This is a genomic window from Amycolatopsis sp. NBRC 101858, from assembly GCF_030269325.1.
Lineage (GTDB): Bacteria > Actinomycetota > Actinomycetes > Mycobacteriales > Pseudonocardiaceae > Amycolatopsis > Amycolatopsis ponsaeliensis.
The window spans coordinates 731,145-788,815 of sequence record NZ_BSTD01000002.1; the positions used below are offsets into that span (position 1 = coordinate 731,145).

43 protein-coding genes (2 of these 43 cut by a window edge) are annotated in these 57,671 nt (G+C 72.0%); 13 read left to right on the forward strand and 30 right to left on the reverse strand.

Annotation, left to right across the window (positions count from 1 at the left end):
* On the reverse strand, positions 1 to 530 hold the 5' end (the start) of the coding sequence (locus QSK39_RS16650; RefSeq protein ID WP_285478642.1) for a glutaminase domain-containing protein. 2,020 nt of this gene lie to the left of the window's left edge; only the first 530 of its 2,550 coding nucleotides appear in the window; its start codon is at positions 528 to 530; its stop codon lies off the left edge, out of view.
* A 193-nt stretch (positions 531 to 723) separates the two neighbouring features.
* On the opposite strand from QSK39_RS16650, the gene QSK39_RS16655 reads away from it, so the two are divergent.
* Complete coding sequence (locus tag QSK39_RS16655; protein ID WP_285478643.1) at positions 724 to 870, forward strand: hypothetical protein; 147 nt, start codon at positions 724 to 726, stop codon at positions 868 to 870.
* Between the two features lie 360 nt (positions 871 to 1,230).
* A complete protein-coding gene (locus tag QSK39_RS16660; protein ID WP_285478644.1) occupies positions 1,231 to 2,829 on the forward strand; it encodes an amidohydrolase in 1,599 nt (532 codons plus the stop codon).
* On the opposite strand, the gene QSK39_RS16665 is transcribed toward QSK39_RS16660, so the two are convergent.
* The 3 genes from QSK39_RS16665 to QSK39_RS16675 all read right to left on the reverse strand — a co-directional run bounded on the left by QSK39_RS16665 (position 2,798) and on the right by QSK39_RS16675 (position 4,924).
* Positions 2,798 to 3,103 (reverse strand): DUF1883 domain-containing protein, encoded by a 306-nt coding sequence (locus tag QSK39_RS16665; RefSeq protein WP_285478645.1) that lies wholly within the window; start codon positions 3,101 to 3,103, stop codon positions 2,798 to 2,800. The two genes, QSK39_RS16660 and QSK39_RS16665, sit on opposite strands and share 32 nt — an antisense overlap.
* 94 nt (positions 3,104 to 3,197) lie before the next feature.
* Positions 3,198 to 4,250 carry a hypothetical protein gene (locus QSK39_RS16670; RefSeq protein ID WP_285478646.1) on the reverse strand — a complete coding sequence of 351 codons (1,053 nt, stop codon included), beginning with the start codon at positions 4,248 to 4,250 and terminating at the stop codon, positions 3,198 to 3,200.
* A 185-nt stretch (positions 4,251 to 4,435) separates the two neighbouring features.
* Positions 4,436 to 4,924 carry a MarR family winged helix-turn-helix transcriptional regulator gene (locus tag QSK39_RS16675; RefSeq protein ID WP_285478647.1) on the reverse strand — a complete coding sequence of 163 codons (489 nt, stop codon included), beginning with the start codon at positions 4,922 to 4,924 and terminating at the stop codon, positions 4,436 to 4,438.
* A 28-nt stretch (positions 4,925 to 4,952) separates the two neighbouring features.
* On the opposite strand from QSK39_RS16675, the gene QSK39_RS16680 reads away from it, so the two are divergent.
* Positions 4,953 to 6,389, forward strand: coding sequence for a phenylacetate--CoA ligase family protein (locus QSK39_RS16680; protein ID WP_285478648.1), 1,437 nt, complete (start codon positions 4,953 to 4,955; stop codon positions 6,387 to 6,389).
* On the opposite strand, the gene QSK39_RS16685 is transcribed toward QSK39_RS16680, so the two are convergent.
* The 3 genes from QSK39_RS16685 to QSK39_RS16695 all read right to left on the reverse strand — a co-directional run bounded on the left by QSK39_RS16685 (position 6,386) and on the right by QSK39_RS16695 (position 9,720).
* On the reverse strand, positions 6,386 to 6,784 hold the full coding sequence (locus QSK39_RS16685) for a hypothetical protein (protein ID WP_285478649.1): 399 nt from the start codon (positions 6,782 to 6,784) through the stop codon (positions 6,386 to 6,388). The two genes, QSK39_RS16680 and QSK39_RS16685, sit on opposite strands and share 4 nt — an antisense overlap.
* Before the next feature lie 10 nt (positions 6,785 to 6,794).
* On the reverse strand, positions 6,795 to 9,281 hold the full coding sequence (locus tag QSK39_RS16690; RefSeq protein ID WP_285478650.1) for a tetratricopeptide repeat protein: 2,487 nt from the start codon (positions 9,279 to 9,281) through the stop codon (positions 6,795 to 6,797).
* A 130-nt stretch (positions 9,282 to 9,411) separates the two neighbouring features.
* On the reverse strand, positions 9,412 to 9,720 hold the full coding sequence (locus tag QSK39_RS16695) for a DUF4326 domain-containing protein (RefSeq protein WP_284750059.1): 309 nt from the start codon (positions 9,718 to 9,720) through the stop codon (positions 9,412 to 9,414).
* Positions 9,721 to 9,937: 217 nt separating this feature from the next.
* Here QSK39_RS16695 and QSK39_RS16700 point away from each other — a divergent pair, with 217 nt between their 5' ends.
* On the forward strand, positions 9,938 to 10,330 hold the full coding sequence (locus tag QSK39_RS16700; protein WP_285478651.1) for an STAS domain-containing protein: 393 nt from the start codon (positions 9,938 to 9,940) through the stop codon (positions 10,328 to 10,330).
* A 26-nt stretch (positions 10,331 to 10,356) separates the two neighbouring features.
* Here the strand turns inward: QSK39_RS16700 and QSK39_RS16705 are convergent, their stop codons facing one another.
* The 11 genes from QSK39_RS16705 to QSK39_RS16755 form a co-directional block, all read right to left on the reverse strand.
* On the reverse strand, positions 10,357 to 10,809 hold the full coding sequence (locus QSK39_RS16705; protein WP_285478652.1) for a DUF6292 family protein: 453 nt from the start codon (positions 10,807 to 10,809) through the stop codon (positions 10,357 to 10,359).
* A 59-nt stretch (positions 10,810 to 10,868) separates the two neighbouring features.
* Complete coding sequence (locus QSK39_RS16710; protein ID WP_285478653.1) at positions 10,869 to 11,567, reverse strand: RraA family protein; 699 nt, start codon at positions 11,565 to 11,567, stop codon at positions 10,869 to 10,871.
* 9 nt (positions 11,568 to 11,576) lie between these two features.
* Positions 11,577 to 11,906: a divalent-cation tolerance protein CutA gene (gene cutA, locus QSK39_RS16715; protein ID WP_285478654.1), complete on the reverse strand. Its 330-nt coding sequence runs from the start codon at positions 11,904 to 11,906 to the stop codon at positions 11,577 to 11,579.
* Positions 11,907 to 12,112: 206 nt separating this feature from the next.
* A complete protein-coding gene (locus tag QSK39_RS16720) occupies positions 12,113 to 13,690 on the reverse strand; it encodes an Hsp70 family protein (protein WP_285478655.1) in 1,578 nt (525 codons plus the stop codon).
* A 1-nt stretch (position 13,691) separates the two neighbouring features.
* Positions 13,692 to 14,918 (reverse strand): hypothetical protein, encoded by a 1,227-nt coding sequence (locus QSK39_RS16725; protein WP_285478656.1) that lies wholly within the window; start codon positions 14,916 to 14,918, stop codon positions 13,692 to 13,694.
* Complete coding sequence (locus QSK39_RS16730) at positions 14,915 to 16,390, reverse strand: dynamin family protein (protein WP_285478657.1); 1,476 nt, start codon at positions 16,388 to 16,390, stop codon at positions 14,915 to 14,917. The genes QSK39_RS16725 and QSK39_RS16730 overlap by 4 nt, the downstream gene beginning before the upstream one ends.
* Positions 16,387 to 18,228 carry a dynamin family protein gene (locus QSK39_RS16735; RefSeq protein WP_285478658.1) on the reverse strand — a complete coding sequence of 614 codons (1,842 nt, stop codon included), beginning with the start codon at positions 18,226 to 18,228 and terminating at the stop codon, positions 16,387 to 16,389. The genes QSK39_RS16730 and QSK39_RS16735 overlap by 4 nt, the downstream gene beginning before the upstream one ends.
* A 53-nt stretch (positions 18,229 to 18,281) precedes the next feature.
* The gene (locus tag QSK39_RS16740; RefSeq protein WP_285478659.1) at positions 18,282 to 19,916 is read right to left on the reverse strand and encodes a putative sodium/potassium/calcium exchanger; all 1,635 of its coding nucleotides are present in this window, start codon (positions 19,914 to 19,916) and stop codon (positions 18,282 to 18,284) included.
* A gap of 130 nt (positions 19,917 to 20,046) precedes the next feature.
* Entirely contained in the window at positions 20,047 to 22,617 is a 2,571-nt protein-coding gene (locus QSK39_RS16745) for a helix-turn-helix transcriptional regulator (protein ID WP_285478660.1), read from the reverse strand.
* A 215-nt stretch (positions 22,618 to 22,832) separates the two neighbouring features.
* Positions 22,833 to 23,438, reverse strand: coding sequence for a hypothetical protein (locus QSK39_RS16750; protein ID WP_285478661.1), 606 nt, complete (start codon positions 23,436 to 23,438; stop codon positions 22,833 to 22,835).
* 4 nt (positions 23,439 to 23,442) lie between these two features.
* Positions 23,443 to 23,877, reverse strand: coding sequence for an LppU/SCO3897 family protein (locus QSK39_RS16755; protein ID WP_285478662.1), 435 nt, complete (start codon positions 23,875 to 23,877; stop codon positions 23,443 to 23,445).
* Positions 23,878 to 24,020: 143 nt separating this feature from the next.
* Here QSK39_RS16755 and QSK39_RS16760 point away from each other — a divergent pair, with 143 nt between their 5' ends.
* Positions 24,021 to 25,427 carry a PI-PLC domain-containing protein gene (locus QSK39_RS16760; RefSeq protein ID WP_285478663.1) on the forward strand — a complete coding sequence of 469 codons (1,407 nt, stop codon included), beginning with the start codon at positions 24,021 to 24,023 and terminating at the stop codon, positions 25,425 to 25,427.
* Positions 25,428 to 25,430: 3 nt separating this feature from the next.
* Here the strand turns inward: QSK39_RS16760 and QSK39_RS16765 are convergent, their stop codons facing one another.
* Positions 25,431 to 27,314, reverse strand: a complete 1,884-nt coding sequence (locus QSK39_RS16765; protein WP_285478664.1) for a hypothetical protein — start codon at positions 27,312 to 27,314, stop codon at positions 25,431 to 25,433.
* 214 nt (positions 27,315 to 27,528) lie between these two features.
* On the opposite strand from QSK39_RS16765, the gene QSK39_RS16770 reads away from it, so the two are divergent.
* Complete coding sequence (locus QSK39_RS16770) at positions 27,529 to 28,686, forward strand: FAD-dependent monooxygenase (RefSeq protein ID WP_285479921.1); 1,158 nt, start codon at positions 27,529 to 27,531, stop codon at positions 28,684 to 28,686.
* Here QSK39_RS16770 and metH read toward each other — a convergent pair.
* A complete protein-coding gene (metH, locus tag QSK39_RS16775; protein ID WP_285478665.1) occupies positions 28,668 to 32,300 on the reverse strand; it encodes a methionine synthase in 3,633 nt (1,210 codons plus the stop codon). The two genes, QSK39_RS16770 and metH, sit on opposite strands and share 19 nt — an antisense overlap.
* A 246-nt stretch (positions 32,301 to 32,546) precedes the next feature.
* Here metH and QSK39_RS16780 point away from each other — a divergent pair, with 246 nt between their 5' ends.
* Positions 32,547 to 33,407, forward strand: coding sequence for a TIGR03619 family F420-dependent LLM class oxidoreductase (locus QSK39_RS16780; protein WP_285478666.1), 861 nt, complete (start codon positions 32,547 to 32,549; stop codon positions 33,405 to 33,407).
* A 4-nt stretch (positions 33,408 to 33,411) separates the two neighbouring features.
* On the opposite strand, the gene QSK39_RS16785 is transcribed toward QSK39_RS16780, so the two are convergent.
* Positions 33,412 to 34,620, reverse strand: coding sequence for a GNAT family N-acetyltransferase (locus tag QSK39_RS16785; protein WP_285478667.1), 1,209 nt, complete (start codon positions 34,618 to 34,620; stop codon positions 33,412 to 33,414).
* A gap of 122 nt (positions 34,621 to 34,742) precedes the next feature.
* The gene (locus tag QSK39_RS16790) at positions 34,743 to 36,128 is read right to left on the reverse strand and encodes a sugar porter family MFS transporter (RefSeq protein WP_285478668.1); all 1,386 of its coding nucleotides are present in this window, start codon (positions 36,126 to 36,128) and stop codon (positions 34,743 to 34,745) included.
* Between the two features lie 344 nt (positions 36,129 to 36,472).
* On the opposite strand from QSK39_RS16790, the gene QSK39_RS16795 reads away from it, so the two are divergent.
* On the forward strand, positions 36,473 to 39,184 hold the full coding sequence (locus tag QSK39_RS16795; protein WP_285478669.1) for a cellulose binding domain-containing protein: 2,712 nt from the start codon (positions 36,473 to 36,475) through the stop codon (positions 39,182 to 39,184).
* A gap of 61 nt (positions 39,185 to 39,245) precedes the next feature.
* Here the strand turns inward: QSK39_RS16795 and QSK39_RS16800 are convergent, their stop codons facing one another.
* On the reverse strand, positions 39,246 to 40,742 hold the full coding sequence (locus QSK39_RS16800; protein WP_285478670.1) for a cellulase family glycosylhydrolase: 1,497 nt from the start codon (positions 40,740 to 40,742) through the stop codon (positions 39,246 to 39,248).
* Positions 40,743 to 41,167: 425 nt separating this feature from the next.
* Between QSK39_RS16800 and QSK39_RS16805 the strand changes: the two genes are divergently transcribed.
* Positions 41,168 to 42,310, forward strand: coding sequence for a cellulose-binding domain-containing protein (locus QSK39_RS16805; protein ID WP_285478671.1), 1,143 nt, complete (start codon positions 41,168 to 41,170; stop codon positions 42,308 to 42,310).
* Here the strand turns inward: QSK39_RS16805 and QSK39_RS16810 are convergent.
* Both QSK39_RS16810 and QSK39_RS16815 read right to left on the reverse strand, forming a co-directional pair.
* Positions 42,307 to 43,302, reverse strand: coding sequence for an aldo/keto reductase (locus QSK39_RS16810; RefSeq protein WP_285478672.1), 996 nt, complete (start codon positions 43,300 to 43,302; stop codon positions 42,307 to 42,309). The two genes, QSK39_RS16805 and QSK39_RS16810, sit on opposite strands and share 4 nt — an antisense overlap.
* A 33-nt stretch (positions 43,303 to 43,335) precedes the next feature.
* Positions 43,336 to 44,529: an AGE family epimerase/isomerase gene (locus tag QSK39_RS16815; protein ID WP_285478673.1), complete on the reverse strand. Its 1,194-nt coding sequence runs from the start codon at positions 44,527 to 44,529 to the stop codon at positions 43,336 to 43,338.
* A gap of 166 nt (positions 44,530 to 44,695) precedes the next feature.
* Between QSK39_RS16815 and QSK39_RS16820 the strand changes: the two genes are divergently transcribed.
* Positions 44,696 to 45,757: a lytic polysaccharide monooxygenase gene (locus tag QSK39_RS16820; RefSeq protein WP_285478674.1), complete on the forward strand. Its 1,062-nt coding sequence runs from the start codon at positions 44,696 to 44,698 to the stop codon at positions 45,755 to 45,757.
* A 21-nt stretch (positions 45,758 to 45,778) separates the two neighbouring features.
* Here the strand turns inward: QSK39_RS16820 and QSK39_RS16825 are convergent, their stop codons facing one another.
* Complete coding sequence (locus tag QSK39_RS16825; protein WP_285478675.1) at positions 45,779 to 46,858, reverse strand: LacI family DNA-binding transcriptional regulator; 1,080 nt, start codon at positions 46,856 to 46,858, stop codon at positions 45,779 to 45,781.
* A 137-nt stretch (positions 46,859 to 46,995) separates the two neighbouring features.
* Here QSK39_RS16825 and QSK39_RS16830 point away from each other — a divergent pair, with 137 nt between their 5' ends.
* Both QSK39_RS16830 and QSK39_RS16835 read left to right on the forward strand, forming a co-directional pair.
* The gene (locus QSK39_RS16830) at positions 46,996 to 48,267 is read left to right on the forward strand and encodes an ABC transporter substrate-binding protein (protein ID WP_285478676.1); all 1,272 of its coding nucleotides are present in this window, start codon (positions 46,996 to 46,998) and stop codon (positions 48,265 to 48,267) included.
* A 121-nt stretch (positions 48,268 to 48,388) separates the two neighbouring features.
* Positions 48,389 to 48,913, forward strand: a complete 525-nt coding sequence (locus tag QSK39_RS16835) for a GNAT family N-acetyltransferase (protein WP_285478677.1) — start codon at positions 48,389 to 48,391, stop codon at positions 48,911 to 48,913.
* A 76-nt stretch (positions 48,914 to 48,989) separates the two neighbouring features.
* On the opposite strand, the gene QSK39_RS16840 is transcribed toward QSK39_RS16835, so the two are convergent.
* The 4 genes from QSK39_RS16840 to QSK39_RS16855 all read right to left on the reverse strand — a co-directional run bounded on the left by QSK39_RS16840 (position 48,990) and on the right by QSK39_RS16855 (position 56,785).
* Entirely contained in the window at positions 48,990 to 50,792 is a 1,803-nt protein-coding gene (locus QSK39_RS16840) for a glycoside hydrolase family 6 protein (RefSeq protein WP_285478678.1), read from the reverse strand.
* Between the two features lie 26 nt (positions 50,793 to 50,818).
* A complete protein-coding gene (locus QSK39_RS16845; protein WP_285478679.1) occupies positions 50,819 to 52,339 on the reverse strand; it encodes a cellulase family glycosylhydrolase in 1,521 nt (506 codons plus the stop codon).
* 10 nt (positions 52,340 to 52,349) lie between these two features.
* Complete coding sequence (locus QSK39_RS16850; protein ID WP_285478680.1) at positions 52,350 to 55,229, reverse strand: glycoside hydrolase family 48 protein; 2,880 nt, start codon at positions 55,227 to 55,229, stop codon at positions 52,350 to 52,352.
* 560 nt (positions 55,230 to 55,789) lie between these two features.
* On the reverse strand, positions 55,790 to 56,785 hold the full coding sequence (locus tag QSK39_RS16855; RefSeq protein WP_285478681.1) for a LacI family DNA-binding transcriptional regulator: 996 nt from the start codon (positions 56,783 to 56,785) through the stop codon (positions 55,790 to 55,792).
* Positions 56,786 to 57,034: 249 nt separating this feature from the next.
* Between QSK39_RS16855 and QSK39_RS16860 the strand changes: the two genes are divergently transcribed.
* Positions 57,035 to 57,671 carry the 5' portion of an ABC transporter substrate-binding protein gene (locus QSK39_RS16860; RefSeq protein WP_285478682.1) on the forward strand. 665 nt of this gene lie beyond the right edge of the window, so the window shows 637 of its 1,302 coding nt (coding positions 1-637); its start codon is at positions 57,035 to 57,037; its stop codon lies beyond the right edge, outside the window.

Here is a 57,671-nt window from a genome sequence, read left to right on the forward strand (position 1 = left end):
GAGGTGTCGAAGTGCAGGTCGACGGCGTGCGCGCGGCCGTCGGCGCTGGCGGCCTGGACGGTGACGTAGCCGAAGGGGACGCTCTGGCGCTGCAGGTTCGCCGGGTCGACGGGCGAGAAGAACGTGACGGTGAGGTTCACGCCGCCGCCGGTGAGGACGTAGGTCGAGCGCGTGCCGGTGACCTGCAGGCTGACCTGCGTCATCGGGGTGAGGGCGGGCCCGGAAGGCAGGGCGGGCGACCCGGCGAAGACGTAGGCGGCGCCGTCGATGCGGGCGAGGCCGCACAGGGCGGTGACGTGCCCGGTCCAGAAGCTCGACCAGGTGCCGGGGAGGTTGTCGGCGGGCTGCCAGGTGGACAGGTAGGGCGAGCGGACGATCAGCGGGGTGGCGGGTGGCCGGATCGGACCGAAGGTCCCCGCAACGGCGGCGGTCCCGGGCAGCCAGAGCGCCGCGGCCACGGCGGCGGCCGTGCCCCCGGCGAGTCGGATCAGGTCCCGGCGGGTGAGGTGAGCGCGTTCTCGGGAGGACATCGGTGGCCCCTTCCACGGCGTGCGAGCCGGTGCGGGGATAACTTTTACATCGTTGGTACAACGTTGTAAATCCGCCGTTGGTCGGTGTGGTGATTCTTTTGCGGACCAGTGGAGGCGCAGGTCCGGTGCGGATTTCGGGTGGCGCGGGCCGGGCGGCACGGCGGTGGGCGGCGCGGGCCGGGCGGTGCGGCGCATGTGTTCCGCGCGGCCGAGCGGTGCGGTGCGAGTGCGGTGCGACGATCCGGCGCGCGGCGGCAGCGGCGCGCGCGGCGGCGTCGCGGCGCGCGCGGCGGCGTCGCGGCGCGTGCGGCGGCTGCTCGCGGTGACTCGGCTCGCGTGACGCGGCGGTACGGCCCCGCTCGGCTCGACTCGGCCCAGCCCAGCCCAGCCCAGCCCAGCCCAGCCCAGCCCAGCCCAGCCCAGGCAAGTCTCCGCCCCGCAGTGCCGCCGGGGGCGAGCCAAGTCGTGCGGTGCGGGCAACCCGAGCCCCGCGCACAGCAGGCCAGGACCTGCGCGTCTCCGCGGCCAAGATCCTTCCGCACGAACGCGGATTGCTACCTCCGGCCGCGAACCGCATCGCCCAGCCGGCGCAGGGAGATCACCGCCGGTGGTCGCAGCGTTCGGGGCGGTCGAGTCGGCGTAGGCCGAAACGTCCGCGGCTCGGCCGACACCCGCCCTTCCATACGGGAAGATCGAGGACATGCACGCCGACCTCGTCTTCACCCGCGGCCCCGTGCTCACCCCCGGCGGACGGGCCGGGTTCGCGGCCGTCCGCGGTGATCGGATCGTCGCCGTCGGCGATGATCCGGGACCGCTGATCGGCCCGCGCACCGACGTCGTCGACCTTTGCGGCCGGCTGCTCGTGCCCGGCTTCCAGGACGCGCACGTGCACGCTGTCGGCGGCGGCGTCGAACTCGGCCGCTGCGACCTCACCGGCGCCGGCACCGTCGTGAGCTGCCTCGACGCCGTCGCCGCGTACGCCAGGGCGAACCCGCGGCTCGAGTGGCTCATCGGCAGCGGCTGGTCCCTCGACACCTTCGCGGGCGGTCTCCCCCACCGCCGGCTGCTCGACGCCGTCGTCCCGGAAAGACCGGTCGTTCTGGTCAACCGCGACCACCACGGCGCCTGGCTGAACAGCGCCGCGCTTGCCCGCGCCGGGATCACCGCCGACTCGCCCGACCCGCCCGACGGCCGCATCGAACGCGACGCCGACGGCGCCACCGGCGTCCTGCAGGAAGGCGCGATGGACCTCGTCACGCGGCTGCTGCCGCCGGTCACCGAGACCGACGGGCTCGCCGGGCTGCTGCGGGCGCAACGGCTGCTGCACTCGCTCGGCGTCACCGCCTGGCAGGACCCGCTGCTCGGCGACTACGGCGGCATGCCCGACCCGTCCCGCGCGTACGCCACCGCGTCCGAACGCGGCCTGCTGACGGCCCGGGTCACGGGCGCGCTCTGGTGGGACCGCACCCGCGGCGCTGACCAGCTCCCCGACCTGCTCGCGCGCCGGGACTCGTTGCGCGACAGCGGTTTCCGCGCCGGCACCGTCAAGATCATGCTCGACGGCATCGCCGAGAACCACACGGCGGCGCTGCTCGGCCCCTACCGGCGCACCGGCCACAGTGGACTGGGCTTCGTCGACCCGGTGGCACTGCGTGACCACGTCACGCTCCTGGACGCAAACGGCTTCCAGGTGCACTTCCACGCCGTCGGCGACCGCGCGGTGCGGGACGCGCTCGACGCCGTCGAAGCCGCCCGCGCCGCCAACGGCGTGACCGGGAACCGGCACCACCTCGCGCACGTGCAGGTGGTGCACCCCGACGACGTCCCGCGGTTCGGGCGGCTCGACGCGACCGCGACGATCCAGCCGCTGTGGGCCGTGCACGAACCCGACATGGACGAGCTGACCATCCCCTTCCTCGATGACGAACGGACTTCGTGGCAGTACCCGTTCGGTGCCCTGCTGCGGTCCGGGGCCACCCTGGCCGCCGGGAGCGACTGGCCGGTGAGCAGCCCCGACCCGCTGCAGGGCATCCACGCGGCGGTGAACCGGATCCCGTACGGCGAGGACGTGCCCGCGTTCCTGCCCGGGCAGCGGATCGACCTGGCCGCGGCGATCGCCGCGTACACGGCGGGCTCGGCCTACGTCAACCACCTCGACGACACGGGCGCGATCCGGCCCGGCCACCGCGCCGACCTCGTGGTGCTCGACCGCGACCCCTTCGCGGGCCCCGACCGCGAGATCGGGGCCACGAAGGTCGCGATGACGTTCACCGGGGGCCGGTGCGTCCACGAGCCATGACGGCCGGCTCCGGTTCGACACTCACCCGCGGGCGCAGGGGCAGGTTGTCCAGCCCCTCGACGTCGAGCACCAGGAACCAGTGCGCGTTGGCCGGGATGTGGATCTTGAACATCGGTGCGGTGGCCACCCCGCCGTGCATCCGGTAGTACTGCCGGCGCTGGTAGGCCCGCAGGTTGACCTCCGTCAGGAGCCTGACGTTGGCCATCGCCTCCAGCCGGATGGTGACCACCGCGTCTCTTCGCAGCTTGCCGAGATCGAACACGTTCGCTTCCATTGCGCCCCTCATTCACGTGTGGATGGTGCTTCTGGCGGTCGCGGGCAGCGCGGATCGCGCCGCGGAACGCGACGGGCGGAGAGTCGGGGTGGGATCAGCCGGGGCTGGTGCCCGGTTCGCAGGCCCGCCAAAGCGGGACGAAGTCCCCGTCCGGCGGCGTGAACGCGTGGGTGGCGCGCGGACCGTGGTCGGGGGTGAGGAAGGCCGGCGGGATGGTGGGGGCGGGCCCGCAGGCGGCATCGTCCGGAGCGGGCGACCGCGGCGCCGGGGCGTTCCCCGGGGTGCGAGCCGGTTGCGCCGGAGCGGCTGAACGGTGCGCTTGGCGCGGCATCGCGGCGACGGGGCCGGTCATGGGGCTCGGCCGGTCGTAGGCCCGGTCCGGCGCGGACAGCCGGGCGGCAGCTCGGGGTGCTGCGGTGAGGACGGTTTCCTGCTGCGGCGGCACGGCTTTCGCTTGGCGCGCAGGCAGGGTCGGCGACTTGGCGGAGGGAGCCGGGGTGGAGGGCTCGGGGCTTGCGTTCCCCGGCGGGACGATCGGCTCGGCCCCGGGGGTCAGGGTGTCGCCGATGGGCTTGGTGACCGGGGAGAGGACACCGGCTGCGGCACCGACGGAGTCGGCCACGGGTGCGACGGTGTGCACGACGGGCCGAATGACCGGAGTGGCAGCCTTGACGATCTGCGAAACCGGCTCGACCAGCGGCGCGGCCGCGCGCACAACCTGCGAGACCGGCTCGATCACGGGGGCAGCCGCCCGCACGACGGGCTCAACGACCGGAACCGCAGCACGCACAACCTGCGACACGGGCTCAATCACCGGCGCCGCAGCCCGCACAACCTGCGACACGGGCTCAACCACCGGCGCCGCAGCACGCACTACCTGCGACACGGGCTCGACCACGGGCACAGCCGCCCGCACTACCTGCGAAACCGGCTCGACCTTCGGCGTCTGAACCGCCCCACCCGGTGGCTGCGTTCCTCCGAAAACTCCAGCCACCACCTCGCCGACCGGGTTCACCTCTCGCGTGGCCGCCTGGGCGTGGCCCGACAGCAACCACGACACCAGCCAGAACCCGGCCACTGCTCCGGCCAGCACCAGCAAGCGCCGGGTGGTGGTCTTCGCGTCACCCTTATCGCGAGCCCTGGCCACGGTCGGCGAACCTCCAGAATGCGGGATGCAGATCTGGGACGTACCCTCCAACGCCCGTCCCCACACGCTCGCTACGCGCCGCCTGTTGCTACCACTCGACCGGCCTAGTTCTTTCGTGCCGGCCGGCCTGGGTCACGCCGCCAGGTGGCCGAGGCCGGTAGCCCAGTCGCGGGCCGGCCCCCGAATCACGCTTCGTGAGAGCGTCGCCGGGACGACAACGTCCCCAGTGCCAGGACGCCGTGCTGGAGGCCCTCGCGGAACGTCGCACGCTGGCCGGGGCTCAGGTCGGCCAGCAGCGCTTCCTCCACCTCCGCCACCGCCGGGGCGCAGTCGGCCAGCAGCCGGTGGCCGGTCTCGGTCAGGCCGGCCAGGAGCACCCGCCGGTTGTCCGGCTTGGGCGTGCGCGCGATCAGGCCGCGCTTCTCCAGCGCCAGCACCATCTCGTGCATCGTCTGCGGACGCAGGAACGACCGCCGCGCCAGCTGCGCCGACGACAGCGCCCCGCTGGCTTCCAGCACCGTCAGCGCCGTGTACTGCAGCGTCGTGAGCCCGAGCGGCCGCAGCGCGTCGTCGAGCAGCGCCCTGATCACCAGCTCGAGCCGTTTGACCAGGTAGAGGGTCAACGGCGGGCTAGCGGGCTGCTGCTCCGCGGAGGTGCTCACGCCGCTCATCATGACACGCGCCCGCGACTATGCTCCGATCATGGACCTCGGTCGGCAGACCCGCGTGCGGCAGGCGTTCGACACCTTCTTCGGCCCACCCGAGGCTCCTTCCGAAACCCACGTCCTCGACCTCTTCCGCCGCACCGCGGAAACCGTCCCCGCCTACCGGAAGTTCCTGCGGGAGCACGGGATCGACGCGGGAACCGTCACCACCATGGCGGACTTCCGGAAGCTGCCGCTGCTCGACAAGGCCGGCTACCACCGGAAGTACCCCCTGCCCGAGCTGTGCCGCGGCGGCACGTTCGACGAGCTCGACATGATCGCCGTGTCGTCCGGGTCCAGCGGCCGGCCGACGATCTGGCCCCGCGCGCTCGAAGACGAACTGCACGTCGCGCGCCGGTTCGAAACCGTCCTCGTGGACGCCTTCGAGGCCGATCGGCGCCGGACCCTCGCCGTCGTCTGCTTCCCGCTCGGCACCTGGGTGGGCGGCCTGTTCACCACGGCGTGCGTGCGCCACCTCGCCGCCAAGGGCTGCCCGATCACCGTCGTGGCACCGGGCAACAACAAGGCCGAGATCCTGCGCGTGCTCCCCGAGCTCGCGCCGCACTTCGACCAGGTCGTGCTGCTGGGCTACCCGCCGTTCGTCAAGGACGTCATCGACACCGGAGGCGTCGACTGGCCCGCGTACGCGATCAAGCTCGTGCTGGCGGGCGAAGTCTTCAGCGAGCAGTGGCGCGAGCTCGTGGCCCGGCGCGCCGGGATCGCCGACCCGGCCCGGGCCATCGCGTCGCTGTACGGCACGGCCGACGCCGGCGTCCTCGGCACCGAAACCCCGTTGTCGGCGCGCATCCGCCGGTTCTTCGCCGACCACCCGGACCTGGCCCGCGAGGTCTTCGGCGACGCACGCCTCCCGACGCTCGTGCAGTACGACCCCGCGAGCCGCTTCTTCGAGGAGCACGAAGGCACGCTCGTCTTCACCGGCGACGGCGGGATCCCGCTGATCCGCTACCACATCGCCGACGACGGCGGGCTCCTGCCGCACGCGGAGCTGCTGGACTTCTGCGCCCGCCACGGCTTCACGCCACCGCCCGGGCCGGAGCTGCCGTTCGTGTACGTGTTCGGCCGGTCGCTGTTCACGGTGTCGTTCTTCGGCGCGAACGTCTACCCGGAGAACGTCACCGTCGGCCTGGAGCAGCCCGGCATCAGCGACACGGTGACGGGCAAGTTCGTCATCGAGTCGGTGGAGGACGCCGACCGCGACCGCCGGCTGCGGATCACGGTCGAGACGGCACCGGGCGCGACCGCCGACGCCGCCCGCATCGCGGAAGCCGTCCGCGCCCAGCTGAACCGGCTCAACAGCGAGTTCGCGCACTACGTGCCGGCCGAGCGGCAGCTGCCGGACGTCGTCCTGCGCCCGGCGGGCGATCCCGAGTACTTCCCGGTCGGGGTGAAGCACCGCTACACGCGGCAGTCCTAGGCTTCGGCGACCCGCGCGGTCGGGTCCGCCGCACCCGGGTCGCGCACGCGGTCGGTGACCAGGAAGCCCGCCAGCTCCGGCCCGGTTTCCTCGGTGAGCAGGAAGGTCCCGCCGCGGGCATCGGGGTCCCAGCCGAGCGCCAGTGCGTGCTCGACGAGCCGCCGGACGTCGCCGGACGCCGGGTAGGAGCCGTCGGTCGCCGCCGGCGTCCACCCGACGCTCGTCGCTGTCGAGAGCAGGTCGGCCTCCAGCGCGCGCCCGTTCTTGCCCGCGCCCCAGACACGCACGCGGACGCAGCGGTGGACGTCGACGCCGTCGCCGCGCACCGAGCCGATCGTCGCCCGCCACGTGTAGTCACGGTCACCGCTGTGCAGGTGACGCAGCCTCGTTCGCACGGAAGCCAGCCTAGGCCCGGACGAGTTTCCGGAACCGCTCGTGCCGTTCGTCGGCGGACGAGCCGTCCGCGATGTCGTCGTCGAACCACGAGGACAGCGCCGTCCACAGCTCCGCGCGGGCCGCGAAATCGTCCTCCGCCACCAGGGCGTGCTCGAGCTCGGCGATGTCGACGGCCAGCCGGTCGAGGCGCTGGTCGCACTGGCGGACGTACTCGCGCACCACGATGTTCACGTCCAGGCCCGTCTTCACGCGCCGGCCGGCGGCGCCGCGCAGCTGAGCGTGCAGCCGTTCCTCCTGGTACAGCGGGAATCCCGAAATCGACCCCGGGTAGCCCGAGTCGGCCGCCCACGCGCGGAACGCGCAGATCGCCTGGTACCGCGTGTACCAGTCCTGCTTGCCGGTCGCGAGCTCGGTCAGCTTGCGCCAGGCGTCGCGGTCGGCCGCGCGCCAGCGGTCGAGCGTCCGGCCGTCCGGGGCCGGGTCGAGGGCCCGGACGCGCCAGAAGTGCGCGCGGCAGGCGGCGATCTCCCCGACGAGCTGCCGGACGTAGCTGACCTGCTCCCACACGTGCGCGCGCTGCGGCCGCAGCGGCGCGGCGCGGTCCGGGGAGAACGTGACCATCTCGAAGACCCGGAACAGCTCGTGCCCGCGCAGCGCGACCAGGTCGGGGTCCTCCCCCATCACCCACGACCGGCGCTCGGACAGCCGGCCGCTGTGGCTGATCGTCGCGGCGTGGTAGAGCTCGCGGACCGCGCGGCGGGCCACTTCGTCGCGCGCTTCCCCCTCGAGACGCGGGTTGCGGGCGTGGTCGCGGAGGTCGCGTTCGCCGCGCGGGCCGACTTCGAGCATCGCGACGGCGTACACGCTCGCCGCGTTGTAGCACTCCTCCCACGACTTCCGGGAGCCCGCGGCTTCGACGGTCTCGTCGATCGCCCGCGGGTCCGGCGGCCAGTGCCGGTCGGGGCAGACGTCGGCGAGCCGGACGCGGCTGCCCGGGTACGCGACCGTGGGCGCGGGGACCGCGCCGGTCACCGGCTCGACGTCCGCCATCGCGCGCCGCACCACCGCCCAGACCAGGGACAGGTCGAGCGCGCGGTTCGTCAGCTGCTGCCAGGTGCCGCGCCAGCGCCGGCTGAACCGGCGGTAGTCCGCGACCAGCCGTTCGATCTCGTACTGCGACAACGCACAGAAGTACGAGCGCATCTCGGCCGCCCGCTGGTTGTACTCGGCCAGCTGCGCCGGCGTCGCGTCGTGGACGACGAGCTCGTCGACCGGGACCTTCAGCACGCGGCGGTGCAGTTCGCGCCGTTCTTCCGGCGGGATCGGGTGCGACCGCACCCGCACGTCGAGGTCGACGTAGCGGCGGAACCGCAGCTCCAGCGCCACTCTCAGCTCGGCGCGGCGCAACGCCCGCGCGTCGCCGGGCGCACCCGCCGTCGTGCGCCGCACCCACCACGAGCCGGCCACGGAATCGCCGTGGCCGAGGACGAGCGCGTGCCGGTAGCGGGCGATCAGCAGCGCCACGGCGCGCCCGCGGCCGGCGTGGCGCGGCTGCCGCGCGAAGTCGGGGCCGATCCACCACCGCGCGAGCTTCGGGTGGCCCCGGCTGCACACGGTGATCACGTCGTCGTAGGTGGCGAGCGCGTCGAGGTGCAGGTCGAGCTGCTCCTGCAGGGCGGCGATCTCCAGTCTGATGTAGACGTTCGACGGATCGAGGCTCACCGCGCGGTAGTACTCGGCGAGGGCTTCGTCGTAGCGGCGGTAGGTGATGAAGTGGTTGGCGCGCTGGTAGGCGTCGAACAGCTCGTACGGGATCTTCGCGCCCCGCCAGGCGGCCCAGTGGATGTTCGTGCGGACGTAGGCGCTGCGCGGGATGACCAGCGCGGCGACCGCGTTCGCCGCGCGGTGCAGCACGCGCGGCCAGTTCTCGTCCTCGATCACCAGCGGGCTGGCGGCGAACCGCGGGACGCGGACCAGCTCGAGGATGAGCTGGTAGCGGCCGGTGGTGTTGCCGGGCCGGACGGTGCCGGTCACGGTGAACGCGGCGGGCGGCTGGGCGAGCCGGACCAGCTTGGTGGCGGCTTTCCACCAGCCGTCCGTGGAGTCGCCGGCGTGCTCGACGATCTGGATGAAGTCGTAGGAGCTCCCCGCGCCCGGTACCGGTGTCGGCGTGTAGAGCCGGGACTCGTTGAGAATGCGCTTGAACGCGGCGGTCAGCTCGACGGCGGAGTCGATCTCGCGGTCGTGGCTGCCGTCGGGGCGCTCGTCGGCGAAGAGCCGGATGTCGATCTGGTTGGCGCGGAAGGCGGCGGCCTCGAGGCGGGCGCGGCCGACGAAGTACAGCGTCAGCACCGCGGAGATGACCACGACCGACGTCTGCAGCACGGTCCAGGTGATGACGCTCGCGACCTTCGGGTCGCGGACGAACGTCCAGCTTTGGAAGAACGGCAGGTACGGCACGACGGCGAAGCCGGCCGCGACGAGCCCGGCCGTCACCGCCGCGAGCCACCACCTGATCCGGTGAGCCGCCGGAAGTTCAGCCTGATCGAAGCCGCCGTGACGTCGCGCGGGCACCGTCGATCACCCCCTCGTGTCGCCAGGTTACTCGCGGAGGGGGTGTGCTTCGTTACGGGCCGTGATCCGCGATCTCGGCGATCACCTGGGCGTGGCACAGCTCGGGGACACACCAGCAGCCGAGCCGCTTCCCGCGCAGCTCAGGCAGGAGGGCGAGCAGGTCCGGCCGCGACAGCAGGTGCTCGCGGTACTTCGTCACGACGTCCTCGCGGGTCCCGTCCGGCCCGGGCCGGAACGGGCTGGCGAGCTTCGACCCCGCGAGGTGCCAGCCGCCCCGGTGCATCGCCCGCCCGACGTAGACGACGTCGGCGTAGTCCGGGTCGTCGCGGTGGCCCTTGAGGTTGACGACGGTGGTGGGCATGCCCGCCAGCCTGGCGGTCCCGGCGTGGCGCCGCCAGTGGGCCACACCCCGGCCGCGTCGGTGGTCGACCCGGTGCGGATGCACTATGCTGGAGATTCACGGTTGAGCCGTCAGCCGCTGCCGGACGTTCGCGCCCGGGCGGCAGGCCGCCACCGGTCACCTCCCCTCCGCCCTCGTCCGGCCCGCCACCGCTGCCCGACGAAAGGGTGTGCCCGCGATGGTTCCCGAACCTCGCTCGGCCGACCACGAAGTCGTGACCGCCGGCCGGATCGACGTCGGCGGTCACCTGTCCCTGCGCGTCTCGCGCCCCACGCCGCGCACCGTGCTCGTCCGCGTGGCCGGCGAGGTCGACCTGAGCACCGCGCGCAGACTCGACGAAGTCCTCCGCTCGAGCATCCGCGGCCCGGTCGGCGAGGTCGTCATCGACCTCGACGGCGTCACGTTCTTCTCCGTCGCCGGGCTGAACTCGCTGCTGCGCGCCCAGCTCCTCGCCGACGCCGCCGGGGCACGCCTGACGGTGGACCCCGGCGGGTCGCGCGCCGTGCGGCGGCTGTTCACGTTGCTGCCGATGGACTTCTACGGGGTGATCAGCCCCCGGCCGGTCGGCTGACCCGGACGGCGGCGAGCCGGGACACGTCACCAAGCCGATGAGCTCGCCCGCAGCAGTCCTTCCGGCCCGGACACCGGCAGCCGGTCCACGAGGTCTTCGTGCCGGCCGGGCTCGCGGAACACCGGTGGGCGAGCCGAGCCGGTGGCCGGCAGCAGCTCGACGAACCGCGCGACCGCGGCCGGAGCCGGCACGACCTCGGTCCCGCCGAGGTAGGCGAGGACCTCGGGCCCGTCGCCGTCCGCGGTCTCGGCCACCGCCGACCAGCCGTGCACCTCGTCCCAGATCAGCGCCAGGTCGTGGCCGGGAAATCCGGCGAGCTCGCGGTCGAGGGCGAGGTAGCCGGACGTGGGCACGTCGAGGTCGAGCGAACACGATTCGAACCCGACGCCGAGGGCGCCCGCGACCCGGCCGAGGTAGGCCCGCAAGCCGCGGGTGAAGTGGTATTCGATGTCCCGGCCGAAGCCGCTGAGGGTGTTCATGTCTTGCCTCCCACGCCGCCGGCCGGGTACCCCACTCGGCGGAACATCACACTTTCGAGCTACTCCTCGATCGCGCCGCCGACGGCCCGCAGGTGCGCGCGGAACGTCCGGCCCGGGTCCGCTTCGCGCGCGGCGAGGAACTCGGCGAAGCGGACCTGCTCGCGCAGCGGTTCGCCGTTCCGGATCCGCTCGGCCTGGCGGCGTTCGGTGTCGCGGATGCCTTCGGCGAGGGTGAACAGCTCGTCCGCGCGGTCCAGCGGGAGGAAGACGACGCCGTCGTCGTCGCCGGCGACGAGGTCCGACGGGCCGATCCGCCACGTGCCGACGATCGCTTCGGCGAGCCCGCCGTCGATGCGGGGGCCGAGGCCGAGCGGGCCGGTGGGGATCGAGCCGAGGCTGAACACCGGCAGCCCGATCGCGCGGATGTCGGCGGTGTCGCGGTGCAGGCCCCAGATCACGACCCCGGCGAGCCCGGCCGCGCGCGCTTCGAGGACGACGAGGTCGCCGACGCAGCTTTCGTCGAGCCGGCCACCGTTGTCGACGACCAGCACCCCGCCGGGGGTGGCGTGCTCGAAGGCCTCGAGGAAGACGTCGACGCTGCCGACGTGCCGGGCCGGGACCGCGGGCCCGAGCAGGCGAGTGCCGGGCACCACGGCGCGCGTCGGCGCCGGAGCGCAGCGCACCGGCAGGCCGGCGCGGATGCACGCGTCGGCGAGGTGGGCGGTCGTGAGGGTTTCGAAGCGGGTTCCGAGATCCATGCTTCGAAGCTAACCACCGTTCTCGACTTCGGTGGTCACCCAGGCCAGGTAGTCGGCACTGCCGCCTTCGATCGGCGTCGCGATCACCTCGGGCAGGTCGTAGCCGTGCAGGTGCTTGATGCGCTCGGTCAGCGCGGCCACCCGGGCGGCGGTCGTCTTGATCTCGACGCGCCATTCCTGGTCGGTGCGCACCTCGCCGTCCCAGCGGTAGACGCTGGTCACGGGCCCGACGATCTGCGCGCAGGCCCCCAGCCGCGCTTCGATCGCCTTCGCGGCCAGGTCCCGGGCCGCGGTCTCGGAATCGGTCGTGGACGTCACGATCACGTGCTCTGCCGCCATGTCCGCGAGGCTACCGGCGGGAGCGGCGACGACGATCCGGGCTGCGGCGAGCACGCCGGATCGACCGGGCCGGCTCCCACCCCCTCGGTGGGAGCCGGCGCAGGATCCGGTGACCGGGCCGGCCCCCGAACCGCACGCGCCGACCCGGCCCCCGCACTCCGGCGGCCGGAACCCCTCGGGCCGCCGGGAACTGCTCCCCCGTCACCTCACGTCGTGGACTTCGTGGTCGTGGTCGTCGGCGTGGTGGTCGTCGTCGGGGTGGTCGTGCGCGACGACGTCGTCGTCCGCGGCGGGGTCTTGCGCCGGGTCGTCGCCGGGTTCGTGTGGGGCGCCGCCTGCGTCGCGTGCGTTGTCTCCGGGGCCTCCGGGGACGGCAAGGTCACCAGCGTCGGCGTCTCGCTCTCCGAACTCGTCGCCGGTGGGGTGCCGCCCGAGGGGCTGCCGCCCGAACTCGCCACCGCCACCGCCACCCCGCCGATCGCCACCACGGCCACCGCGCACAGCCCCACCACGACCCCGCGGCGCGACGCCCGGCGGCCCGGGCTCGCCTCGGTCTTGGCGCGGCCCAGCGACGGCGGCGGCGCGCCCGCGCCGAACCCGGGCGTCGCCAGCGTCTTCGTCTCCTCGCGCGGCGCCGGCACCCGCGGGACCGGCGGCTGCGGGACCGGAGGCGGCGGCACCGGCCGGAGCGACGGCTGCGAACGCGTCGCCTGGACCAGCCCCGACCGGCCCGACGCCAGCGCCGCCGCACCCAGCGCGACCCCGTACTTCGGGTGGATGTCGACCGCCGTGGGGCGGCCCAGCTCCGCCGACACCAGCTGGGACACCAGCGGGATCCGGGACGAGCCGCCGACCAGCAGCACCGCACCCAGGTCCGCCGGGCGGAGGTTCGCCGAACGCAACGCCCGGTGCAGCGAGCCGATCGTCGCCGTGATCGACGGGCGGATCATCTCCTCGAACTCGCCGCGGGTCAGCCGCACCTCCGTCTGCACCGACGGCAGCAGCACCGGGACCGCCGTCTCCGTGTCGGCCGACAGCGCCTCCTTCGCCAGCACGCACTCCTGGCGCAGCCGCACGACCGCCGCCACCGCGCCCGCGTCGTCCGGGTCGATCTGCGACAGCTTCCCGTCCAGCGCCCGGTCGACGTGCCCGAACACGGCTTCGTCGAAGTCGACGCCGCCGAGGCCCTCGATGCCCTCCGGCGTGCCGAGGATCTCGAAGCCGCTGCCACGCTTGCGCAGCACCGTCGCGTCGAACGTGCCGCCGCCGAGGTCGTACACCGCGACGACGGCGCCGTCGTCCAACCGCTCTTGAGCCGCGTAGTGCGCCGCCGCCGCTTCGGGCTCGGTGATCAAGCCGACGTGGTCGATCCCGGTCAGCCGCGGCACCTGCTCGAACAGCTCCCGCTTGTACGGCCCCCAGTTCGCCGGGTGCGTCAGCGTGATCCGGTCCGGCCGGCCGCCCTGCTGCCCGGCGACCGTCCGCACCACGTACCCCAGCAGGTGCGCCATCAGCGACGCCACCGAGTGCGGTGCCCCGCCGAGCAGCACCGGCGTCGGATCGCCCAGGCGCCGCTTGAACTCCCGCGCCACGCGATCCGGCTCGACCGCCGCCCGCCGGCTCGCCGCGTCCCCGACCAGCACGCCGCCGTCGGCCCGCAGCAGCACCACCGACGGGATGGCCGCCGTGCGGTCGCCGAGCGACACCATCTCGACGTGGCCGGCGCTGTCGACGGCGGCAGCCGTGAAGGTCGTGCCGAGGTCGATGCCCAGTCCGTAGCCCATGTCAGCCTCCGCCGGCGGTGTGCGCGTGATCGAAAGTCGGGTGCTCGTCCGGAACCCGCTCCGGTTCCTCGACGTGCGTTCGGTGCTCTTCGTGCTCTTGGTGCTCTTCGTGCGGCGGCGGACCGGGTGGTTCCGGCGGCGGCTCGTCGTGGGACTCCGGCGGCGGTTCGTCCGGCACGCCGGCCGGCTCGTGGTGCCGCGGCGGCTCGAACGGGTGCTCCTGCTCCGCCGCCGGGTGCGCCCGGGTGCCCGTGACCTCGCCGGCGTCGTGGTGCGCCGGCTCGGGTTCGGTCGCGAAACTGTGCTTCACCACCGGGTGCTCGGCGAGCGAGTTCGACGCCGCGAGCGTCGTCTCGACCGCGATCGGCGGCGGCACCGGCGCGTCCACTGTGGACGGCTGACGGCTGAACGTCACGACCGGCGGCGACGGCGTGCCGGGCAGGGACGGCGACGGCGCGGTGACCTGCGCGGTGACCGTCGCGCCGCGGCCCTTGTCGGCGATCACCTCGGTCTGGTGGATGGTCGGCCCGGCCGGCTCGCCGAAGGGATCGTCGGCGCTGGCCTGCTGGTCCACGGTGACGCCGACGTCGATGCCCGGCGGCCCGGTTTCGGCTTCGTCGAGGACGACCGTCTCCTCCTGGAACACCTCGATGTCGCCGTGCCCCGGCGCGTCCGGGGTGAGCTCGTAGGTCAGCGAACCCTCGTGCTCCACGGTGATCGTGCCGTCCGGGTTCTCGTGGATGACGATGTCGGCGTCCTGGACGATGTCGATGTCCGTGTCGCCCGGCGTCCCGTCCCCGGGCACGACGAGGTGCTGGTGGTCGGTGTACACCTCGTCGCGGCCGTTGTTGTGCACCACGAACCGCTCGGTCGCGTCGATGACGAAGTTGCCGAACTCGTCTTCGTGGACTTCGATCTGCTCGAACTCCTCGACGGTGGGAAGTTCCTTCAGCGGCAGGCCGTCGGTGGTCTCCGGGTGCCAGACCGTGCCGGTCTGCGCTTCCACGTGGCCGTCTTCGCCCCGGGTGACGGTGCTGGTCTCGACCTGCGGCACGTACTCGTGGGCGGGGGCGTCGTGCGGGGTCTGCGCGGCGGCCGCTTCCGGCTGCGGCGGCGGCGCCGACGAACCGGCTGCCCCGGGCGTGAGCGCGTTGCCCGCCACCTCCGACGCGACGGCGCCGGCGACGGCCGCGGCCGCCTTCTTGATCTTCTTCGGCAGCTCGTTCACGACAAGACCTCCGCCCGGGCTTCGCTGAGCAGGATTCCTTCGCAGGTGCGCACCAGCACGCGGGCCGCGTCGCGGACGTCGCGCGGGGACGCGGGGTGCTCGGCGCGCCGCTGCCACCTCAACAGCTGCGCGCCGAGCGCCTGCCGGACCGCGGCGCGGCCCGCGTCCCCCGGCAGGTTCAGCCGGCTCGGCACGTCCACCCCGGCCGCGCCGAGCAGCCGTTCCGCGTCGCGGGCCTCGTCGGAGGTGAAGAGCACGACGCCGAGCCGGATCGAGTCGATCAGCTGGATCTCGGCGAACTCGTGCGCCCCCGCGACGATCCGCTCCCACTCGTGCAGCAGCCCGCCGGTGCGGTCCGGGTAGGCCCGCAGCACCAGCTCGACCGCCTGGAGCGCCGAACGCGCCTTGAGCACGTCGGCCCGTGCGGCGAACTGGGTGGTCAGCAGGGACCGCAGGCGGTGCAGGCCGCTGCGGGCCAGCAGCTCGCCCGACAGCGCCCGCGCACCGGTCACCAGTCCGTCGCGGATCAGCCCGACTGCCAGCCGGACGCCGAACAGGCCGTAGCGCGCGAGCAGCTCGGCGCGCTCGGCGGCCGGGACGTCCACTTCGGACTCCGCGCGGGCGAACCGGTCAGCCGAGGTCAGCAGCCGCGCCACTTCCGCTTCCGGCGCGGCGGCCAGCAGCCGGAACGCCCGGTACTCGGACTCCTTCAGCGACGCCGCCGAGCTGGCCAGCAGGCCGGCCATCGGCACCACGGTCTGGCAGAGCCCCCGGACGCGGGAGTCGCGGGCGTAGCGGTCGGCGATCTTCGCCGCCGAGTCGAGCGCGTCGGTCCGGGCGTGCCCGACCTCGTCGGCCCGCGACAGCACGCCGATGGTGTTCACCGGGCGCCGCTGCGCCGGGTCGTCGTGGAAGGCGTCGAGGAACCGGACGTCGTCGCCGTGGACGTGGCGCATCAGGTACACCACGGCGTCCGCGGTGCCGACGCCGTCGCCCTCGGGGACCAGCGCGGCTTCGGTGCGGCCGGACACCTCCGACCGCGCCGAGCCCAGTCCGGGCGTGTCGATCAGGGTCATCGCCCGCAGCGCCGGCGACGGCCAGTCGACGACGAGCCGGTCGACGTCGCCGGGCGCCATGCCGAGCTCGAGGCCAAGGGTGCCGGACAGCCGCCCGAACGGCAGCTGGCGGGGCATCCCGCGGACCGGGTGCAGCATGATCCGGTAGGTCGGCCCGTTGCGGTACCAGGTGACGACGCGGGTGCACTCCCCCGCGTCCGTCGCCGCCAGCTCCTGGCCGACGAGCGCGTTGAGCAGCGTGGACTTGCCGGCCTTGACCCGCCCGGCGATGGCCACGCGCAGCGGCTCGGCCAGCCGGCCGGCGATCTGGCGCAGCTGCGGTTCGGCGGGGGTGCCGGCGTACCCGGCGCATGCGCGGGCGACGAACCCGCGGACCTGGACGTAGAGCGGGGTCATCGCGTCACCGCCGGGACGGGCTTGGGTGCGCTGCGCAGGGTGAGCTCGTCGGCCCGGCGGCCGAGCACCTCGAGGGCTTCGATGTCGGCCTCCAGGCGTTTCAGCTCGCCCGACTCGGCGTCATCGTCGACGACCGCCTTCTTCGCGCTCGCCAGCGCTTCGGTGAGGGACCGCTGCAGCTCCTCGACGCGCGCGCTGTAGGCGTCACGGAGTTCTCGTTGGACGATCCGCATCGCGTCGCGGGAGTCCTTGCCGACCTGGAGGTTGAACTCGTCGACGAACCGGCGCACGGCCGTCTTGGCCAGGCCGCGGCGCTTTTCCAGCTGCCGCTTGCGTTCGTCCAGGAAGCCGGAGCGGCCCATGAGCAGGCCGGCCGCGACCCCGAACGGCGTGGGGATGGCCAGTGCGGCCATCTTCGTGAGCATGGAGAACATCAGGAAGCCGCTGTAGGCCTTCTGGAACGCGGCCATCCCGGTGGTGCCGCGGGTCTTGACGCCGGTGAACGACGAGTCTATGTCGATCTCCTCGACGACCTGGACCGGCGCCTGCACCTCGCGCGGCAGCACGGCCTGGGACTCGGCGAGCTCGAAGTGGTCGGCGACGCGGGAGGCGATCCCGCGGGCCTGCTTGATGAACGTCGCGTAGTTCTCGAGCGTCTCGTTCGCGAGCCGCTGGCGCAGCCACTTCTCGAACTCGGGCCAGTTCTTGGCCGGATCGCCGTCCTCGATGGCCTCTTCGGCCTCGTGCAGCACACCGCGGGAGCGGGCGCGCAGGTCGTAGTCCACATCGGACGAAATGTCGGCGAAGCCGTCGAAGAGCAGCTGCTGCCACTTCGAGGACTGGCTGCGCAGCGCGTCGACGCGGTCGTTGACCCGGGTCAGCTCCGCGACGAGCGCGGCGGACTGCTCGGGGTGGGCGAGCGAGGTGCGGCGGGCGCGCAGGGCCGCGTTGAGCTGGCCGACCGCGGACCCGACGTGCAGGCCGACGGCGTTGAGCGCCGAGCGTTCGGCGTCGCCGACCACGCCCTGCAGGAACTTGACCAGCTGCGGGAACCCGGATTCGACGTTCAGCTCCTGGTCGGCCGAGCGCGCCGCGACGGTGCGCAGCTCCGAGGAGACGGCGACGGTGTCGATGGCGATCCCGCACGCTTCGAGGTGGCCGGCGTTGAGCTCGAGGATGCGCCGCCACTGCGGGTAGAGGTCGATCTTGGTGAGGACGAAGAAGACGCTCGGGCAGAGTTCTTTCACCGTCCGCAGGAACCGCAGCTCGGCGGCGGTGAGTTCTTGGGAAGCGTCGGAGAGGAAGAGGACGGCGTGCGCCCGCGGGAGTGAGCTGACGGTGACGGCGTTGTGCAGCGAGCCGAGGCCGCCGACGCCCGGGGTGTCGACCAGCACCAGCCCGCCGGAGAGCAGCTGGCGGCTGATCGACGCGGTGACGGACTTGAGCTTGCGGACGTTGCCCGGGTTCCCGGCTTCGCTGACGTGGGTGGGCAGGTCCTCGAGGGAGATCCGCTCGGTCCACGGCGGCGACGACGGGTCGGCCGGCTCGTAGGTCGCCAGAGCCCCGGACTCCGGCGCGTAACGGACGACGGTCGGCACCGCGGTCGCGATGTCGTCGTCGACCGGGCAGATCTTCGCGGTCAGCAGGGCGTTGATGAGCGAGCTCTTGCCCTGCTTGAACTCCCCGACGACGTAGACGGTGACGTCGGGCTCGGACAGCAGGCGCCGGGCGTCGGTGAGGCGCTGGACGAGATCGTCCCGCCCGTAGGCCTTCGCCCCCTTGACCGCGAGGTCGAGGGTGTCGAGGGCGATGCGCCCCCCGCCGCTCGGCTCCTGCATGACCGCTCCTCGTGCTTGCTCACTCACTTGCTTGCTGCTTGCGTGGCGCCGGCTCAGTAGTGGTCGACGTCGTGGTGCCCGTGGTCGGCGTGGTGGTCGTGGTGGTGCTCGCCGCCGTGGTGGTGCTCGTGCTCGTGGCTCTCGTGGCCGTGGTGCTCGGTGGACGCCTGCTCGTTGAACTGGTTTCCGCCGTGGTGGCCGCTCGCGCCCTGTTCGTTCTGGAAGATGCTCCCGTGACCACCCGTCGAGGCCTGCTCGTTGAACTGGTTGCCACCGTGCCCGCCCGAGCCCTGCTCGTTCTGGAAGATGCTCCCGTGACCGCCGGTCGAGGCCTGCTCGTTGAACTGGTTGCCGCCGCCGGCGCCCTGTTCGTTCTGGAAGATGCTCCCGTGACCACCGGTCGACGCCTGCTCGTTGAACTGGTTCCCGCCGCCGGCGCCCTGTTCGTTCTGGAAGATGCTCCCGTGACCACCGGTCGACGCCTGCTCGTTGAACTGGTTCCCGCCGCCGGCGCCCTGTTCGTTCTGGAAGATGCTCCCGTGACCACCGGTCGACGCCTGCTCGTTGAACTGGTTCCCGCCGCCGGCGCCCTGTTCGTTCTGGAAGATGCTCCCGTGACCACCCGTCGAGGCCTGCTCGTTGAACTGGTTCCCGCCGCCGGCGCCCTGTTCGTTCTGGAAGATGCTCCCGTGACCACCCGTCGAGGCCTGCTCGTTGAACTGGTTCCCGCCATGGCCGCCCGAACCCTGCTGGTTCTGGAAGATGTTGCCGTTGCCGCCCGTGGACGCCTGCTCGTTGAACTGGTTCCCGCCGTGACCGCCGGAACCCTGCTCGTTCTGGAAGATGTCCCCGCCGCGGCCGCCGGTCGAGGCCTGCTCGTTGAACTGGTTGCCACCGTGGCCGCCGGAACCCTGCTGGTTCTGGAAGATGTCGCCGCCGCGGCCGTCGGTCGAGGCCTGCTCGTTGAACTGGTTGCCACCGTGGCCGCCGGAACCCTGCTCGTTCTGGAAGATGTCTCTCACGCCGCCCGTGGAGGCCTGCTCGTTGAACTGGTTCCCACCGTGCCCGCCCGAGGCCTGCTCGTTCTGGAACACGTCACCGTGGTGGCCGGCGGACGCCTGCTCGTTGAACTGGTTGCCGCCGCGGCCGGAGCCTTGCTCGTTCTGGAAGATGTCGCCGCCACGGCCGCCGGTCGAGGCCTGCTCGTTGAACTGGTTCCCGCCGTGACCGCCGGAACCCTGCTCGTTCTGGAAGATGTCCCCGCGACCGCCGGTCGAAGCCTGCTCGTTGAACTGGTTCCCACCGGAACCACCCAAACCCTGCTCGTTCTGGAAGATGTCGCCACCGCCGCCACCCGTGGACGCCTGCTCGTTGAACTGGTTCCCACCGTGCCCGCCCGAGCCCTGCTCGTTCTGGAAGATGTCGCCACCACGACCGCCGGTCGAAGCCTGCTCGTTGAACTGGTTGCCCCCGTGGCCACCGGAACCCTGCTCGTTCTGGAAGATGTCCCCGCGACCACCCGTCGAAGCCTGCTCGTTGAACTGGTTCCCACCGGAACCACCGGCACCCTGCTCGTTCTGGAAAATGTTCCCCGAGCCCCCGGTGGAAGCCTGCTCGTTGAACTGATTACCCCCGGAACCACCCGCACCCTGCTCGTTCTGGAAAACGTCGCCCGATGAAGTCGTCATCCTGTGCACTCCTGACATTCGGATCGGTGAAGCCCACGCCCCTCCGTTGTCATCCAGTCTTGGGCCGGAAGGCGCCCCGGTCATGAGTAGCGGCCTACTCGGCTTCCGCACGGCCGCCGCCGCCGACTACCTATGGGCCGTCGCCGGGACTACTCCCCGAGGCGAGCGGGCCTACCACCGAGGCCAGCTCGCGGCGCCCGGAAATACCCAGCTTCGCGTAGACCCCGTGCAGCACGTTGTCGACCGTGCGCACCGAAACCACGAGGCGGTCCGCCACCGCGCGGCTCGTCAACCCCGTGGCCACCAAGCGGGCGATCTCCAGCTCCCGCACCGTCAGGTCCAACGGCGTGTCCAGTGAAGACAGAGCCGGCGTCGCCGCGTCCTCACAGGACGCCAGCCACGCCCGCGCCCGCTGGGCCGACATCGCCGCGCTGCCGTTCTTGCCCTCCAGGCGGTACACCCGCGCCGCCTCGGCAGAGGCCTCCGCCGCCAGCAGCCGCGCGCCAGCGTCGGCGAACGACGCGGCCACCGTGTCCAGCGCCGAAGCGTCCGAGACGGCCGAAGCGTGGGCCGAGTAGAGCTCCGCCATCCCACCCGCCGACGGGATCTCGCCCGGCTCGCCCCCGAGCCGGACCAGGTCGTGGCGGATCTCGGCGGCGACCGCGAGCCTGCCGGCTTCCGACGCGGCCGATGCGGCGGAAGCAGCCAATTCCAGCGCCCGGGTCAGCTCGCCCCGCGCCGCGGCCACCCACGCGCCGTCCCAGTCGCCGACCGGCTCCGCCACCCGTCCGCTCATCGCCGTCGCCCGCACCAGCGCCGCGGCGACGGCCGGGCGGAACTCGTGCGGCTGGTCGTGCGCGTCCGCGGCCAGGGCTTCCCGCAGCCAGCGGATCGCGCCGCGGACGTTGCCGTAGGCGAGCGCGACCGTCCCGAGCGACGCCGCCGCGCCCGCGACCGCCGGGCCCCACCGGTCGCGGACGGCGTCCCGGTAGTCGTCGCCGGCCCGGTCTTCGGCCTCCTCGAGCCGGCCCGCCCGGCACAGCGCGACGATCCGCGCGTGCTCCAGCCGGACCCTCGCGCCGGGGGCCGACGCGTCCGAAATCCGGGAGGCGATCTCCAGCCCCTCGTCTACGACGCCGAGGCACGCCTCCGTCCGCCCGGTCGAAGCCAGGGCCCCGGCCGCGGCCACCAGCGCCGCGAGCCGGAGGGCGTCGCCGCGGCGGTTGCGGTCCAGGACCGGCCCGAGCAGGTCCAAGGCCTCGCGTGACGCCCCCGCTGCCGCGCGCAGGGCCGCCCGGGCGGTCGCCAGCTCGTCCGACGCCACCGCGCCGGACACGGCCGTCTCCGCGGTGTCCAGTACCGCGGCGGCCTCCTCGGACCGGTTCAGGCCGAACGCCAGGTTCCGGGCGCGGGTGGCGGCGACGCGAGCGTGCTGGGCGTCCGACACCGTTTCGCCCGCGAGCTCCGCGAGCAGTGAGTCGGCGTCGGCGTGCCGCCCGCCCGCGACCCGGACCTGGGCGAGCAGGAACTTCGCGCCGAAGCCGCCGCCCATCCGGACGGCTTCGGCCGCCAGCTGCTCGGCCTGCGGGAAGTCCTTGCGCAGCAACGTCTCCGCCGCGGCCCGGATCAGCTGCGGGTCGGTCGGCAGCCCGGCGGCCAGGCGCCAGCGCACCAGCCGTGGCTTGTCCTCGGCGCGGCGAGCGCCGGTGAGGTCGAGGGTTTGCGCGAGGATCCGGTAGGTGTCGCGCTGGCGCAGCGGCGACGTCCGGCGCCGGATCACTTCGGCGTAGAGCGGGTGGGCCAGGCGGACGTTCAGCCGCCGCCCGGTCCGTTCCGAAACGACCAGCCCGGCCTGCTCGGCCCAGGCGAGGACGCGCGCGGCGCCGAGCCGCACCAGCGGTTCGGCGCCCAGTGTCTCTCCGAAGGCGAGCAGTTCCAGCAGCCGCCGCTCGTCGGCGTCGACCCGGTCGATGCGGGTTTCGATCAGCTCCACCAGCCGCGGGGTCGCCGTCAGGGCGCCGCTCCACCGCCAGACGCCGTCCTCGGCCGACAGCGAGCCGCTGTCGAGGCCGCCTTGCACGAGCTCGCGCAGGAACAGCGGGTTGCCCAGGGTCAGGTGCCAGAGCCGGTGTTCGGCGCCGTCGTCGAGCCGCCCGCCGAGTGCCGCGGTGATCAGCTCGGTGGTCTTCGGGCGGGTGAGCTCGCCGACGTCGAGGCGCTCGGCGACGCGGTCCTTCCACATCGCGAACACCGGGTCGGGCACGCTCACGCCGTGCGGCGCGATCACGATCACGAACGCCGAGGCGGTCGCGGCGAGTTGGTGCACCAGGGTCGCGGAGAGGTCGTCGAGCAGGTGCGCGTCGTCGACGCACAGCACCAGCCGGCGCCCCTCCGCGCCGCGGGTGAGGTGGCCGGCGACCTGGTTGAGCCGGTGGGCGCGGTCCCCGGTGCCGTCGGCGCTGCCGGGCAGGAGGTGGGCGAACGCGCCGAACGGGATGGTCGAGGCCGACGACATCGCGCGCACCCAGTGCGTGCGTGCTCCGTCGCCGGCCAGCTCGGCCAGCAGGACCTTGGCCAGCCGGGTCTTGCCGGCGCCCGCTCGCCCGGTCAGCAGCAGTCCGCACACCTCGGGATCGCCCAGTGCCCGGCGCGCGAACGCCAGTTCCTGTTCGCGGCCGACCAGCGGCCAGTCGTTCGCCACACCCACTGCCTCCCCAACCCCTCACGGGCCCCTCACGGGCTTTCCGGTGCCCGCGCACACTTGTTCCTCGGATAATGACCACGCACCACGCGGCCAAGTACCGAATCCGCGCGGCGATTTGGCAAAAATCGATGAGCGGTGCCGCAAATGCGACACAACGGACACTCGATCTCCGATTTCGTGAACGTTTTCCGGCTATTCCACAGAATTCGTGATCAATGACTCTCCCGTGATTCTTTTTCGTGGGCGACCATCATTCCTACGACGCGCGGGAGGACCACCGCGTTCCAGCCCGCCATGGCGGTGACGAGCGCCGGCTCCGGGCCGCCCGTCCACACGCGCACCTCGCCCGCGCGCAGGTCGATGCCGAGCACGCCGGCCCACGGCACCTTCGGCGCGTACCACCGTGGCCGGCGCAGCCCCTCGGCGTCCGCGTCGATCCGCGGGTGCCCGCCCCCGCCGAACCGGGCGGTGGCGCCGGCCTTGATGGCGTCGACCGCGGTGCGCGCGATCCGCGGGCAGGCCGCCGATTCGACCAGTTCGACCAGCCGCCGCCACGTCTCGCGGGCGTCATCGAGCTCGCTGCCGCCGCGGAAGGCGTCGAACACGAACCGGCTCCGCACCGGGCCGTGGGCCAGGCCCAGCGCGTAGCTGGCCTGGTGCGGCCGGGCCGCCGCGTGGTAGGCGACCCGGTCGACTTCGGCCAGCCGGAAGACCCGGTCACCGATGACGATCACGTCACCCGCCGCGGCGAGCGTGCGCCCGCCGCTGCGAACCCGGAGCTCGCCGGAGCCGGTGAACGAGAACTTCCCGCCCGCCATCGGGCTACTTGCCGGCCTTCGCCAGGCAGAGCACGACGCCGGTCTCGCCCTCCTTGCCCTCCCAGAACACCTGGTCGGCGTCCGGGTACGGCGTGCACGCGCTGATCTGGGCCTCGATCTGGGTCTTGTCCTCGACCCGCGCGACGACCTTGAGCGTCGCCTCGGGCGTCCCGCAGTCGACGATCTTCACATAGTTCTCGCCGCTTTCGGTGACGCAGTTGCCGACCTGGGCGTTCTCGCCGTTGGACCGGGTGGCCACCCAGACCAGCGCGAGGATGCCGGCGACGACGATCAGGAACACGGTGAGCACGATCTTCTGCCGCCGCTTCGACTTCTTCGGCGCGGCGGGCGGCTGCGGAGGCGGCGGTCCGGGCATCCCCGCCTGCGGCGGCACCGGCCGCGTCGGATCCGGGTACTGGGGTCCACCCGTCTGGGTCATGGTGTTTCCTCCCTCGAACGTCCAGCTGTCGCCTTCTAGGCGTTCCACTCGCGTTCCACGACGTTCCACCGGATGTTCGAGACAACGACCGCTCCGGACGGCCAGGATGATCGGCACCCCGCTCCCGACGTGAGGACCCGAGGATGACCCGACTGCCCGCCTTGGCCGTCACCGCTCTGACCACCGCCGCGCTGCTGACCGGCGGGACCGCCGAAGCCGCGAGCCCGCCGTTCACCGGCTCGGTCTTCCGCGCCACGCACAACAGCTACTCGGGCAGCGTCGACGGCGCGAAGAACTCGATCGCCTACCAGCTCGACCACGGCGTCCGGTTCATCGAGTTCGACATCCACGACAACGGCTACGCGACGAACCACGACTACGGCGTCGGCCACGACTCGCCCGGCAACGCCGTCGACCACAGCGGCGGCAACCCGGCGTCGAACAACCTGCGGGACTGGCTGAGCACGGTCAACACGTGGTCGGCGGCGCACCCGGCGGCCGCGCCGATCGTCGTCATGCTCGACCTCAAGGACAACCTGACCGACAACGCGAACTTCGCGGAGGGCAACCTCGTCGCGGTCAACCAGGAGCTGGAGTCGGTGTTCGGCAACCGGCTGCTGCGGGCGCAGGACTACCCGGCCGGCTCGCCGACCGTGGACGCGCTGCGCGGGCGCGTGCTGCCGTTGCTGTCCGGCGACGGCGGCAGCCGCAGCGAGTACAAGCGCGACGTCGGGTACCACCCCGCGGTCGCGCTGAACGGCCGCGGCCAGATCGTCGAGGTGCACGACTCCGGCGGCGGCGCGCTCTGGTACTGGACCGGGACCTACGGCACCGACGGCCGCGTCACCTGGCTGCGGCACGGCAAGTACGACAGCGGCCAGACGCCCGCCGTCGCGCTCAACGACAACGGCGACCTCGTCGAGGTCCACCAGTCGCAGGGCGCGAGCACGCTCTGGTACCACGTCGGCAAGCTCGGCACCGACGGCGAGATCACCTGGCAGGCCAGCCACCAGTACGACAACGGCGTCCAGCCGACCGTCGCCTTCACCGACGCGACGCACCTGCGGGAGATCCACCAGAGCCAGAGCAGCAGCCAGAACTGGAGCTGGAACGGCACCCTGTCGGCCACCACGGTGGCGTGGACCGGCAACGCGAAGACGTCCGACGCGCGGTTCGCCAAGGACACCGCCACCAACGGCACCCGGCGCGTGAAGGTGTGGACCGGCGCCGACGGCCCGACTCCGTCGAACACCCTGCGCGTGGACACCGCGAGCGTCACCGGCGACCGGATCCGCTACCGCCAGGTCGCGTTCGACGAGTTCCAGAAGGGCGACAGCGCGGAGCTGCAGCAGGGCGCGCTGTTCTACGGGGCGCCCGCGACGGAGTCGGCGTTCATCACCTCGGCCCGCCAGTCGGGCAAGCTGGTCCGCGGCTGGGACTTCGACTCGGCGGGCGACGCGACGACGCCCCTGGCGAACTACCCGGCGACGAACCACCCGTACGACGCCTGGTACCAGACGCTGCTGACCCAGAACGGCGCCGTCGAGTAAGCGTCACGACGGGTGGTAGCTGCAGCGGGTGCCGGTGTGGACGCCGTCGCGCAGGACGTCGCCGATCACCGCGTCGGCCGCCGCGATGCGGGTCAGCGCGCGGCGGATCGCCTTGCCCACGGCGATCCGCGCCTTCTCCTCCGCGCCCGCGAACTCGCGGACCCGGCCCGCGAGCCCCGCCGCGGCGGACAGTTCGCCGAGTAGCCAGTCGCGCTCGGTGCGCACCTTCTCCGCGCGGCCCGCGTCGTGGTTGGCCTCGTGCTCGTCGAGCTCGGCCTCGAGGTTCGCGAGCCAGCGCCGGTAGTGCGCGGTGGCCGCCTGGTCGAGCACCGGCTGCGCGGTCGTCACCTCGGCGAGCACCCCGTGCGCCAGCTCGACCGCGGTCAGCTCGTGGCCCGGGTTGTCCAGCAGGGTCGCCAGGTAGCCCATGCCGACGCTGTGCTCGACCAGCGCGGACCGCCCGTCCAGGGCGAAGAGCCAGTGGCTGCCCTGGCGCCGGCAGGTGACCCGCCGATCCGCGACGCGGGCCGCGAAGCCGGGCAGCACCATCCCGAGCTGCTCGGCCTCGCGCGTCGCCGCGGCCAGCTCCCGCGCGGCTTCGGCCGAACCGGGTCCCAGCGCCTGCGCGAGCCGCGCGCGGGACAGCGCCACGGCCGGCCAGTGGGCCAGCGCGAGGTTGTCGCGCACCGCGGCCCGGAAGTGCTCCGTGGCGCGCTCGGTCTCGCCCGCGGTCAGCATCGCCACGCCCAGCGCGTGCTGCACCGAGCCGAAGCAGGCGACGGCGAGGCTGCCCATCACCGGCAGCCGCGCGAACGGCGTGAGCAGCGCGTACGCGGCGAGCGCCGATTCGACGTCCGCGACCAGGTAAGCCGACTCGACGATCCCGTACATCGACACGAGCCAGCTGCTCGACCGCGGCAGCAGCGCCAGGTCCTGCCCGCGCAGCCGGGCCAGCGCGCCGGCCGCCTCGCGCTCGTCCCCGGCCGAAGCGGCGGAGACGGCCAGGCCGGCGACGAACGCGTTGTCCACCACGCTGAGCGTCGGCGAATGCACCGTCTCCCGCAGCACCGGCAGCAGCTCGGCGACGCGGCCCTGGTACCAGCGCACCGCCCCGAGCTGCGCGGTGTACCAGCCGATCGCGTCGGCGTCGCCGGCCTGCTCGCCCCGCAGCGCGCAGGCCGCCGCGCGAGCTTCGGCTTCGTCGAACCGGCCGGCGCGGATGCTGAGCATGACGTCGATCGCGTCGAGCACGAACCCGACCGCGAGGTGGTCGCGTTCGGCCAGCAGGCCGCGCAGGTCGGCGAGCCCGCGCTGGGCGTGCGGGTCGCCGTCGAGGAAGAGGTCGACCGTGCGCCAGAGCATGCCCATCAGCAAGTCGCTGCGCCGGCCGGTGCGGAAGCCCTCGGTGATCAGCTCCTGCGCGAGCGCGCGGCGCTGACCGCCGTGGTCGGGCCCGAGCAGGCAGTGGTGGGCCAGGCTCGCGGCCTCGGCCCAGGCGACCGGGTCGCCCGAGCGCTTGGCCTCTTCGAGCACGGCGAGGATCGCGTTGCTCTCCCCCGCCACGTAGTCGGCCTCGCCCGCGAGCCGGGCCTTGAGCCGCAGGGCCAGCGACGACCCCGGGTCGACCGCCGTGCGGGCACTGCGCAGCCGCGCCTGCAGCAACGCCGCCGCGGGCGCGCTCCGGTGTTCGTGCACCCACAGCCCGCCCAGGCCCAGCGCGGCGCGGGCCATCCCCGCCCCGTCGCACTCGGCCTCCGCGGCCCGGTACGCCCGGTCGAACCACTCCCGGCCGGCGCGCAGGTCGCCGTCGGCCTCGAGTGCGCGCTCCCCGTTGCGCAGCAGCTCACCGAGCGCGGTGGCCGCCGGTCGCGTTTCGCTGTCCAGCATCGCCGCCCCCTCTCCCCCGGGAAATGGTGCCCGCGGGACGAGCCGGGGTCAACGTGCGAAAACCGGCGGGAACGCCCTGGCCGCGGCCGGGAATTTTCCGCCGTCACGGTCCGCGTGCGGTCCATTCGCGACAGTCGCTGACGGCCGCCGTCAGCGGATCGCCAGGGACCGGTCAGCGCCGGCGGCGAAGCTCTGCGGCATGAAGAACCACGGCATGAAGAACCTCAGCGTCCTGATCTCCGGCGCCAGCATCGCCGGCCCCGCCCTCGCCCTCTGGCTGGCCCGCTACGGCTGCTCCGTCACCGTCGTCGAACGCGCGCCGTCGGTGCGCCCGGGCGGCCAGGCCGTCGACTTCAAGGGCGCCACCCACCGGACCGTCCTGGAGCGCATGGGCATCCTCGACGACGTCGTGGCCCGCCAGACCGGCGGCACCGACCAGACGATCATCGACGCCGGCGGGCGGGCGCAAGCCGTCATCCCCGGCGAGTTCACCGGCGGCGAGATCGAGATCCGCCGCGGCGACCTGGCCGACCTCCTGTACGAGCGCACCGCGGGGAACTGCGAGTACCTCTTCGGCGACACCATCACGTCGCTGACCGAGACGGCCGACGGCGTCGACGTCACCTTCGCCGAGGCCGCGCCCCGCCGGTTCGACCTCGTCGTCGGCGCCGACGGCATCCACTCGAACGTCCGGCGGCTGGCCTTCGGCCCGGAAGGCGACTACGTCAACTTCCTCGGCCACTACTACGCCCTGGCCGAGCTGGGCGAGCAGGTCGACGGCGGCGAGGCCGTGATGTACAACGAGCCGGGCCGGATGGCCGCGGTCGGCGGGCCGAAGGCGTCGGCGTTCTTCGTCTTCGCCTCCCCGGAGCTGGACTACGACCGCGGCGACACCGGCACCCAGCGGAAGCTGGTGGCCGCCGCCTACCGCGACGCCGGCTGGCGGGTGCCCGAGCTGATCGAGAAGCTCCCGCAGGCTCGCGAGTTCTACCTCGACTCGCTCGCCCGCGTCACGATCGACCACTACTCGCGCGGCCGGGTCGTCCTGCTCGGCGACGCCGCCTACGGCAACACCCTCGGCGGGTTCGGCACCGGCCTGGCCGTCGTCGGCGCGTACGTGCTCGCCGGCGAGCTGCTGGCCGCGAACGGCGACCACCGCGTCGCCTTCGCGCGCTACGAAGAACTCTTCCGCGGCTACGCGAAGGTCTCGCAGCGCGGCAGCGCGGGCCCGTTCCTCGCGCCGCCGTCCCGGCTGCGGATCAAGCTGCGGGACTGGACGTTCAAGTCCCGTTTCCTGCTCCGCATGATGCTCAAGGCGACCGACAACTTCGCCACCGACATCGAGCTGAAGGACTACGCCTCGGGTTCGTAGGCCAGGTTCGGCCGCAGCCACTGCTCGACCTCGGCCACCTCGACCCCCTTGCGGCGCGCGTAGTCCTCGATCTGGTCGCGGTTCAGCCGCCCGACGGTGAAGTACTTCGAGTCCGGGTGGGCGAAGATCAGCCCGGACACGCTCGCCGCCGGCGTCATCGCGAACGACTCGGTCAGCGCCATGCCCAGCTCGTCGGACTCGAGCAGCTCGAACAGCTCCCGCTTCTGGCTGTGGTCGGGGCTGGCCGGGTAGCCGAGCGCCGGGCGGATGCCGCGGAAGCGCTCCGCGTGCAGGTCCTCCAGCTTCGGGTCGGCGTCCGGCTCGAACCAGTCGCGGCGCGCCTTGAGGTGGATGTACTCGGCGAACGCCTCCGCCAGCCGGTCGGCCAGCGCCTTGACCATGATCGCGCGGTAGTCGTCCTGCTCGGCCTCGTACTTCGCGGCGAGGTCGTCGGCGCCGTGGATGGCGACCGCGAAGCCGCCGAGGTGGTCGCCCACCGGCGCGATGTAGTCGGCCAGGCAGCGGTTCGCGCGGTCCAGCGGCTTCGACGTCTGCTGCCGCAGCATCGGGAACCCGACGTGGGCGAAGTCCCCGTCGAGCAGGATGTCGTCACCCTCGCTGTGCGCCGCCCAGAACGCGTACGCGCCCTTCGCGCGGAAGCTGCCGTTCGCGATGATCTCGTCGAGCAGCGTGTTCGCGTCGTCGAACAGCTCGCGGGCGACCGGCTGCTCCAGGATGGCCGGGTACTTGCCCTTGAGCTCCCAGGCGAGGAACAGGAACTGCCAGTCGACCATCTCGCGCAGCTCGGCGATGCTCGGCTCGACGACGCGGCGGCCGGTGAACGCCGGGGTCGGCAGGCCGTCGAACGACACCTTTTCCGGGTTCGCCCTGGCCTCCTCGAGGGTCAGCATCGGGCGGCGCTGCTTGTTGGCGTGCTGCTCGCGCAGCACGTCCTGGTCGGCCCGGTTCTTCTCGGCCAGCACGATCGACCGGTCCGGGTCGAGCAGGTCGGACACCACGCCGACCACCCGCGAAGCGTCGAGGACGTGCACCGTCGCGTTGTCGTAGGCCGGCGCGATCTTGACCGCGGTGTGCTGGCGCGACGTCGTGGCGCCGCCGATCAGCAGCGGCAGCTTGAGGCCGCGGCGCTGCATCTCGGTGGCGACGTTGACCATCTCGTCGAGCGAAGGCGTGATCAGGCCGGACAGCCCGACGGCATCGGCTCCTTCGGTGACGGCGACGTCGAGGATCTTCGCCGCGGGCACCATCACGCCGAGGTCGATCACCTCGTAGTTGTTGCAGCCGAGCACCACGCCGACGATGTTCTTGCCGATGTCGTGGACGTCGCCCTTGACCGTGGCGAGCACGACCTTGCCCTGCCCGCTGGACACCTCGGCGCGCCCGGCCAGCCGGGCCTCCTCCTTCTCGGCCTCCATGAACGGCTCGAGGTAGGCGACCGAGCGCTTCATGACGCGGGCGCTCTTCACCACCTGCGGCAGGAACATCTTGCCGGAGCCGAACAGGTCGCCGACGATCTTCATGCCGTCCATCAGCGGGCCTTCGATCACCTCCAGAGGCCGGGCCTTGACCTGGCGCGCCTCTTCGGTGTCCTCCTCGATGAAGTCGACGATGCCGTGGACGAGCGCGTGCGAGAGCCGCTCCTCCACGGTGCCTTCGCGCCACGACAGGTCCACGACGCGTTTGGTGCCGCTGCCCTTCACGTTCTCGGCGAAGCTCACCAGCCGGTCGGTGGCGTCCTCGCGGCGGTCGAAGAGCACGTCCTCGACCAGTTCGAGGAGGTCCTTCGGGATGTCCTGGTAGACCGCGAGCTGGCCGGCGTTGACGATGCCCATGTCGAGGCCGACCTGCACGGCGTGGAACAGGAACGCCGAGTGCATCGCCTCGCGGACGACGTCGTTGCCGCGGAAGGAGAACGACAGGTTCGAGATGCCGCCGCTGATGTGGACGCCCGGGCAGCGTTCCTTGATCCGCGGCAGCGCGTCGATGAACGCCTTCGCGTAGCCGTTGTGCTCGGAAATGCCGGTGGCGACGGCGAGGACGTTCGGGTCGAAGATGATGTCCTCGCCCGCGAACCCGGCCTGCTGCGTCAGCAGATCGTACGCGCGGGCGCAGATCTCGACCTTGCGGTCGGCGGTGTCGGCCTGCCCCTGCTCGTCGAAGGCCATCACGACGACGCCGGCGCCGTAGTTGCGGATGATCCGGGCCTGGGCGAGGAACGGCTCCTCGCCCTCCTTGAGGCTGATCGAGTTGACCACGCCCTTGCCCTGCAGGCAGCGCAGGCCGGCTTCGAGCACGCTCCACTTGGAGCTGTCGACCATCACCGGGATCCGGGCGACCTCGGGCTCGGTGGCGATGAGGTTGAGGAACGTCGTCATCGCCTGCTCGGACTCGAGCAGGTCGGCGTCCATGTTGACGTCGAGCAGGTTGGCCCCGCCGCGGACCTGCTCCAGCGCGACGTCGACGGCGCCCTGGTGGTCGTCGGACTCGATGAGCCGCCGGAACCGCTTGGAGCCGGTGACGTTGGTGCGCTCGCCGATCATCACGAACCCGGTGTCGGCACCGATGCCGAACGGCTCGAGCCCGCTGAACCGGGTGTGCGTGCGCGGCGCGGGCACCTCGCGGGGCGCGACGCCCTTCGCGGCGGCGGCGATCTTCGCGATGTGCGCCGGGCTCGTGCCGCAGCAGCCGCCGACCAGGTTGACCAGGCCTTCGCGGGCGAACCCGCCGATCAGCGCGGCGGTCTCGTCCGGGGTCTGGTCGTAGCCGCCGAACGCGTTGGGCAGGCCGGCGTTCGGGTGACAGGCGACGTAGGTGCCGGCGATCCGCGAGAGCTCCTCGACGTGCGGGCGCATCTCCTCGGCGCCCAGCGAGCAGTTGACGCCCACGACCAGCGGCTTCGCGTGCTCGATCGAGCTCCAGAACGCCTCGACGGTCTGGCCCGAGAGCGTCCGGCCGCTCAGGTCGACGATGGTGACCGAGATCCACAGCGGCAGGTGCGGCGCGACGTCGCGGGCGGCGGCGATGGCGGCCTTGCAGTTGAGCGTGTCGAAGATCGTCTCGATCATCAGCAGGTCGACGCCGCCTTCGGCGAGCCCGGCGATCTGCTCCGCGTACGCGGCCTTGACCTGCTCGAACGTCACTGCGCGGTACGCCGGGTCGTCGACCTTGGGCGAGAGGCTGAGCGTGACGTTCAGCGGGCCGATGGACCCCGCGACGAACTTCCCGCCCAGCTCGTCGGCGGCCTGGCGGGCCAGCTGCGCGCCGCGCACGTTCATCTCGTGGACGTGGTCCTGCAGCCCGTAGTCGGCCTGGCCGATGCTGGTGGCGGTGAAGGTGTTCGTCGTGGTGATGTCCGCGCCCGCCGCGAGGTACTGGCGGTGGACGTCGAGGATGACGTCCGGGCGGGTGAGGTTCAGCAGGTCGGGGTCGCCGGTGACGTCGTGGGTGTGCTCGCCGAAGCGGTCGCCGCGGTAGTCGGCGGGGGTCAGCCCGGCGCCCTGCAGCATGGTGCCCCACGCGCCGTCGAGCACCGCCACCCGCTGCCCGAGCAGCTCGCGCAGGCGCGTGGTGGCATCGGACTCGTTGGCGTTCATCGGCAGCCTCCCTCTCCGGGAGGCGCCCTTGGGTCGGTGGAACCGGCCGAGCGTGGCGGACCCCGTGGTCCGTTGCAGCGCCTCTCGACCTGTGGTCAAGGGTACTGGAAACCGGACGGCTCACACCATCCCGCCTCACCCGGGTCTCCCACCCACTGGGACGGTCATCGTCCACAAAGGACCGATTACGGGCAGTCACCAGGGGGCGAGCTTGAAAACTGAAACACGTTCTAATACGCTCCTCGCGTGGACTACGGAATCGTGCTGTTCACCAGCGACCGAGGCATCACCCCGGCTTCCGCGGCGCGCGCGGCGGAAGCTGCCGGGTTCGCCACCTTCTACGTACCCGAGCACACTCACATCCCGGTCAAGCGCGAGTCGCCGCACCCGCGCACGGGTGACGCGTCCCTGCCCGACGACCGCTACAGCCGCACCCTCGACCCGTGGGTGGCGCTGGCGACGGCCGCGGCGGTGACGTCGCGGATCCGGCTGTCCACCGCGGTGGCCCTCCCGGTGGAGAGCGACCCGATCACGCTCGCCAAGACGATCGCGAGCCTGGACCACCTGTCCGGCGGCCGCGTGACGCTCGGCACGGGCTTCGGCTGGAACGTCGACGAGCTGACCGACCACGGCGTCCCCGGCAACCGCCGCCGCACGGCGCTGCGCGAGTACCTCGAAGCGATGAATGCACTGTGGACGTCCGAAGAGGCTTCGTACGACGGGGAGTTCGTGTCGTTCGGGCCGAGCTGGGCGTGGCCGAAGCCGATCCAGGCCCACATCCCGGTGCTGCTCGGCGCGGGCCCGACGGAGAAGACGTTCCGCTGGATAGCCCGCCACGCGGACGGCTGGATCACCACCCCGGCGGACACGGACCTGGACGGGCACGTGGCGCTGCTGAAGGAGATCTGGGCCGCCGAGGGACGTTCGGGGGCACCGCAGATCTGCGCCCTCGGCGAGCGGCCCGACCCGGAACGGCTGGCACACCTGGATTCCCTCGGCGTGACCGAGACGATCTTCGGGTTGCCGGACCGGTCGCCGGAGGAGGTCGAAGCCTGGGTCGGCCGGCTGGCCGGCAAGCTCGGGATGGCGGTCTCCCCCGCCGTCTGACCCGTCAGAACCAGTGCAGGCAGTGCGGCTCCCGCTCCGCGCGGAACATCGCGTCGGCGAGCGGGACCACCGCCGGGTGATGGGCTCGGATGTGTCCCGCTCGCACCAGCGTGCTCGGGGCCGTGCCGCCGAGGTACACCGAACCCAGGTCGCTCACGTCCAGGGACAGGTCCGGGTCCCGGTCCGTCGGGACGCACTCGGCCTTGCCGTCGCGGACCGTCAGCAGGTGGCGGCCACGCTCGCCGGCGAACGGGTCGTCGACTTCGAGGACGAGCTCGCCGTCGGTCAGCCAGCCGCGGGCCGTCAGCGCCCGCGGGACGTCCAGGATCCGCACCCAGAGCCAGTCCGTCTCGTCGCTCGGCCGCGCCGCGCGGAGGTCGGCGAGCTGCCACCGCAGCGGGTGCCCGGGCGGGCACTGGCGGAACACGACCTCGGTCGCCAGGTCGTGGCCGAGCAGGAACCGCGCCAACTCCGAGACGACCGCGTCGTCGGCCGCGATCGTCTCGTCGACCGCCATCGTGCCGTTGCCTTCGATGACGTAGGTCGCGTACCCGTCCGGGACGCCGCCCGCGTCGCGGTGGACGGCGACGTAGCGCGACGCCGGGGACACCGGTGGCCGCCCCGCGCCGCGGGCCCACCAGTGGCGCGGCCGGGACAGCGCGCCCGGCCGGGTCCGGCGGTAGCGGTCGTAGACGTCCTCCAGGACCTCGGTGCACTCGGCGCGGCGCAGCACCTCGATCGAGCCGGGCACCGGGACGGCCCCGCCCCGCGGGACGGCGAAGGCGCCCTGATGGCGCGCCACCGTCACCCGGTGCGTGGTGGTCGCCGGCCCGTAGCCGAACCTGCGGTAGATCACGGCCTCGCTGCACAGCAGCACGGAAAGGAACTCCCCGCGCGCCCGGGCGTCGTCGAGGTGGTGCCGCATCATCGCGGTGAGCACGCCTTGGCGCCGGTGCGAGGGCAGGACACCGACGGCGGTCACGCCGGAGGCCGGGGTCACCACCGACCCGGGCAGGGTCAGCTCGAAGGAGTACGCGGCGGTGGTGCCGACGGGCCGGCCCTCGGCCGTCACCGCGAACAGGGCACGGTCCATTTCCAGGGCCGACCAGACGCGGTCCCGCTCGGCCGGGGGCTCCGGGAAGCGCCCGAACGCCGTGAAGAGCGTGTCGAGGAAGACGTCGCGGTCCTGCTCGGTCGTGGGACGGATCTCCATCGGCGGCGCTGCCTCCCCGGCTCGTGGTCCGGCCACAGTGCCGGGCCGTACCGCAGCCGGGCAAGCGAATAAGGCGGCGGGGCCCGGACGAATCCGGGCCCCGCCGCCGAGACCCCCCGGGGTCAGCTCGTGGCCGCGACCCCCTGCCGCGCCCGCAGGTCGAGCTCGATCTGCTCCAGCGTGCGTCCCTTCGTCTCCGGCACGAGCCACTTCGTGAGCACGAAGAGCACCACGTTGATGCCGGCGAACAGGAACATCGAGCCGCCGATGCCGAGCGAACCCACGGCGGAGATGAGCGGGAACACCGCGCTCACGATGCCGGTCGCCGCCCAGAGGACGACGCTGCTGACGCCCATCCCGGCCGCGCGGTACTTCAGCGGGAACACCTCGGCCATCATCACCCAGACGACCGCGCCCCAGCCGAGCTCGTAGCCGACCAGGTACAGCACCATCATCACCAGCATCAGGATGCCGCGCGTGCTGGTGTCGTGGACGTTCAGCACGACGAGCCCGGCCGCCACCAGCGTGATCACCATGATCACGTTGCCGATGAGCAGCAGCGGCTTGCGGCCCCAGCGGTCCACCACGAACACGACCCACGCGGTGAACAGGAACTTCGTGACGCCCAGCAGCACGCCGGACAGCAGCGCGGCCTGCGTGGCGAACCCGAGGCCGATCAGCATCGTCGGGAAGTACGCGTTGATCGCGTTGACGCCGCTGAACTGCTGGCCGACCGCGAGCAGGATGGCGACGACCATCATCGGCCGGACGAAGCCCGAGAACAGGTCGCGGAACCGGGGCTTGGCCTCGGTGTCCATCTGGATGACCTCGCGGATGGTCGCGATCTCGTCGTCGAGGTTCACGGTGTTGCCGTGCGCGCTCGCCAAGACCCGCCGGGCTTCCTCCTCCTGGCCGTTCTTGAGCAGCCAGCGCGGCGTCTCGGGCAGGAACGCCAGCCCGACGAGCAGGATCACGGCGGGCACGATCGCGCCGGCGAACATCCAGCGCCACGCGGAGATCGGGCCGAGCCAGTAGCTGACCAGGAACGCGATCAGGATGCCGAGCACGATGAAGATCTGGTTCAGCGCGCCCATCGCGCCCCGCAACCGGGCGGGCGCCAGTTCGGACAGGTACGTCGGCACGGTCGACGACGAAAGGCCGATGCCGAGACCGATCACCAATCGCGAAATCACGAGCAGCGCGAACGTCGGCGAGAAACTCGCCGCCAGCGTGCCCACGATGACGACCGCCGCGGCGACCATGATGGTGCGCCGCCTGCCGAGTGCTTCGTTGATGCGGCTGGAGAACAGCGCGCCCACGATGGCACCGACCGACAGGCTGGCGGTGATCACGCCCTTGTCCCAGGCGGTCAGCGACCAGGCTTTCCCGATGAACGGGAGCACCCCGGAGATCACGCCCAGGTCGTAGCCGAACAAGATGCCGCCGAGCGCGCCGAAGAAGTACAAGGTGGTTCGGCTGATATGCCGCGCCGGGGCTGTCTGCGTCATTGCGGGGTCGCCTCTTTCGTAGGTCCAGTCCAGCCAGCGGCCACCACACTCACACGCCGGAAAAAACCGGGCAAGACAGTCGTTGATAACGATTCAGAAACGTGATCGCCGTTCACATATGTGATACTGCTTGGCGCACAACGTTGCTCCATCCGCCACACCCTCCTTTCCGGCCGCGAATCGGTACACAATGGACACGAGCGGCCGGCTCGGCCGGTTCACGAATTCCATTGTGGACGGAATTCGCGAGCGAAATCGTCGAAGCGTTTGACCTGGTCCGAGCCTTGGTTTACCTTTCCTGGAAGCGCTCCCAGCCTCCTGTCGGCAGACCTCTGGAGGCAACCGTGCGAAGCACACGTTCCCGATCACCGAGACACCTGCTCGCGACCTTGCTGGCCGTCCTGACGCCGGCCGCCGTCGCGGTCACCGTCGCCGCCGCGCCGGCGTCCCCCGCCGCCGTCGCGGCCACCACGTGGCGCAACGCGGAGATCGGCGGCGGCGGGTTCGTCCCCGGCATCGTCTTCAACCAGGCCGAACCCGGCCTCGCCTACGCCCGCACCGACATCGGCGGCGCGTACCGCTGGAACACCGCCACCGGGCGCTGGATCCCGCTGCTGGACTCGGTCGGCTGGACCGACTGGGGCCACAACGGCGTCGTCAGCCTGGCCACCGACCCCGTCGACCCGGACCGGGTCTACGCCGCGGCCGGGATGTACACCAACAGCTGGGACCCGAACAACGGTGCCGTCCTGCGCTCGGCGGACCGCGGCGCGACGTGGCAGTCCTCGGCGCTGCCGTTCAAGCTCGGCGGCAACATGCCCGGCCGCGGCATGGGCGAGCGGCTCGCGATCGACCCGAACCGCGACAGCGTCCTCTACCTCGGCGCCCCGAGCGGCAACGGCCTCTGGCGCAGCACGGACTCCGGCGTCACGTGGGCGAAGGTGACCGCCTTCCCCAACCCGGGGAACTACGCTCCCGACCCGAGCGACCCCTCCGGCTATTCCAGCGACAACGAGGGCGTCACCTGGGTGACGTTCGACCCGTCGACCGGCACCCGCGGCAGCACCACGCAGACGATCTACGTCGGCGTCGCGGACAAGGCGAACACCGTCTACCGCAGCACCGACGGCGGCACGACGTGGGCGCGGCCGGCCGGCCAGCCCACCGGGTTCCTGGCGCACAAGGGCGTCCTCGACCCGGTCGGCGGCTACCTCTACCTCGCCACCAGCGACACCGGCGGGCCCTACGACGGCGCGAAGGGCGACGTCTGGAAGTACGCCACGAAGACCGGCGCGTGGACGCGGATCAGCCCGATCGCCTCCGACAGCGCCGACGACTACTTCGGCTACAGCGGCCTCACGATCGACCGCCAGCACCCGAACACGCTGATGGTCGCGACGCAGGTGTCGTGGTGGCCGGACGTCATCTTCTTCCGCAGCACCGACGCCGGTGCCACCTGGACCCGGATCTGGGACTTCACGAGCTACCCGGACCGCTCGCTGCGCTACACCCAGGACATCTCGCCGGTGCCGTGGCTGACCTTCGGCGTCCAGGCCGCTCCCCCGGTGCCCTCGCCCAAGCTCGGCTGGATGACCGAGTCGGTGGAGATCGACCCGTTCGACTCGAACCACCTGCTCTACGGCACCGGCGCGACCATCTACGGCACCTCCGACCTCACGAAGTGGGACAGCGGCGGGAAGATCACGCTCAAGCCGGTCGTCGGCGGCCTCGAGGAGACCGCCGTGCTGGACCTGATCAGCCCGCCGTCGGGCGCGCCGCTGCTCTCCGGGCTCGGCGACATCGGCGGGTTCCGCCACGACAGCCTCGACGCCGTTCCCTCGACGATGTTCACCTCGCCGGTCTTCACGACGACGACCAGCCTGGACTACGCCGAGCTGAACCCGGCGACGATCGTCCGCACCGGCACGCTCGACCGGACCGCCCGGCCGAACGACAACCGGATCGCGTTCTCCACCGACGGCGGCAAGAACTGGTTCCAGGGTGCCGAACCGGGCGGCGGCGCGAGCGGCGGGACGGTGGCCGCGGCCGCCGACGGCAGCCGGTTCGTGTGGAGCCCGGACGGCTCGGGTGTCGGCTACTCCGTCGGTTTCGGGTCGTCGTGGACGGCGTCGGCGGGCATTCCCGCGGGTGCGGTGGTCGAGGCCGACCGCGTGGACCCGAAGCGCTTCTACGGCTTCGCCGCGGGCCGGTTCTACGTCAGCACCGACGGCGGTGCGACGTTCACCGCGACCGCGGCGACCGGCCTGCCCAGCGGGTCGGCGCACTTCAAGGCGATGACCGGCGTGACCGGCGACGTCTGGCTGGCCGGCGGCTCCGGCTCGACCTACGGTCTGTGGCACTCGACCGACTCCGGAGCGTCCTTCACGAAACTGAGCGCGGTCACCGAAGCCGACAACATCGGGTTCGGCAAAGCCGCTCCCGGCCGGACGTATGCGGCGTTATACACCATTGCGAAGATCGGCGGGGTGCGCGGGATCTTCCGGTCGGATGACGCGGGGGCGTCGTGGACGCGGATCAACGACGACCGGCACCAGTACGGCAACATCGGGGCGGCGCTGAGCGGGGATCCGCGGGTGTACGGCCGGGTGTACGTGGGGACGAACGGGCGGGGCGTGATCGTGGGCGAGTCCGGCGGTGACCAGCCGCCGCCCACGACGACGACCACCACGACCACGTCGCCTCCCCCGACGACCACGACCACTCCGGTGCCGTCTTCGTCGTGCACCGCGGCCTACACGGTCACGAACCAGTGGCAGGGCGGTTTCCAGGCCGGGGTGAAGGTCGGGAACACCGGGACCGCGCCGGTGAACGGGTGGACGGTCACCTGGTCCTTCGCCGACGGGCAGCGCGTGACGCAGGCGTGGAACGCGCAGGTGACCCAGACGGGCGCGGCGGTGTCGGCGGCCGACGCCGGCTGGAACAAGACGATCGCGGTGGGCGGCTACGCCGAGTTCGGCTTCACCGGCACGTCCGGCACCACCAACACGAAGCCCGCCACGGTCAGCCTCAACGGCAGGGCCTGCACCACTACCTGACGACGAGACGGGAACGGGGCGGCGGAAGCATCCGCCGCCCCGCCCCGCACGGCCGGTCCCGTCAGCCGGCCGCGAGGAAGTGGGCGCGGATGCCCGCGCCGAACGCCGTCGGCGTGCCGTCGTAGGACGTGATCAACGCGGGGCCGGTGCTGCAGTTCCAGGTGTTCCAGGTCCAGCCGAGGTAGGACGCCTGGTGCCGGTCGAGCCAGTCCATCAGGCCGGTGACGTACCCGCTCGCGCAGTCGTTCTCGCCGATCTCCCCGGCCACCAGCGGCACCGCCGCGGCGACCGGCGCGAGCTGGCTGTCCCAGCAGGACGACGAACTGCACGTGTTGAAGTTGTACGAGTGCCAGGACGCGACCAGGTTGCCGTTCGGGTCGCTCGGCTTGTACTGCAGCCAGCCGGTGAGGTCGTTGGAGTAGGCGAGGCCGCCGAGCATGATCACATTGGTGGCGCCGGTCGCGCGCACCGCGTTGACCAGCGTCTGCATGCCCGCGACCGGGTAGCCGATGCCCGTACAGGCGGAGCCGCCGTCACGCCAGCACGTCCACGCCTGGGCCGAGCCGGACACCGCGCGGTCGAGGTAGGGCTCGTTGAACAGGTCGAGGATCGTGGCGTCGTCGCCCTTGAACGTGTTCGCGACGGACGTCCACAGGTCCACCGAGTGCTCGGTGCCGGTCATCGGCTTCTGGCAGGTCGCGTTGACGTCACTGCACGCCGAGGAGTTCCCGGTGTAGACGCCGTGCGTCCAGTGCAGGTCGAGGATCGCGACGAGACCGTTCTGGTGCAGCAGGTCCACATAGGACTTGAGGGCCGCGCGGTAGGTGGCGCCGGCGTACCGCGGGTCCACGTTGGACAGCCCCAGCCAGCAATCCTCGTTGAAGGGCACGCGCACGACGTTCGCGTGCCAGCTCTTGATCGCGGTGACCGAGGCCGCGTCCATCGGGCCGTCGAAGAGGCCGTTGCCCTGCACGCACGCGAACTCGCCGCCGGAGCGGTTCACCCCGCGCAGCGTCACCGGCGTGCCCGCCGGGTCGGCCAGCCGGTTGCCCGAGACGTGCAGCTTGGGCGCACCACTCGGCGGCGGCGTTGTGGTGGTGGGTGTGGTGGTCGGAGTCGTCGGCGTGGTGGTCGGCGGCTGCGTGCCGCCGCACGGTTCGCCGTTCACGCTGAACGACGTCGGCGCCGCGTTGGCCCCGCTGTAGCCGAAGTTCGCGCCCGCGGTGACCGACGCGTTCGGGGCGATCGTGCCGTTCCAGGTCGCCGGGGTGAGCGTGACGGTCTTGCCGGACTGCGTCCACGTGCCGTTCCAGCCCTGCTGCAGCTGCTGGTTCCCGGTGTAGCTGTAGCTGATCCGCCACCCGGACAGCGGCGCCGTCCCGAGGTTCTTCAGGCTGAGGTCGGCGGTGAAACCGCTTCCCCAGTCGTTCACGGTGTAGCCGACCTCGCAGGCCGTCGCCGCCGCTGCGGGCGATGGGGTGCCCAGCGTGAACGCCGTGGTCGCGCCGACGACGGCGAGCGCGCTGAAGGCGCCGAGCAGTGCTGGTCCGGAACGCATCAATCACTCCCTCGGGACAGAACGGAAACCGTGAGAGCGCTCCCAGCAGCGCTGGACAGTACCCGGCCTTCTCAGCCGCTGTAAACCCCGCCGCGATCTTCGGCAAGGATTCCCGGAATCCACTCCAACGGCCGCATCCGGCGACGCCGGCCGGTGGCGCAGCGCTACCACGGGATGCTTTGCCTCCCAACGGCTTCGACCGTTCAGGAGCGTTCAGTTGCCGCCAGGCCCGGCGAGGGCACCCGAAAACGGACCACCGGATCGGCTCGCGTCCGGGTCGCGCTTTACAACGACGACACGCGGGGGTTACCTTTCCGGCGGCTGGAAGCGCTCCCATGCCAGGTCGCCTCATCCGAACGCGGCCACCACCCAGGGGCGCCGTGGCGTGAGCCGCGGCGCCCCTGTCCGCGTCCCGGGAGGCCCCGATGCACAGGTTCGCCGCCGCCCTCGCCGGACTCTGCCTCGCCGCCGCCGGCACCACCGCGGTCGTCGCGGCCGGGCCGGCCACGGCCGCGCCCGCCTGCCAGGTCGGCTACCGCGTCAACCAGTGGCAGACCGGGTTCACCGCCGAAATCACCGTGACCAACGGCGCCACCGCGCTCACTTCCTGGGCGCTCACCTGGCACTACACCGGGAACCAGTCCGTGACGTCGGCCTGGAACGCCACCGTCCGCCAGTCCGGCGCCGCGGTCACCGCGGAGAGCCTGCCCTACAACGCCGCGCTGCCCGCCGGCGGTTCCGTTTCGTTCGGCCTGCAGGGCACCTTCAGCGGGACCAACGCCGACCCGGCGGACTTCGCGCTCAACGGCGTCGCGTGCGGGGACACCACGCCCCCGGCAACGACTCCGACGACACCGACGACGACCACGACCACCGCGCCACCGCCCGCCGGGTGCGCGGACGCGGCGTTCTGCGACGACTTCGAGCAGCAGACCGGCGGCGCCCCGGCCGGCCGGTGGACCGTCGGCGCGGCGAACTGCCAGGGCACCGGCACGGTCACCGTCGACACCGCCGTCGCGCACTCCGGCACCCGCTCGGTGAAGGTCGCCGGCGGTGGCACCTACTGCAACCACGCGTTCTTCGGCACGAGCGTGCCCGGCTCCGGCGTGCTGTACGGCCGGTTCTGGGTCCGCCACACGACCCCGCTGCCCGCCGGGCACGTCACGTTCATGGCCCTGCGCGACACCGCGGACGGCGGCCGTGACCTGCGGGCCGGCGGGCAGAACCGGGCGCTGCAGTGGAACCGCGAGTCCGACGACGCCACGCTGCCCGCGCAGAGCCCGGCCGGCGTCGCCCAGAGCGTCCCGCTGCCGACCGGCACCTGGTCGTGCTTCGAGTTCGCGATCGACGGCGCGGCCGGGCAGCTGCGGACGTGGCTGGGCTCGGCCGAGGTGCCCGGGCTGGTCGTCGACGGCGTGCCCACTCCCGACGTCGACCAGCAGTGGCTCGCCCGGGCCTGGCACCCGGCCGTGACCGACCTGCGGCTCGGCTGGGAGAGCTACGGCAGCGACGCCGACACGTTCTGGTTCGACGACGTCGCCTTGGGCACCGCGCGGATCGGCTGCTAGGCCGCGACGATCCGGTCGATCTCGGCCAGCTCCTCGTCGGTGAAGTCCAGGTTCGTGACGGCCGCGACGGTGTTCTCGAGCTGGGCGACGCTGCTCGCCCCGATCAGCGCGGACGTGACGCGGCCGCGGCGCAGCACCCAGGCGATGGCCAGCTGCGCCAGCGTCTGCCCGCGGCCCTTCGCGACGTCGTTCAGCGCGCGGATCGTCGCCAGGGTCTCCTCGGTGAGCCGGTCCTTCGTGAGGAACGGGCTGGCGCCGGCCGCCCGCGAGTCGGCGGGCACGCCGTCGAGGTAGCGGTCGGTCAGCAGGCCCTGGCTCAGCGGCGAGTAGGCGATCGAACCCACGCCGTGCTCGTCGAGGACGTCCTGGAGGCCGTCTTCCACCCAGCGGTTCAGGATCGAGTACGACGGCTGGTGGATCAGCAGCGGCGTGCCGAGGTCCTTCAGCGCGGCCAGCGCCGCCGTGGTCTGCTCCGGCGAGTAGTTCGAAATGCCCGCGTACAGCGCCTTCCCGGACCGGACCGCGGTGTCGAGGGCACCCATGGTCTCCTCGATCGGCGTCTCGGGGTCCGGGCGGTGGGAGTAGAACACGTCGAAGTGGTCGAGGCCGGTGCGCGCGAGGCTCTGGTCGAGGCTGGCCAGGACGTTCTTGCGCGAGCCCCACTCGCCGTACGGGCCGTCCCACATCAGGTAACCGGCCTTGGACGACACCAGGATCTCGTCGCGGTACGGGCGGAAGTCGGCGGCGTAGTGCCTGCCGAAGTTCGCCTCCGCCGCGCCGGGCGGCGGGCCGTAGTTGTTGGCCAGGTCGAAGTGCGTCACCCCGAGGTCGAACGCCCGGCGCAGCACCGCGCGCTGGACGTCGAGGGGCTTGTCGTCCCCGAAGTTGTGCCACAGGCCGAGCGACACGGCGGGCAGCTTGAGGCCACTGCGTCCCGCTCGCCGGTACGGCATGCCCGCGTAGCGGTCTTCGGCGGCGACATAGGGCGACATGGTTCTCCTCGTCGGAAGGGGTTCTCGCGGAGTCTAGCCGCGGGTGATCAGCGCGCCGGCGAACGACGCGGCGGGCGGCAACGCGGGCAGGAGCGTCGCCTGGTAGGCGTGGTAGATGTCCGGCTTGCCCGCCCAGACCGCCGAAGCGGGGCGGTTCTCCGGGTCCAGCTCGTGGTGCCACGAACCGCGCTCGCGGTCGACGAAGCACGCGTCGGCGTGGGCGCACCACTCCCGGAACCGGTCGAGGTAGGCCGCCTCGCCGGTCTCCTGGTGCAGTGTCCACGCGGCGGCGATCGCCTCGGCCACGACCCAGTGCAGGCGGGTGCGCACGACCGGCGTCCCGGCGAAGTCGGTGGTGTAGACGAAGCCAGGGCGGCCGTCGACGGCCCAGCCGTGGCGGACCGCGGTCGCGAACAGCGCTTCCGCGTCCGGCAGCAGCCAGTCCGGTGCGCCGGCGCCGAGGGCGCGCTTGAGGTGCACGGCCAGCCGCGCCCATTCGAAGAGGTGGCCGATGGTGGCGCCGAACGGCCGGAAGGGGTGGGCGGGCTCGTCCCGGTTGCGCTCGAGCTCGACGTGCCAGCCCGAGTCGTAGTGCTCCGGCAGCAGCCAGCCGTGCGCGCGGGCTTCACCGTGCACCAGGTGGTCCACAATGGACAGCGCGCGATCGGCCCAGACCCGGTCGCCGGTGACGTCGGCCGCGGCCAGGAACGCCTCGACAGTGTGCATGTTGGCGTTGGCCCCGCGGTAGTCCTCGAGGTCGGTCCAGCCGCGGTCCCAGACGTCGGCGACGCGGCCGGGGCCCGGCTCCCAGAACCGGCGTTCGACGACGTCGAGGGCCTCGGCCAGCAGCGGTTCCGCGCCCTCGGCGCCGGCGGCGACCGCGCTCGCGGCCGCCAGGACGACGAAGGCGTGCTCGTAGGCGCGCTTCTCTGACAACGTTGTCGTCGCGTACCAGCCACCGTGGTCCGGATCGCGAAGCGGGCCGGTCAGCGCTCCGACACCGTGCGCTACCTGCTCCCCGGTCGCCGCGCCCTGGAGCCGGGCCAGCGCGAAGACGTGCGTCATCCGGCAGGTGATCCAGGTTTCGACGGGCCGGTCGAGGACCGGCTGCCCGGCGTCGTCGAGCCAGGCGAAGCCGCCTTCGGGGTGGGCCGCGCGGGCGGCGAAGCCGAGCAGGCGGGCGGGTTCGGCGCGCACCCAGGCGGGAACCGATGACGGACTGTCCACTCTCTGCCCTTCTCCACGGCCGGCCCGGTGATCGGCTCCCCTCGCCAAGGTAGGCCACGGCACCGCCGGTCGTCACCGCGGGATTCCGGAAGCGACCACCACCGCGTATCCTGATCGTGAGAGCGCTCCCAGTCTTCGACGCACGCTACCCGACGAAGGGACAGACGTGACCAGGAGACGAAGTACGATCCTCGCCGCCGTCACCGTGTTGCTGGCGAGCCTGACGGCGATCCTGTTGAACACCGGCACGGCCGAAGCCCACGGCGCCTTGATGAAGCCGGGCAGCCGGACGTTCCTGTGCTGGCAGGACGGGCTCAGCTCGACCGGCCAGATCATCCCGCAGAACCCGGCCTGCTCGGCCGCGGTGACCACCAGCGGCGCCAACTCGCTGTACAACTGGTTCGCCGTGCTGCGGTCCGACGGCGCCGGCCGCACGCGCGGCTTCATCCCGGACGGGAAGCTGTGCTCCGGCGGGAACCCGGGCTACGCCGGCTTCGACCAGGTCGGCGACTGGCCGCTGACCCACCTCACCGCCGGGGCCTCGTTCGACTTCTCCTACAACGCGTGGGCCGCGCACCCGGGCTGGTTCTACACGTACGTGACGAAGGACGGCTGGAACCCGTCGTCCCCGCTCACCTGGGACTCGCTGGAGGACCAGCCGTTCCTGACCGTGGACCACCCGGCGGTGACCGGCCAGGTCGGGACGGTCGACGGGCAGTACAAGTGGACGGGTGCGCTGCCGGCGAACAAGTCCGGGCGGCACATCATCTATTCGGTGTGGAAGCGCTCCGACAGCAGCGAGACGTTCTACGGCTGCTCGGATGTCACGTTCGACGGCGGGCACGGCGAGGTGACGGGCGTGCACCAGCCGGGCAGCCCGACGACCACGCCGACGACGCCCACGAGCCAACCGCCGTCCGGCGGTTCGTGCATGGCGATGTACGAGGTGACGAACGCCTGGAGCGGCGGCTACCAGGCGACCGTGACGGTGATGAACCACGGCACCACGGCCTACAGCGGCTGGCAGGTGGGCTGGACGCTGCCGTCGGGCCAGACGATCGGCAGCATCTGGAACGGCACGCTGAGCCAGTCCGGTTCGGTGGTGACGGTCCGCAACGCCGGCTGGAACGGCGCCGTCGCGCCCGACGGGACGACGACGTTCGGCCTGGTGGTGAACGCGGCGGGGACGAACCCGGCCCAGCCGTCGCCGACCTGCCAGGGCACCTGAGGGGTCGGCAGCACCGGCCCGTCAGCGGGCGGGACCGGTGCTGCCGCGGGTGATCAGCCGCGGCCGCGAGGCCCAGACGTCCCCGACGTCTTCGCCGGCGATGAGGTCCCGCAGCATCGACGCGGCGAGCCCGCCGAGCTCGGGCAGCGGCCGCCGGATCGCGGTGAGGGCCGGGCGGACGAGGTGGCAGAGCACGGAGTCGTCCCAGGAGACGACGGAGAGATCCCCGGGCACGGCGAGCCCCAGTTCCCGCGCGGCAACGAGCGCGGCGACGGCGAGGACATCGGTGTCGCAGAGGAGGGCGGTGGGCCGCGGGTGGGAGGTCAGGACGTGCCGCACGGCATCCGCCGAGGGCTCGACGCCGACGGCGGCGGGCTGGCTTCCTGAACGGAAAGCCGGCCTCACGGCGGAGGTCCCGGCGCGATTCCCGAGACCGGCGGCGCGGATCCCGAAGTCCGCGACCGGATCCACACCGGACACGCTTCCCCGGTCTCCGATGCCGCCGGCCAACCCCAGCCGCCGGGCTTCGGTCGTGAAGGCCTCCGCTCGCTCGCCCTCCTCCGCGAACGCCGCCGCTCCCGGGATCCGGACCACGCGGCGATGTCCCAGCGCCGCCAGGTACTCCAGGGCTTCCGCGGCGCCAGCCGTGTCGTCCACCCGGACCGAGGGCACGCCCGGCAGCCCGCCCGGGCCGCCGAGGACCACCGCCGGCAGGCCGATCCGGGCCAGCTCCGCCGCGCAGTCCGGGTCCGTCAGCAGCACCCCGTCCACCTTCCGCTCCGCGCGCCAGCGCCGGTAGACCGCCAGCACCGCGTCGCGGCCGGTGGCGACCTGGACCACGAGCTCCGGGGAGAACCCGTCGAGCAGGGCCGGCACGACCAGTTCGGACGGTCCGTCGAGGACCAGCCCGATAGCTCCCGCCCGGCCGCCGGACAGGGCGCGCGCCGTGCTGCTCGGCGACCACCCCAGCTCGCGCGCGATCCGCGTGATCCGGTGCCGGGTCGCCTCCGACACGCCCGGGCGGCCGTTGAGCGCGTAGGACACCGCGCCCTTGGACACGCCGGCCTCCCGGGCGATGTCGGTGATCGTCGGACGCTTCATCGCATTCCTTCCCCGCGCGAAAGCGTGTCCGCCCGGACACCCGCCGTCGCGCACCTTGACACCCGGCGGTCCCGGAAACAACACTCCGTCCGGGAGCGCTCCCAATCACGAGGGAGTGAGCCCTGGAGGGGGAGCGCATGAGGCTGATCCGAAGACGGCTGGCCTTCGCCGTCGCCGTCGTCCTGCTGGTGCTGACCGGTGGCTGCGGCCCGAGCACGCCCGAGCGCATCACGCTCACCCTGGCGACGTTCGGCGAGTTCGGCTACGACGACCTGCTCCCTGGCTACCGGTTCACCCACCCCGGGATCGACGTCCGCCAGGTGAAGACCGACCAGGGCGGCCCCTACCACCAGGACCTGCTGGCCAAGCTCCGGAGCGGACAGGGCCTCGCGGACGTCCAAGCCGTCGAGGAGGGCCACCTCTCCGACGTCCTCGCGCAGTCCGGGAAGTTCGCCGACCTCGGCGAGATCGGCCCCGCCGACGTGAAACCGGGCCGGTGGCTCGAGTGGAAGTACGAGGCCGGCCGCAGCAAGGACGGCAAGCTCATCGGCTACGGCACGGACATCGGCCCGCTCGCGATGTGCTACCGCAAGGACCTGCTCGAGGCGGCCGGGCTGCCGACCGACCCCGGTTCGGTCAAGACGATGTTCGCCAACTGGGACAGCTACTTCAAGGCCGGCGAGAAGTACGTCAAGCGCTCGAAGGGCAAGGCCTGGTTCGACTCCGCGGCGCAGAACTTCAACGCCATGGTCAACCAGCTGCCGGTCGGCTACCTCGACCGCGAAGACCGTTCGACGCTCGAGACGAACACCGCGCTCCGGGGCGCCTGGGACCAGGTCACCACCGCCGTGAAGCAAGGGCAATCGGCCGGGCTGACCGCCTTCGCCGAGGACGGCAACAACGGCCTGCGCCTCGGCGCCTTCGCGACGAAGGTCTGTCCTTCGTGGATGCTCGGCGTCATCGAGCAGCAGGCCGGGCTCGGCAACGCCGGCAAGTGGGCGATCACCGACGCGTTCCCGGACGGCGGCGGCAACTGGGGCGGCTCCTACCTCACCGTGCCGGCCGCGAGCGAGCACCCGAAGGAGGCCGCCGCGCTCGCCGCCTGGCTGACCGCGCCGGAGCAGCAGCTGCACGCGTTCCGGGTGAGCGGCAACTTCCCCAGCCAGGTCGACGCCTTCACCTCGCCCGACCTGCTCAGCGAGATGAACGGCTACTTCGGCGGCGCGCTGGCCGGGCAGGTCTTCGTCGCGCAGGCCCAGAAGGTCGGCAAGCCGCAGTACAAGGGACCGGGCGACGGCAAGATCCAGGAGACGGTGGTCGCGCCCGCGCTCAAGGCGGTCGAAGGCGGCGCCGACCCCGCCGCCGTCTGGCAGCAGGTGCTGATCGGGGTGCACCGGGTGGTGCCGTGACGCCGCGGGCGGGTTCTCTTCGGGGAAGGACACCGGGCGAGCTCCTGTCGATGGTCCGGACACAGTGGACCGGCGGCGAAACCCGGTCGCGTTCCCCTCCCCCGTCCGGCACCCTGGCCTGGTGACGACTCCCGACCTCACGCCGCTCTCCGGCCACTCCGTGCGCCACCCGGGCCCGGACGACCACCTGCCCGTGCTCGCCGTCCTCGACTCCTGGTGGGGCGGGCTCGGCGGCGAGGAAGGCACCCGGCAGCGGGCCCTGCTCCTCCCGAAGCTGATGTTCCAGCACTTCACCGGCAGCAGCTTCCTGGTGGCCGCCGACGACCGGATCGTCGCGTTCCTGATCGGGTTCCTCTCCCCGTCCCGGCCGGCGGAAAGCTACATCCACTTCGTCGGCGTCGACCCCGCCGAACGCGGCAAGGGTCTCGGCGCCGCCCTGTACGAGCGTTTCTTCGCCTACAGCCGTGCGAACGGCCGGAGCACCGTCCGCGCCATCACGTCCCCGGTCAACAAGGCGTCGCACGCCTTCCACACCCGGATGGGCTTCGTCACCGAGCCGGGCCCGAGCGAGTTCGACGGACTCCCGGTCCAGCCCGACTACGACGGGCCGGGGCTGGACCGGCTGTCCTTCCGGAAGGACCTCTAGCCTTCCTCCGCTCGCGGAAAGGTGGAGACCCGGGCCGGACGGCGGCTGCGCGGCACCGCCCGGCCCGGGAGTTCTCTTACTGCACCGGCGGGTAGGCGTTCTGGACCAGCTCTTCGAACTGGGCCTGGAACCACTTGCCGGACAGCGGCGAGTTCGGCAGGGCGCCGGTCAGGTTGCCGCCGTTGGCCTGGTCGCTGCCGTGGTAGGTCGGGTCGCACATCCGGTCGAAGCCCTTGCCCTCGTCGTTCGGGATCTGCGAGCTCGCGCCGTCGGACTCACCCGGCGGCTTGATCCAGACGTAGGCGTCGAAGTGCGCCGCGGGCGAAGCGGTGGGCCGCAGGCCGAGCCCGGCCCCGCTCTGGTTGCACCAGTTGCCGCGGTGCAGCCGCCGGTCGATCCGGCCGGAGTTCACATAGCTGTCCACAGTGGACCCCGACGCGCTGCCGGGCCGGGCCGAGCCGCCCCAGCCGTTGCGGGAGGTGTCGATCAGCATGCCGATGCCGCTCGGCAGGCCCGCGGAGACGAACGCGTTGTACATCGCCGTGGCGAACGGCACCTCGGCGAAGTACGGGTTCCACTGGTAGAACGTCGCCGACCGCAGGGGCTGGCCGCCGACGTTGAGGTTCGAGTCCGGCAGGTTCGGCTCGGTCAGCGGCGTGTAGTTCGCCGTGTCGCTGATGAAGCCGTCGATGCTGTTCACCCCGGCCGTCGTGCCCTGCAGCGTCTGCTTGACCAGGTTGACGAACGGACCGAAGTTGCTGTCCCAGCCCAGCCACGCCGAGTGCGCGATGTCCAGGTAGTTGTAGACGTTGGAGATCGCGTGCAGCTTGTTCAGCGCGTACTGGATGCCCTGGGTGTAGGCCCCGGTGGACTGCGCTTCGGCGCACTTGGCCGTCGCGGTGTTGGTGATCAGGTTGGGCAGAGAGTCCGGCTCGACGACCGCCACGACCCGCAGCGGCGCGTACTTCGAGTCCGACAGGATCGAGGCGATCGGGTCGATGTACTCGCTCTTGTACCGGGCCAGGCCGTTCGAGCCGGCTTGCAGCTCACCGTTGGACGCCAGCGCCGCGCAGTCGCGGTTCGGCAGGTCGTAGACGACGATCTGGATCGTCACCGGCGTGCCGCCGCTCTGCTGGGCCAGCGCCGCGTCGAGGTGCCCGCGCAGGCCGCGCGCGCTCGACGTGCCCGCGATCGCCGCGATCCGGTCCAGCCACACGGCCGTGGACGTGTTCGCCACCTTGGCCATCTGCGCGCCGAGCGTCCCGCCCTTGGCGGCCGCGGCCGCGGTGACCGAGGACGACCAGTCCGGGTTCACGTACCCCTTCGCACCGGAGTACGGGTTGTCGACGTGGGTTCCCGGCGTCGGCGTGGTCGTCACCGTGGTGGGCGTCGTCGGGGTGGTGGGGGTCGTCGGGGTCGTGGGGGTGGTGGTCGAGCCGCCCGTGGTGCCGTCGCAGACGACGCCGTTGAGCGTGAACGACGTCGGGGCGGCGTTCGACCCCGAGTACTGGCCGTTGAAGCCGAGGCTCGCGGTGGCGTTCGTCCCCAGCGTGGCGCCCCAGGACGGGTTCTTCGCGCTGACGTGCTTGCCGGTCTGGCTGAACGTCGCGCTCCAGCCCTGCTGGACCTGCTGGTTGCCGCCGAAGTCCCACTGGAGGTCCCAGCCGGACGTGATCGGATCACCCAGGTTGGTCACCGTGATGTTCGCGGTGAACCCGGGCTCGTACAGGTTGGTCGCGTAGGTGACCTTGCAGCCGGAGGCGGCGACCGCCGGGCTGCCGCCCGCCACCAGCAGCCCGGCGACGACCGCGGCGGCCGTCACCGAGGAAGCCGCGGCGAGCCGCACCTTCCTCTTCGGGGACCAGAAATCACTCTTCATCGAGTGTGCTCCTTCGTGTTGTCGGGTCAGGCGCTGCAGGGGGTGGAACCGATGGCGAAGCCGCCGGGCGAGCCGGTCGAGGCGCCGGTCGCCTGGAAGCCGATCGACGCCGAGGCGCCGCCGGCGAGGTCCGGTGCCCACGTCGGCGCCTTGGCGCTCGCCTGCTGCCCGGACTGGGTGACGGTGGCGCCCCAGCCGCCGGTGATCTGCGTCCCGGACGGGACGGTCCAGCCCAGCGCCCAGCTCTTCAGCGGCGTGGTGCCGGTGTTCTTGAGCGTGACGGAGGCGACGAAGCCGCCCTGCCAGGTGTTGTCGACGTGGTAGGTGACCCCGCAGCTCACCGCGGGCGGCGGATCGGTCGTCCCGCCACCGCCGCCGACCGGCGGGATCAGGTACGGCTGGAGGATCGCCTGCTTGACCTGGTTGACCGTGGTCCAGTCGTCGTTGAGGATGCCGCCGGTGTCCCCGGAGTTGGGGTTCCACGACCAGTAGGTGAAGCTCATCCCGGTCGCGCCGGTCCCCGCGTACTTCATCAGCTCCTGCAGCCACGTCTTGTCCCGCGGGTCGGCGAGCGTGCTGCCGAACTCGCCGAGCAGCACCGGCGCGATGTTCTGCTTCTGCAGGTAGCCGAAGAAGTGGTCCCACAGTGCCGGCAGGTTCGCCGGGAACGACGGGTCGGAGAACCACGGCTGCGCGAACACCGACGTCGCGTACTCGTGGGCCGAGTAGACGAGCTTGTCCGGTTTGGACAGTCGCACCGGGAACTGGCGGGCGCCGGAGAGGTTGCCGCCCCACCAGCCGCACTGCGGGTCGCCGGTGCCGCTGACGCAGTCGACGCCCTCGACGATGACGAGCCAGTCCGGGTTGGCGGACAGGACCGCGTTGCCACCGCGTTCGGCGGCCAGGCGCCAGTCGGTCGCGGTGTCACCGCAGCCCCAGCACGCGCCGCCGCCACCCTGGATCGAGTGCGGCTCGTTGTGCAGGTCGGCGCCGATCACCGTGGTGTTGCCCTTGTAGTGCTGGGCGAGCATCGTCCAGTCCGAAAGCCAACGGCTTTCCGGATAGGCGCTGGTGTACCAGAGCGGGGACTGCGCGCCGGAGTCCGGCCGGTGCTGGTCCAGGATGACGCGCATGCCCTTGGTGCCGGCGTACGCGATGATCTTGTCGAGCACCTGCAGCCCCGAAAGCCCTTGCAGGTCCGGGTTCTGGACGGCATCGATGCTGTTCGGCTTGACGCCGGCGTCGAAGAGCTGGTTGGAGTAGGGCAGCCTCAGCGTGTTGTAGCCGAGGCTCGCCATCTGGTCGAGCATGTCCTTGTAGTTCCGGCTCCACAGGCCGTGCGGCGAGTAGTTGCCGGTCTCGGCGCCGAACCAGTTGACGCCGGTCATCCGGACCGGGGCACCGGTCGCGTCGACGAGCTGGGAGCCCGACGCGTGCCAGTACCCCGTGCCGGTGCCGGATACCGCGGGGGCCGCGGCGGCCGGGGACGCCGTGAGAACGGCGCCCCCGACCAGTGCGGCGACCGCGAGGGCGAGCAGTCGCTTCATCGAGTGCCTTTCAGCCGAACAGGGCGACGTGCGCGGCGAACGCCGTGGCGATCTCCGACTGCGCCCAGAACCGGTGGTAGGTGAACGTCGGTGCGGCGCCACCGTCCAGGTAGGACTGGACCTTCGGCCACTGCGGGTCGCTCTTGTAGAAGGAGCGGATCGAGGTGAACGTCGAGCTGGAGCTGATCGCGTCGCCGTTCGGCATCGTGCCCGTCCACCCGGTGGGCACGTACAGGCCCTGGTCGGTGGTGGCGTTGTAGGCGTCGTCGAACCGGTTGTAGTCCGTCCGGGTCTCCGGCACCGCGATGCCCTTGCTGTCGGTGTTCGCCGAGAGCGCCGTGAGCAGCTGCTCCCCCACGCTCTTCGCCTGGGCGTTGCTCGACCCCGACGCGTAGTAGAGCAGCGTCTTGGCGAGCGAGGCCGCGACCCCGACGTCGTTGCTGTAGTTCTTCACCGTGACGTGCAGGCTCGTGTTCGAGCCCGGGCTGGTGGCGTTCCAGGTGTCCGGTGCCCCGCTCCAGCCGAGGTCGGCCGGGATCTGGAAGCTCCCGCCGGAGCCGACCGTGGTGTTCGCGATCGCCCACGGGACCCACTTGTCGAGGATCTTCTTCGCGCGGGCGTCGCCGGTCGCCTGGTAGTACTCGGCGATGCGTTCCATGCCCCAGGTCTGGAAGCCGAACCACTGGTTGCTCGGCGGGTCGTGCCAGACCGGCTGCTGGTCGTAGAACATCCCGTAGAACGTCGGCGTGCCCGACGGCGGGGTGCCGTACTGGCCTTCCCAGCTGTTGGTCGCGCCGCCGGCGAGACCGCCTTCGGACGACTGCAGCCACTGCAGGAACTCGAGCTGCCGGCCGAGGCTCGTCGCCCAGTCGCTCGCTCCGGTGGCCGAAGTGACCTTCAGCCCCGGGTCGGCCGACAGCGCGTACGCGGCGAGGGGGTTCTGGTAGCCCTGGTGGGCCGCCCCGTCACCGATGCGCCACGCCCACGCGCTGGCGGAGTCCATCGACCCGCCCCAGGCGTAGTACCAGGAAACGAGGTAGTGCTCGCTGTCTTTGCCGGTGCCGGCCGCGCAGCTCGACGCGCCGACGCAGTTGCCGATCTTCTTGAAGTACTTGTCGAACAGCGAGTACCGGAGGTAGTCGCCCATCTTCGACGCCTTCTTCACGACGGCCGCGACGTCCGAGCTCTTGCCCTGCGCGGCGGCCCACTTTTCGGCCTGGAAGGCCACCTGCACGGCGCGGGCATCCGCGTCGGGCGCGTCGGTGTACTTCCACTGCTTCGCGTACGACGAGTCGCCGGTGAACAGGTCGAGGTACCCGTTCTTGCCGCCGAACTTCAGGATGTCGCAGCTGGGCTGGGTGACCGTCTCCCAGACCGACTCCTGCGACCCGCGCTGGAAGGTGTTGATGAACGCCGGCGCGGTGTTCGTGCCGTCTTCGCAGTGGCCGAACTTGTAGATGTTGTCGACGTCGAGCAGCCAGTGCATGCCGTAGACGTCCGCCGAGCCGTAGGCCGCCTTCAGCTCCGCCGCGATCGGGTCGGCGCCGACGGACACGCCGGACTGCAGCTGCGACGGGTAGGACTTCGGGCTCGGGTACTCGGCCGCGTAGGTGGCGGGCTTGCTCGCGTTGTAGCCGGAGTTGCCCGGCTGGTCGGCCGCCGACGGGATCGCGTACGTCTCGATCGAGGTCCAGGCCTGGTTGAACGGCGACCAGTCCCCGGTGATCCGCCCGTAGGACGCTTCCAGCCACAGGTAGTAGCTGAACGCCTCCGACGTCGTCTCGTGGCCGTGGTCCGGCGCTTCGACGATCAGCGTCTCGATCGAGTGGTAGGGCACCAGGATGTTCCCGAACTTGCGGAAGTAGCCGTTGTTCGGGTCCTTGATCTTGTTGTACTGGGTCAGGAACGCGAGCTGGTAGTCCGATGTGGACGACGAGATCTCGTTCACCGTCACCGTGGCCGCGGTGTACCCGCTGCTGCTCGCGGTGAAGGTCGCGCTGCCCAGCGCTCCCCCGTTGTCGGCGCTCTTCACGGTGACGTTCTGCGGCGTGCTCCAGTTCGCCGTCGTGAAGGTGAGGCTCGTCGGCGTCGCGGTCAGGTCCGTGCTGCCCGCGGTGCGGGCGACGCCGACGGTGACCGAGGCGGTGGGCGCGCCGGCGAGGCTGACGGCGAACGTCGTCGTCCCGCCCTGCTTGACCTGCGCGGTCGACGGCGCCGCGACGATCGTGGGTCCGGAAAGGACCTTCACGGTCACCGGGCTCGACGAGGTGGACGCGTTCTTGTTGTCGTAGGCCTTCGCCGTGATCGAGTAGGTCCCGGCCGGCACGTTCGCCCAGCTGCCTTCGAACGGCGAGGCCGTGTCGGTGGCCAGGAGCGTGTCGCCGGCGTAGAACTCGACCTTGCTCACCGTGCCGTCGCTGTCGGCGGCGGTGGCGGCGAGCGGGATGGTGGCCGGGGCGTAGTAGGTGCCGGACGACGTCGGCGAGGTCAGGCTGACGGTGGGGGCTTTGTTGGCGCCGGTGCAGGCGGTGCCGTTGACGGAGAAGTCGGTGGGCGGGCGGTTGGCGGAGCCCTTCGAGCCGTTGAAGCCGAAGCTGGTGCTCGCCCCGGTGTCGAGGTGGCCGTTGTAGGACAGGTTCGTGGCGGTGACCGCGGCGCCGCTCTGGGCGAAGGTGGCGCTCCAGCCCTGCTGGACCTTCTGGCCGTCGAGGAACGTCCAGCCGACCTTCCAGCTGTCGAGGGCCGCGCCGTCGTTGCGCAGCGAGACGTTGGCGGTGAACCCGGTGTCCCAGTCGTTGGTGGTGTAGGTGACGGAGCAGGCGACGTCGGCGGCGAGCGCCGGCGAGGGGACGACCAGCGCGGCGGTGAACGCGACCACGGCCGAAGCCATGGCCGGCGCGCGGCCGCGTAACCAGCGGGTTCGGCGCACACGGCGCCATCGGGGGGAGGAACGCATGGCTTCGGAACTCCTTTGTCCGTAGGGAGCCAGCGATCTGGGAGCGCTTCCAGGCGCAGACGGTAGCCAGCCGGAAACGTGGATGTAAAGAATCGAGTCAGAAGGACACCGCGGACACGAACGTCACATCTGTGCTCCCGGCTCGCACCGGCGCACTGAACGCTCCTGAACAGCCCCCGCCGATGGTCGCCCCATCACTCGAACGGCCCAGCGCGTCGGTCACGCAGCGTGCTGAGGAAACGCTGTTTAGCGCCGAAGGCGTGCACCTCAGGCGGGACCGCTCCCAGCCACCGGCTCCCGCGGCCGTGTCGACCCTTCAATCACGCGTGTCGACTCCCCGATCACGCGTGCCGACCCTCCAGGCACGCGAGCCGACCCCCTGGGTACGCGAGCCGACTCTCCGGGTACGCGAGTTCGCCGGCCGGGCCCGTGCGCCCAGGGTCGACACGCGTGATCAGGAGGTCGACACGCGTGATCAGAGGGTCGACACGGGTTCAGCTCGAGGCGCGGACCGCCAGCGAGACCGGGAGGATCTGCTGCCGGGGCTTGAGGCTCTGGTCGTCGAGCAGCTGCAGCATCGTCTCGACCATCGCGTGGATCTGCTCGCGCGGGTCCTGGTGGACCGACGTCAGGGGCGGGTCCATCGCCGGGGCCAGGGTGGCGTTGTCGTCGAAGCTGACCACCGCGACGTCCTCGGGGATGCGGCGGCCCGCCGCGTCGAGGGTGCGCAGCGCGCCCACCGCCATCATGTCGCTCGCGACGAACACCGCGTCGAGGTCCGGGTGGCGGGTCAGCAGCGCGGACATCGCGTTCGCGCCGCCGGACAGCGTGAAGTCGGCCTCTTCGGCCAGGTCGGCGGGGTCGAGCCCGGCGTCCAGGAGGGTCTTGCGCCAGCCGGCGAGCCGGTCGATCGGGGCGCTCTGGTCCTGCGGCCCGGCGATGGTGCCGATCCGCCGCCGTCCGGCCGCCACCAGGTGCTCGACCGCGAGCCGGGCGCCGCCCTCGTTGTCGAAGTCGACCACGTGGACGCCGCGGCGGATGCCGGCCGCCTGGCCGCCGAACACCACCGGGATGCGCAGCAGCCGCAGCGCCTTGGGCAGCGGGTCGGCCCGGTGCGGCGCGAACACCAGCGCGCCGTCGACGTGCCCACCTTCGAGGAAGCGGACGGTCCGGCTCAGGTCCTCGCGGATGTCGCTGAAGATCAGCACCATCTGCCGGCCGACGTCGGCGAGCTCGCGGTAGCCGGCGCGCATGACGGCGGCGCGGTACGGGTCGTCGAGCAGCCGGGACTCCGGCTCCGACAGCACCACCGCGACGGCCCCGGTGCGGCGGGTGACCAGCGAGCGGGCCGCCTGGTTGGGGGAATAGCCCAGGTCACGGGCCGCGGCGTGGACCTTCTCGCGGGCCGCCGCGCTGACGTACGCGTCGTCGTTCAGCGCGCGTGACGCCGTCGACCGCGACACGCCGGCGAACGCCGCGACGTCCTCCAACGTCGGCCGCTCTTCATCCCCTGCTCGAGGCCCCACGCCTACCGCCCTCGCTCCACGACCACCCTGACGTCGACAGCTTAACCGGCACTCCCGCGCGCGGTCCGGGAGCGCTCCTCGCAGGAAACGCTCCGGTTACGACCCCTTGACACCGGTGAAGCCCCCAACCAGACTCTGCGACACCTGGGAGCGCTCCCAGTCGGGCTCCCAGCAGTGAGAGCGCTCATTCCCGTCAACAAGGTGGTTGAACACGTGAGAACGATCCGGAACGGCCTGGTCCTCGCACTGGGCATCACGATGACGGCGCTCGGCGCCACGGCCTGTGGCAGTGGCGGTGACGAAACCCCGCCGGCAGCGGCCCCCAACGAGCACGTGGACCTGACGCTGTCGACGTTCACCGAGTTCGGCTACGAGGCGCTCATCCCGGAGTACGAGCGGCTGCACCCCAACATCAAGATCACCCACCGCAAGACCGGCCAGGGCGGCCCCTACCACGAGGAACTCGTCACCAAGATGGCCGCGGGCTCGGGCCTCGCCGACGTGACGGCGCTCGAAGAGGGCCACCTGTCGGACTTCCTCGACAAGGGCTCCAAGTTCAACGACCTGAGCAAGATCGGCCCGGCCGACGCCTCCCCCGACCGCTGGCTGAACTGGAAGTACGAAGCCGCCAAGACCAAGGACGGCAAGCTGATCGGCTACGGGACCGACATCGGCCCGCTCGCCATGTGCTACCGCAAGGACATGTTCCAGGCCGCGGGCCTGCCGACCGACCCCGAAGCCGTGAAGCCGCTGTTCGCCACCTGGGACAGCTACTTCGCCGCCGGCGCCGACTACGTCGCCAAGACCAAGGGCAAGGCCTGGTTCGACTCGGCCGCGCAGAACTTCAACG

Bases quoted from the DNA above. Each gene is read 5' to 3' on its own strand.
- QSK39_RS16655 (WP_285478643.1), top strand. From the start codon at position 724: ATGTGTTCCGCGCGGCCGAGCGGTGCGGTGCGAGTGCGGTGCGACGAT.
- QSK39_RS16660 (WP_285478644.1), top strand. From the start codon at position 1,231: ATGCACGCCGACCTCGTCTTCACCCGCGGCCCCGTGCTCACCCCCGGC.
- QSK39_RS16665 (WP_285478645.1), bottom strand. From the start codon at position 3,103: ATGGAAGCGAACGTGTTCGATCTCGGCAAGCTGCGAAGAGACGCGGTG.
- QSK39_RS16675 (WP_285478647.1), bottom strand. From the start codon at position 4,924: ATGATGAGCGGCGTGAGCACCTCCGCGGAGCAGCAGCCCGCTAGCCCG.
- QSK39_RS16680 (WP_285478648.1), top strand. From the start codon at position 4,953: ATGGACCTCGGTCGGCAGACCCGCGTGCGGCAGGCGTTCGACACCTTC.
- QSK39_RS16695 (WP_284750059.1), bottom strand. From the start codon at position 9,720: ATGCCCACCACCGTCGTCAACCTCAAGGGCCACCGCGACGACCCGGAC.
- QSK39_RS16700 (WP_285478651.1), top strand. From the start codon at position 9,938: ATGGTTCCCGAACCTCGCTCGGCCGACCACGAAGTCGTGACCGCCGGC.
- QSK39_RS16705 (WP_285478652.1), bottom strand. From the start codon at position 10,809: ATGAACACCCTCAGCGGCTTCGGCCGGGACATCGAATACCACTTCACC.
- QSK39_RS16710 (WP_285478653.1), bottom strand. From the start codon at position 11,567: ATGGATCTCGGAACCCGCTTCGAAACCCTCACGACCGCCCACCTCGCC.
- cutA (WP_285478654.1), bottom strand. From the start codon at position 11,906: ATGGCGGCAGAGCACGTGATCGTGACGTCCACGACCGATTCCGAGACC.
- QSK39_RS16720 (WP_285478655.1), bottom strand. From the start codon at position 13,690: ATGGGCTACGGACTGGGCATCGACCTCGGCACGACCTTCACGGCTGCC.
- QSK39_RS16730 (WP_285478657.1), bottom strand. From the start codon at position 16,390: ATGACCCCGCTCTACGTCCAGGTCCGCGGGTTCGTCGCCCGCGCATGC.
- QSK39_RS16735 (WP_285478658.1), bottom strand. From the start codon at position 18,228: ATGCAGGAGCCGAGCGGCGGGGGGCGCATCGCCCTCGACACCCTCGAC.
- QSK39_RS16740 (WP_285478659.1), bottom strand. From the start codon at position 19,916: ATGACGACTTCATCGGGCGACGTTTTCCAGAACGAGCAGGGTGCGGGT.
- QSK39_RS16750 (WP_285478661.1), bottom strand. From the start codon at position 23,438: ATGGCGGGCGGGAAGTTCTCGTTCACCGGCTCCGGCGAGCTCCGGGTT.
- QSK39_RS16755 (WP_285478662.1), bottom strand. From the start codon at position 23,877: ATGACCCAGACGGGTGGACCCCAGTACCCGGATCCGACGCGGCCGGTG.
- QSK39_RS16760 (WP_285478663.1), top strand. From the start codon at position 24,021: ATGACCCGACTGCCCGCCTTGGCCGTCACCGCTCTGACCACCGCCGCG.
- QSK39_RS16765 (WP_285478664.1), bottom strand. From the start codon at position 27,314: ATGCTGGACAGCGAAACGCGACCGGCGGCCACCGCGCTCGGTGAGCTG.
- QSK39_RS16770 (WP_285479921.1), top strand. From the start codon at position 27,529: ATGAAGAACCTCAGCGTCCTGATCTCCGGCGCCAGCATCGCCGGCCCC.
- metH (WP_285478665.1), bottom strand. From the start codon at position 32,300: ATGAACGCCAACGAGTCCGATGCCACCACGCGCCTGCGCGAGCTGCTC.
- QSK39_RS16785 (WP_285478667.1), bottom strand. From the start codon at position 34,620: ATGGAGATCCGTCCCACGACCGAGCAGGACCGCGACGTCTTCCTCGAC.
- QSK39_RS16790 (WP_285478668.1), bottom strand. From the start codon at position 36,128: ATGACGCAGACAGCCCCGGCGCGGCATATCAGCCGAACCACCTTGTAC.
- QSK39_RS16800 (WP_285478670.1), bottom strand. From the start codon at position 40,742: ATGCGTTCCGGACCAGCACTGCTCGGCGCCTTCAGCGCGCTCGCCGTC.
- QSK39_RS16805 (WP_285478671.1), top strand. From the start codon at position 41,168: ATGCACAGGTTCGCCGCCGCCCTCGCCGGACTCTGCCTCGCCGCCGCC.
- QSK39_RS16810 (WP_285478672.1), bottom strand. From the start codon at position 43,302: ATGTCGCCCTATGTCGCCGCCGAAGACCGCTACGCGGGCATGCCGTAC.
- QSK39_RS16825 (WP_285478675.1), bottom strand. From the start codon at position 46,858: ATGAAGCGTCCGACGATCACCGACATCGCCCGGGAGGCCGGCGTGTCC.
- QSK39_RS16830 (WP_285478676.1), top strand. From the start codon at position 46,996: ATGAGGCTGATCCGAAGACGGCTGGCCTTCGCCGTCGCCGTCGTCCTG.
- QSK39_RS16840 (WP_285478678.1), bottom strand. From the start codon at position 50,792: ATGAAGAGTGATTTCTGGTCCCCGAAGAGGAAGGTGCGGCTCGCCGCG.
- QSK39_RS16845 (WP_285478679.1), bottom strand. From the start codon at position 52,339: ATGAAGCGACTGCTCGCCCTCGCGGTCGCCGCACTGGTCGGGGGCGCC.
- QSK39_RS16850 (WP_285478680.1), bottom strand. From the start codon at position 55,229: ATGGCTTCGGCCGTGGTCGCGTTCACCGCCGCGCTGGTCGTCCCCTCG.